General features: G+C 72.3%; 57 protein-coding genes (2 of these 57 running past the window's edge). 40 read left to right on the top strand and 17 right to left on the bottom strand.

Annotated features, from left to right (window positions below):
• Positions 1–323: the end of an SDR family NAD(P)-dependent oxidoreductase gene (locus JOD49_RS10315; RefSeq protein WP_205307113.1), read on the top strand. Its footprint begins 451 nt before the window's first position; 323 of the gene's 774 nt are visible here — the last part of the coding sequence; its start codon lies beyond the left edge, outside the window; the stop codon is at positions 321–323.
• Positions 320–904 carry a MarR family winged helix-turn-helix transcriptional regulator gene (locus JOD49_RS10310; RefSeq protein ID WP_205307112.1) on the top strand — a complete coding sequence of 195 codons (585 nt, stop codon included), beginning with the start codon at positions 320–322 and terminating at the stop codon, positions 902–904. The genes JOD49_RS10315 and JOD49_RS10310 overlap by 4 nt, the downstream gene beginning before the upstream one ends.
• Before the next feature lie 74 nt (positions 905–978).
• Here JOD49_RS10310 and JOD49_RS10305 read toward each other — a convergent pair whose 3' ends face one another.
• Entirely contained in the window at positions 979–1,608 is a 630-nt protein-coding gene (locus JOD49_RS10305) for a hypothetical protein (RefSeq protein ID WP_205307111.1), read from the bottom strand.
• 198 nt (positions 1,609–1,806) lie between these two features.
• Here JOD49_RS10305 and JOD49_RS10300 point away from each other — a divergent pair, with 198 nt between their 5' ends.
• The 6 genes from JOD49_RS10300 to JOD49_RS10275 all read left to right on the top strand — a co-directional run bounded on the left by JOD49_RS10300 (position 1,807) and on the right by JOD49_RS10275 (position 5,581).
• Positions 1,807–2,808: a hypothetical protein gene (locus tag JOD49_RS10300; protein ID WP_205307110.1), complete on the top strand. Its 1,002-nt coding sequence runs from the start codon at positions 1,807–1,809 to the stop codon at positions 2,806–2,808.
• A 54-nt stretch (positions 2,809–2,862) separates the two neighbouring features.
• The gene (locus tag JOD49_RS10295; RefSeq protein ID WP_205307109.1) at positions 2,863–3,495 is read left to right on the top strand and encodes a hypothetical protein; all 633 of its coding nucleotides are present in this window, start codon (positions 2,863–2,865) and stop codon (positions 3,493–3,495) included.
• Positions 3,492–3,788: a hypothetical protein gene (locus JOD49_RS10290; RefSeq protein ID WP_205307108.1), complete on the top strand. Its 297-nt coding sequence runs from the start codon at positions 3,492–3,494 to the stop codon at positions 3,786–3,788. Before JOD49_RS10295 ends, JOD49_RS10290 begins: the two co-directional genes overlap by 4 nt.
• Positions 3,789–3,811: 23 nt before the next feature.
• Positions 3,812–4,567 carry an SDR family oxidoreductase gene (locus JOD49_RS10285; RefSeq protein WP_205307107.1) on the top strand — a complete coding sequence of 252 codons (756 nt, stop codon included), beginning with the start codon at positions 3,812–3,814 and terminating at the stop codon, positions 4,565–4,567.
• An 84-nt stretch (positions 4,568–4,651) separates the two neighbouring features.
• The gene (locus JOD49_RS10280) at positions 4,652–5,113 is read left to right on the top strand and encodes a hypothetical protein (protein ID WP_205307106.1); all 462 of its coding nucleotides are present in this window, start codon (positions 4,652–4,654) and stop codon (positions 5,111–5,113) included.
• A 75-nt stretch (positions 5,114–5,188) separates the two neighbouring features.
• Positions 5,189–5,581: a hypothetical protein gene (locus tag JOD49_RS10275; protein WP_205307105.1), complete on the top strand. Its 393-nt coding sequence runs from the start codon at positions 5,189–5,191 to the stop codon at positions 5,579–5,581.
• A 129-nt stretch (positions 5,582–5,710) separates the two neighbouring features.
• Here the strand turns inward: JOD49_RS10275 and JOD49_RS10270 are convergent, their stop codons facing one another.
• Together JOD49_RS10270 and JOD49_RS10265 are read right to left on the bottom strand one after the other, a co-directional pair.
• On the bottom strand, positions 5,711–6,364 hold the full coding sequence (locus tag JOD49_RS10270) for a chitinase (protein WP_205307104.1): 654 nt from the start codon (positions 6,362–6,364) through the stop codon (positions 5,711–5,713).
• Positions 6,365–6,454: 90 nt separating this feature from the next.
• Positions 6,455–7,612, bottom strand: a complete 1,158-nt coding sequence (locus JOD49_RS10265; protein WP_205307103.1) for a hypothetical protein — start codon at positions 7,610–7,612, stop codon at positions 6,455–6,457.
• A gap of 269 nt (positions 7,613–7,881) precedes the next feature.
• Between JOD49_RS10265 and JOD49_RS10260 the strand changes: the two genes are divergently transcribed.
• The 12 genes from JOD49_RS10260 to JOD49_RS10205 all read left to right on the top strand — a co-directional run bounded on the left by JOD49_RS10260 (position 7,882) and on the right by JOD49_RS10205 (position 23,640).
• Complete coding sequence (locus tag JOD49_RS10260) at positions 7,882–8,922, top strand: LacI family DNA-binding transcriptional regulator (RefSeq protein ID WP_205307102.1); 1,041 nt, start codon at positions 7,882–7,884, stop codon at positions 8,920–8,922.
• A 77-nt stretch (positions 8,923–8,999) separates the two neighbouring features.
• Entirely contained in the window at positions 9,000–9,887 is an 888-nt protein-coding gene (locus tag JOD49_RS10255) for a carbohydrate ABC transporter permease (RefSeq protein WP_239525189.1), read from the top strand.
• Positions 9,888–9,891: 4 nt separating this feature from the next.
• Entirely contained in the window at positions 9,892–10,719 is an 828-nt protein-coding gene (locus JOD49_RS10250; RefSeq protein WP_205307100.1) for a carbohydrate ABC transporter permease, read from the top strand.
• 80 nt (positions 10,720–10,799) lie between these two features.
• Positions 10,800–12,086, top strand: a complete 1,287-nt coding sequence (locus JOD49_RS10245; RefSeq protein ID WP_205307099.1) for an ABC transporter substrate-binding protein — start codon at positions 10,800–10,802, stop codon at positions 12,084–12,086.
• Positions 12,087–12,195: 109 nt separating this feature from the next.
• Positions 12,196–13,374 (top strand): ADP-ribosylglycohydrolase family protein, encoded by a 1,179-nt coding sequence (locus JOD49_RS10240; protein ID WP_205307098.1) that lies wholly within the window; start codon positions 12,196–12,198, stop codon positions 13,372–13,374.
• Positions 13,371–14,780 carry an ADP-ribosylglycohydrolase family protein gene (locus tag JOD49_RS10235; protein WP_205307097.1) on the top strand — a complete coding sequence of 470 codons (1,410 nt, stop codon included), beginning with the start codon at positions 13,371–13,373 and terminating at the stop codon, positions 14,778–14,780. The genes JOD49_RS10240 and JOD49_RS10235 overlap by 4 nt, the downstream gene beginning before the upstream one ends.
• Positions 14,777–15,751 (top strand): ribokinase, encoded by a 975-nt coding sequence (locus tag JOD49_RS10230; RefSeq protein ID WP_205307096.1) that lies wholly within the window; start codon positions 14,777–14,779, stop codon positions 15,749–15,751. The genes JOD49_RS10235 and JOD49_RS10230 overlap by 4 nt, the downstream gene beginning before the upstream one ends.
• The gene (locus JOD49_RS10225; protein ID WP_205307095.1) at positions 15,748–17,931 is read left to right on the top strand and encodes an SUMF1/EgtB/PvdO family nonheme iron enzyme; all 2,184 of its coding nucleotides are present in this window, start codon (positions 15,748–15,750) and stop codon (positions 17,929–17,931) included. The genes JOD49_RS10230 and JOD49_RS10225 overlap by 4 nt, the downstream gene beginning before the upstream one ends.
• Positions 17,928–19,136, top strand: a complete 1,209-nt coding sequence (locus JOD49_RS10220) for a CaiB/BaiF CoA transferase family protein (RefSeq protein WP_205307094.1) — start codon at positions 17,928–17,930, stop codon at positions 19,134–19,136. The genes JOD49_RS10225 and JOD49_RS10220 overlap by 4 nt, the downstream gene beginning before the upstream one ends.
• Positions 19,133–19,963 (top strand): HpcH/HpaI aldolase/citrate lyase family protein, encoded by an 831-nt coding sequence (locus tag JOD49_RS10215; protein ID WP_205307093.1) that lies wholly within the window; start codon positions 19,133–19,135, stop codon positions 19,961–19,963. The genes JOD49_RS10220 and JOD49_RS10215 overlap by 4 nt, the downstream gene beginning before the upstream one ends.
• A 156-nt stretch (positions 19,964–20,119) precedes the next feature.
• Positions 20,120–22,666, top strand: coding sequence for an alpha/beta hydrolase-fold protein (locus tag JOD49_RS10210; RefSeq protein ID WP_205307092.1), 2,547 nt, complete (start codon positions 20,120–20,122; stop codon positions 22,664–22,666).
• Positions 22,667–22,992: 326 nt separating this feature from the next.
• Positions 22,993–23,640 (top strand): nucleotidyltransferase domain-containing protein, encoded by a 648-nt coding sequence (locus tag JOD49_RS10205; protein ID WP_205307091.1) that lies wholly within the window; start codon positions 22,993–22,995, stop codon positions 23,638–23,640.
• A gap of 107 nt (positions 23,641–23,747) precedes the next feature.
• Here JOD49_RS10205 and JOD49_RS10200 read toward each other — a convergent pair whose 3' ends face one another.
• Positions 23,748–24,734: a glycoside hydrolase family 19 protein gene (locus JOD49_RS10200; RefSeq protein WP_205307090.1), complete on the bottom strand. Its 987-nt coding sequence runs from the start codon at positions 24,732–24,734 to the stop codon at positions 23,748–23,750.
• A 237-nt stretch (positions 24,735–24,971) separates the two neighbouring features.
• Here JOD49_RS10200 and JOD49_RS10195 point away from each other — a divergent pair, with 237 nt between their 5' ends.
• Positions 24,972–25,514 carry a hypothetical protein gene (locus JOD49_RS10195; protein ID WP_205307089.1) on the top strand — a complete coding sequence of 181 codons (543 nt, stop codon included), beginning with the start codon at positions 24,972–24,974 and terminating at the stop codon, positions 25,512–25,514.
• Between the two features lie 28 nt (positions 25,515–25,542).
• Here JOD49_RS10195 and JOD49_RS10190 read toward each other — a convergent pair whose 3' ends face one another.
• The gene (locus tag JOD49_RS10190) at positions 25,543–25,929 is read right to left on the bottom strand and encodes a hypothetical protein (protein WP_205307088.1); all 387 of its coding nucleotides are present in this window, start codon (positions 25,927–25,929) and stop codon (positions 25,543–25,545) included.
• A gap of 373 nt (positions 25,930–26,302) precedes the next feature.
• Here JOD49_RS10190 and JOD49_RS10185 point away from each other — a divergent pair, with 373 nt between their 5' ends.
• The 3 genes from JOD49_RS10185 (at position 26,303) to JOD49_RS10175 (ending at position 28,741) form a co-directional block, all read left to right on the top strand.
• Positions 26,303–27,388, top strand: coding sequence for a C2 family cysteine protease (locus JOD49_RS10185; protein ID WP_205307087.1), 1,086 nt, complete (start codon positions 26,303–26,305; stop codon positions 27,386–27,388).
• Between the two features lie 76 nt (positions 27,389–27,464).
• The gene (locus JOD49_RS10180; RefSeq protein WP_205307086.1) at positions 27,465–27,665 is read left to right on the top strand and encodes a hypothetical protein; all 201 of its coding nucleotides are present in this window, start codon (positions 27,465–27,467) and stop codon (positions 27,663–27,665) included.
• Between the two features lie 233 nt (positions 27,666–27,898).
• Complete coding sequence (locus JOD49_RS10175) at positions 27,899–28,741, top strand: VOC family protein (RefSeq protein WP_205307085.1); 843 nt, start codon at positions 27,899–27,901, stop codon at positions 28,739–28,741.
• 57 nt (positions 28,742–28,798) lie between these two features.
• On the opposite strand, the gene JOD49_RS20895 is transcribed toward JOD49_RS10175, so the two are convergent.
• Positions 28,799–29,578: an McrC family protein gene (locus JOD49_RS20895; RefSeq protein ID WP_205307084.1), complete on the bottom strand. Its 780-nt coding sequence runs from the start codon at positions 29,576–29,578 to the stop codon at positions 28,799–28,801.
• Positions 29,579–30,411: 833 nt separating this feature from the next.
• On the opposite strand from JOD49_RS20895, the gene JOD49_RS10165 reads away from it, so the two are divergent.
• A complete protein-coding gene (locus JOD49_RS10165) occupies positions 30,412–31,533 on the top strand; it encodes a DNA sulfur modification protein DndB (protein WP_205307083.1) in 1,122 nt (373 codons plus the stop codon).
• A gap of 167 nt (positions 31,534–31,700) precedes the next feature.
• Here the strand turns inward: JOD49_RS10165 and JOD49_RS10160 are convergent, their stop codons facing one another.
• The 4 genes from JOD49_RS10160 to JOD49_RS10145 all read right to left on the bottom strand — a co-directional run bounded on the left by JOD49_RS10160 (position 31,701) and on the right by JOD49_RS10145 (position 36,312).
• The gene (locus JOD49_RS10160) at positions 31,701–32,450 is read right to left on the bottom strand and encodes a PaeR7I family type II restriction endonuclease (protein ID WP_205307082.1); all 750 of its coding nucleotides are present in this window, start codon (positions 32,448–32,450) and stop codon (positions 31,701–31,703) included.
• Positions 32,451–32,472: 22 nt separating this feature from the next.
• Entirely contained in the window at positions 32,473–33,189 is a 717-nt protein-coding gene (locus JOD49_RS10155; protein ID WP_205307081.1) for a PaeR7I family type II restriction endonuclease, read from the bottom strand.
• A 13-nt stretch (positions 33,190–33,202) separates the two neighbouring features.
• Positions 33,203–34,843: an Eco57I restriction-modification methylase domain-containing protein gene (locus JOD49_RS10150; RefSeq protein WP_205307080.1), complete on the bottom strand. Its 1,641-nt coding sequence runs from the start codon at positions 34,841–34,843 to the stop codon at positions 33,203–33,205.
• Between the two features lie 110 nt (positions 34,844–34,953).
• On the bottom strand, positions 34,954–36,312 hold the full coding sequence (locus JOD49_RS10145) for an exonuclease domain-containing protein (protein ID WP_205307079.1): 1,359 nt from the start codon (positions 36,310–36,312) through the stop codon (positions 34,954–34,956).
• A gap of 131 nt (positions 36,313–36,443) precedes the next feature.
• Here JOD49_RS10145 and JOD49_RS10140 point away from each other — a divergent pair, with 131 nt between their 5' ends.
• A complete protein-coding gene (locus tag JOD49_RS10140; protein WP_205307078.1) occupies positions 36,444–36,707 on the top strand; it encodes a hypothetical protein in 264 nt (87 codons plus the stop codon).
• Positions 36,708–36,861: 154 nt separating this feature from the next.
• Here the strand turns inward: JOD49_RS10140 and JOD49_RS10135 are convergent, their stop codons facing one another.
• Entirely contained in the window at positions 36,862–37,872 is a 1,011-nt protein-coding gene (locus JOD49_RS10135; protein WP_205307077.1) for a hypothetical protein, read from the bottom strand.
• A 206-nt stretch (positions 37,873–38,078) separates the two neighbouring features.
• Here JOD49_RS10135 and JOD49_RS10130 point away from each other — a divergent pair, with 206 nt between their 5' ends.
• Both JOD49_RS10130 and JOD49_RS10125 read left to right on the top strand, forming a co-directional pair.
• Positions 38,079–39,140 (top strand): hypothetical protein, encoded by a 1,062-nt coding sequence (locus JOD49_RS10130; protein ID WP_205307076.1) that lies wholly within the window; start codon positions 38,079–38,081, stop codon positions 39,138–39,140.
• A 130-nt stretch (positions 39,141–39,270) separates the two neighbouring features.
• Positions 39,271–40,116 carry an SDR family NAD(P)-dependent oxidoreductase gene (locus JOD49_RS10125; RefSeq protein ID WP_205307075.1) on the top strand — a complete coding sequence of 282 codons (846 nt, stop codon included), beginning with the start codon at positions 39,271–39,273 and terminating at the stop codon, positions 40,114–40,116.
• A 108-nt stretch (positions 40,117–40,224) separates the two neighbouring features.
• Here the strand turns inward: JOD49_RS10125 and JOD49_RS10120 are convergent, their stop codons facing one another.
• From JOD49_RS10120 to JOD49_RS10105, 4 genes are all read right to left on the bottom strand, one after another.
• Positions 40,225–40,641, bottom strand: a complete 417-nt coding sequence (locus JOD49_RS10120; protein WP_205307074.1) for an Hsp20/alpha crystallin family protein — start codon at positions 40,639–40,641, stop codon at positions 40,225–40,227.
• 104 nt (positions 40,642–40,745) lie between these two features.
• Positions 40,746–41,351, bottom strand: a complete 606-nt coding sequence (locus JOD49_RS10115; RefSeq protein ID WP_307822482.1) for a class I SAM-dependent methyltransferase — start codon at positions 41,349–41,351, stop codon at positions 40,746–40,748.
• Between the two features lie 253 nt (positions 41,352–41,604).
• The gene (locus tag JOD49_RS10110; protein WP_205307073.1) at positions 41,605–42,243 is read right to left on the bottom strand and encodes an SDR family oxidoreductase; all 639 of its coding nucleotides are present in this window, start codon (positions 42,241–42,243) and stop codon (positions 41,605–41,607) included.
• An 82-nt stretch (positions 42,244–42,325) separates the two neighbouring features.
• On the bottom strand, positions 42,326–42,748 hold the full coding sequence (locus JOD49_RS10105) for an organic hydroperoxide resistance protein (RefSeq protein WP_205307072.1): 423 nt from the start codon (positions 42,746–42,748) through the stop codon (positions 42,326–42,328).
• 306 nt (positions 42,749–43,054) lie between these two features.
• Between JOD49_RS10105 and JOD49_RS10100 the strand changes: the two genes are divergently transcribed.
• The 12 genes from JOD49_RS10100 to JOD49_RS10045 all read left to right on the top strand — a co-directional run bounded on the left by JOD49_RS10100 (position 43,055) and on the right by JOD49_RS10045 (position 54,108).
• Positions 43,055–44,272, top strand: a complete 1,218-nt coding sequence (locus tag JOD49_RS10100; protein WP_205307071.1) for a toxic anion resistance protein — start codon at positions 43,055–43,057, stop codon at positions 44,270–44,272.
• A gap of 54 nt (positions 44,273–44,326) precedes the next feature.
• Positions 44,327–44,815, top strand: a complete 489-nt coding sequence (locus JOD49_RS10095) for a hypothetical protein (RefSeq protein WP_205307070.1) — start codon at positions 44,327–44,329, stop codon at positions 44,813–44,815.
• A complete protein-coding gene (locus JOD49_RS10090) occupies positions 44,812–45,381 on the top strand; it encodes a TerD family protein (RefSeq protein ID WP_205307069.1) in 570 nt (189 codons plus the stop codon). Before JOD49_RS10095 ends, JOD49_RS10090 begins: the two co-directional genes overlap by 4 nt.
• Positions 45,382–45,665: 284 nt before the next feature.
• On the top strand, positions 45,666–46,412 hold the full coding sequence (locus JOD49_RS10085) for a hypothetical protein (protein ID WP_205307068.1): 747 nt from the start codon (positions 45,666–45,668) through the stop codon (positions 46,410–46,412).
• On the top strand, positions 46,403–46,990 hold the full coding sequence (locus JOD49_RS10080; protein ID WP_205307067.1) for a TerD family protein: 588 nt from the start codon (positions 46,403–46,405) through the stop codon (positions 46,988–46,990). Before JOD49_RS10085 ends, JOD49_RS10080 begins: the two co-directional genes overlap by 10 nt.
• Before the next feature lie 99 nt (positions 46,991–47,089).
• Entirely contained in the window at positions 47,090–47,680 is a 591-nt protein-coding gene (locus JOD49_RS10075) for a TerD family protein (RefSeq protein ID WP_205307066.1), read from the top strand.
• A 6-nt stretch (positions 47,681–47,686) separates the two neighbouring features.
• Positions 47,687–48,466 carry an HAD family hydrolase gene (locus JOD49_RS20740; RefSeq protein WP_205307065.1) on the top strand — a complete coding sequence of 260 codons (780 nt, stop codon included), beginning with the start codon at positions 47,687–47,689 and terminating at the stop codon, positions 48,464–48,466.
• A complete protein-coding gene (locus JOD49_RS10065) occupies positions 48,463–49,329 on the top strand; it encodes a phosphoribosyltransferase family protein (RefSeq protein WP_205307064.1) in 867 nt (288 codons plus the stop codon). The genes JOD49_RS20740 and JOD49_RS10065 overlap by 4 nt, the downstream gene beginning before the upstream one ends.
• Entirely contained in the window at positions 49,326–50,159 is an 834-nt protein-coding gene (locus JOD49_RS10060; RefSeq protein ID WP_205307063.1) for a phosphoribosyltransferase family protein, read from the top strand. The genes JOD49_RS10065 and JOD49_RS10060 overlap by 4 nt, the downstream gene beginning before the upstream one ends.
• 112 nt (positions 50,160–50,271) lie before the next feature.
• A complete protein-coding gene (locus tag JOD49_RS10055; protein WP_205307062.1) occupies positions 50,272–51,750 on the top strand; it encodes an amino acid permease in 1,479 nt (492 codons plus the stop codon).
• 307 nt (positions 51,751–52,057) lie between these two features.
• Complete coding sequence (locus JOD49_RS10050) at positions 52,058–53,452, top strand: sensor histidine kinase (protein ID WP_205307061.1); 1,395 nt, start codon at positions 52,058–52,060, stop codon at positions 53,450–53,452.
• Positions 53,449–54,108 carry a response regulator transcription factor gene (locus JOD49_RS10045; RefSeq protein WP_205307060.1) on the top strand — a complete coding sequence of 220 codons (660 nt, stop codon included), beginning with the start codon at positions 53,449–53,451 and terminating at the stop codon, positions 54,106–54,108. Before JOD49_RS10050 ends, JOD49_RS10045 begins: the two co-directional genes overlap by 4 nt.
• 53 nt (positions 54,109–54,161) lie before the next feature.
• Here the strand turns inward: JOD49_RS10045 and JOD49_RS10040 are convergent, their stop codons facing one another.
• Together JOD49_RS10040 and JOD49_RS10035 are read right to left on the bottom strand one after the other, a co-directional pair.
• Positions 54,162–54,812 carry a phosphatase PAP2 family protein gene (locus JOD49_RS10040; RefSeq protein ID WP_205307059.1) on the bottom strand — a complete coding sequence of 217 codons (651 nt, stop codon included), beginning with the start codon at positions 54,810–54,812 and terminating at the stop codon, positions 54,162–54,164.
• 45 nt (positions 54,813–54,857) lie between these two features.
• Positions 54,858–55,247, bottom strand: partial view of an ABC transporter permease gene (locus JOD49_RS10035; protein WP_205307058.1) — the 3' end only. 399 nt of this gene lie beyond the right edge of the window; the window shows 390 of its 789 coding nt (coding positions 400–789); its start codon lies off the right edge, out of view — the gene reads right to left on this strand; its stop codon occupies positions 54,858–54,860.

Here is a 55,247-nt window from a genome sequence, read left to right as displayed (position 1 = left end):
CGATCGCGGGCCTCAAGGCGTCGCCCGGCCTCGCGCCGTACTCGGCGGCCAAGGCGGGCGTCGTGTCCCTCACGCACGGCACCGCGATCGAGTACGTGACCGACGGCATCCGCATCAACGCCGTCGCGCCGGGCGCCATCGAGACCGCCGCGCTCGCGTCGCTGCCCGAGGAGGCGCGTGCCGGGTACGCCGCCGACGTCCCCATGAAGCGTCTCGGCCAGCCGTCCGAGATCGCGGACGCGGTCGCGTTCCTGCTGTCCGACCAGGCCAGCTTCATCACGGGTGTGGTCCTGCCGGTCGACGGCGGCACCCGGATCGCATGACCGACGCACCGCACACCGGGGCGGGGCCGTCCGACGGCCCCGCCCCGGGCGACCGGCCGGCACCGGCCCGCGTGACGCCGTCGGGCGACGAACGGGCCCTGCCCGCCGCGCTCCAGGGCGACCCGCGCGTGCCCGGGTACCGGTCCGACCTGCTCGACTCCCTGGTCCGTGTCATGGGCCTGTGGACGAGCGGCGACTTCCTCGCGGCCGTCGCGGCGCGCGAGGGGATCGACCTGGACACCCCGGCGATCGTGGTCCTCACGGTCGTGTGGCGGCAGGGACCGCGGCGCCCCTCCGCCATCGCGGAACACCTGTCCACGGGTCCGTCCAACGTGAGCAAGATCCTGCGCCGCCTCGACGCGGCGGGCCTCACGGAACGCCGCGAGGACCCCGACGACGCCCGCGCCTCGCGCGTCCGTCTCACCGAGGCGGGGGCACACGTCGCGCGCACGTTCGTCGCGGCGGGGGACGCGCTCGTGGACGAGCTGCTCGACGGGTGGTCGGCGCAGGACCGCGTGGCCTTCGCGGAGCTCATGCGGCGCTTCGAAAGGGCGAGCGAGTCCTTCCTCGACCGGGGCTGACGCGCCTGCCCCCGCGCCGGTGGCCCCGCTGCCGCGCGCGCCGGAATCGCCGAGAGGTCCTCGCAGGGAGCCGTCTACGCCCACAGCAGGCGCCACCACGTCTCGCCCGGCGCGTCCGCCCGGTGGATCCGGTGGATCCGGTGCGGCGCGTGCAGGGCGTCGCCGAGCCCCAGCTCGTCGACCACGTACGCCCACAGGAGCTCGCACTCGCAGTCCGGGACGTGCTGCTCGGTCACGAGCAGGTCCGCCTCGAAGCGCACGATCGCGCCCTCGGCGACCAGTCGCTCGTCGCAGCGCCCCGGACCCAGGACGAACCCGTGGAGCACGACCTCGTCGGGGTGCTCTGCGGCCGTCCGGAGCAGGTGTCCGAGCGGTGGTGAGCCGTTCGACCGGTGGACGAGCCGGTCCGGGCCGAGCCGCGCGAGGAGTGCTGCGGCCAGCGGCCCGCCGAGGTTCGCGAAGAACGTGGGTTCGAGCGGGTCGTCGTCGGGATGCAGGACGGGTTCCAGGAGCTCGGGTACGGCGTCCTCGAGCAGCCAGCCGTGCGTGTGCGGGCCGTGGACGTGATGGAAGCCGTCGGGACCGTTGGCCTCGGCGGCCTGGCGTTCCCAGAGCGCCCGGAGGGTGGGCGGGCCCAGGGGCGGGACCGGGTGCCGGTTCGTCGCGCGTCGTCGGGGGTGGGAAGGGCGGGTGCCGTGGCTCATGCCGGTAAGGTGCCGCGCTCGAGGGGAGCGCCGCTGGGCGCGGACAGCCCCCTGTGGACGAGGACGTCGGAGAGCGATCTGTGGACGACGCCGAAGACCTGGGCGTCCCGCGACCCGATGGGTACTTCTCCCCCTCGGACCGGCCCGCGTCGTCGGATAGTGTGCTGCCCTGACCGACGAGATCGCCACGAGGAGAGCATGAGCCAGGGACTCCAGGGGGCGGATGTCGATGCTCTGCGTCGGCTGGCCCTGGACATGACGACCGCCGGTGACCACCTCCGCACCCTCGGCGCGAGCATCGGGACGAGCATCCGGGCCGCGACCTGGTACGGACCGGACCAGCAGCAGTTCGTCGCCGGGTGGGACAGCGGGCTCTTCCCTGCTCTCGTCAGGACGGCCGACGCCCTGTCGGAGCAGGGAGACGTGCTCGCGCGCAATGCCGAGCAGCAGACACTGACCTCGGCGGGCGACGGAGCGTCCGGGCAGCCCGGGACGCCCCCGGGCGGAGGGGGTCTCCCGCCGGTGAGCGGCATACCCGGTGTCCCACCAGGAACGCCGGGGAGTCCTTCGACGCCTGGGGACGGGAACCCTGACCAGTGGCTGGGGATTCTCCCGCCGTGGGTGGGCCAGGTCTCCAACCTCGCCGGCCTGGGGGTCGACTTCGGTGGCGCTTCGCTCGACGTCCTCGACAGCTTCGAGATCGTCGCGGCGAGCAAGGTGGCGTCCGGCGCCGCCGGTGGTCTCGGTCTCGTCTTCGGTGCGCTCGGGGTCGTCGAGGGGTCCTACGAGATCGCAGGCGGCGTCGCAGAGGGCGACGGTTGGGCGATCGGTGACGGAGCGATCACTGCGGGGCTGGGGGCTGCGGGGGTCGTGACCGGCGGGCTCGGTGTCGCGGCCGCGACGGGGTTCATCGTCTCCAACCCGGTCGGGTGGGCGGTCGGCCTGGGGCTCGCGGTCGGTGGCGGCGCCTGGTGGGGTCTGCAGCAGCTCACGCCGCCGGGCATGGAGACGACCGAGTGGTTGGCCGGCATGGGGCAGGACGGGGTCGAGTGGGTCGCCGACGGAGTCGGTACGGCGTGGGAAGCCGCAGGCTCCGCGTGGGACGATGCGGCCAGCGCGACCGAGGACATCATCGACGGCACGGCCGAGTTCGTCGACGACGTCACAGCCCCGCTGCGGAACCTGTTCGCCTTCGACTGACCCGCGTCATGCCCGGACCTGCCCCCTGTCGACACCGCCCAGCACTGGAGAGACGTGGACAACGAGACCACCACCTTCCCCTTGACCACCTTCGAGCTCGCGACGCTCCTCTCGCTCGTCGAGGGGGCCGCCGCCGCGCAGTCGGCGGCGAGCCTGCGCATCCCTGACCCGAAGGACGCGGTCTCACGCAGAGCGGGACTGTCTTCGCTCGTCGTCCGGGGGCTGGTCGACCTGGGGCACGGCAGGATCACCCCCCAGGGGAAGGCCGGCGCGGTCGCCGGGGTCCTGACGACGGCCGATCAGTGGGTCGAGATCGGTGTCGCGCGTCGCGACACGGCGGACGCCGCTGTCCTCGTGGGTGCCGGTCAGGACGTCCTCCTGCTCAGCCCCCGAGGCTTCGACGTCTGGGACGTGCTCCCCGTGGACGGGAGCAAGGACCTCGTGGACGCTGGGATCGAGCTCGCCCGGCAGGGGGTGGAGGTGACGGGCGCAGACGAGCCCGTGGCCGTGAGCGTGAAGGTGACCAGAGCCACCGGGAGTGCCGTCGCCAGCGCGCACCGCGACGCCCAGGGAGGCTGGCAGGTGGCGATCGAGCCCGCCGACCCGGACGGCCGACTGACGATCCTCGACGATGCCCCGGCGGACCAGTCCGAGGCGCTCGCCACCCTGCGCAAGGCTCTCCCGTGAACGGCCCGCAGGCGGGAGGGGGAGGCGAGGAGCCGAAGCAGCTCGACGCGAAGAAGCTCGCAGGTCTCCGCACGTTCGCCGGTGCCGTCGTCGTGCTGATCGTCGTGAACTTCGTGATCGCCGGGGCGGTGGCGATCTTCGGCGGGAACAGCGACCAGGATCCTGTGGGGCGCTGGGTCGGCGTCGGGTTCCTGCTGTGCCTCAACGTGTTCCTCGTGTGGGTGCAGGTCAGGATTCGACGCTCGGACGCCTGGAGGCTCGCGACGTCCGACCGCAGCGCCCGGCGGGGCTGAGCCCGACGCGAGAGGATGCGGTCATGACCACGATCCTCGTGACCGGCGGTACCGGCACGCTCGGCACCCCCACCGTGACGCTCCTGCGTGCCGCGGGGCACGACGTCCGCGTGCTCAGCCGGTCCACCCGGCCGGGCCCGGCCTTCGTGACCGGGGACCTCACCACGGGTGAGGGCCTGCGGGAAGCGTTCGACGGCGTGGAGACGGTCCTGCACCTGGCGACCCGCGGTCCCCGGGCCGACGTCGAGATGGGCCGCCACGTCGTGGCCGCGACCCGCGACGCCGGGGTGGGGCACGTCGTGTTCCAGTCGATCGTGGGCGTCGACCAGATCCCGCTCGGCTACTACACGGCGAAGGTCGAGGTCGAGGACCTGCTGGCCGCGTCCGGCCTGCCGCACACCATCCTGCGGGCCACGCAGTTCCACGAGTTCGTCGACAACCTCTTCCTCGCGCAGCGCTTCTCGCCCGTGCTGCTCACGCCTGCGCTCGAGGTCCAGCCGGTCGCGGTGCCCGACGTCGCCGCGCGCCTCGTGGAGATCGTCGCCGCCGGGCCGTCGGGCCGGGTCGCGGACGTCGGCGGACCCGAGCGCATCACGGGCCGCGAGGCCGCGCGCGCCTGGCTGCGGGCGACGGGCAGCCGCCGCGGTGTCGCCCGGGTGCGGCTGCCGGGGCGGACCTTCGGGGCGTACGCGGCAGGCCACCACATGGTGCCGGGCGCCCCCTACGGGACGGGCACGTACGGCCAGCACCTGCTCGGGCGGTACGGGCGCCCGAGCTAGCCCGGACCTCGGCGGCAGGACCAGGACGCGTCCGGGCCGAGCCCCCGGTTGCCGGGGCCCGGACCGCGCGTGATCGTGGGGAGCATGACCCGAGCCGGTGGTACCTCGCGATCCTCGTTCGACGTCCTCGCCCGGTCGCTCGCGATCGGGGTCGCGGCGGGCAGCCGTGCGTCGCTCGGCCTGGCTCCTCCGGTGCTCACGTCCTCGCTGTCGGGGCCGTGGGGGGTGCTCGCCAAGGTCGTCGGTGCGCTGGGGGTCGCGGCCGAGCTCACGGGGGACAAGCTACCGAGCGCGGGTTCGCGGCTCGAGCAGCCCGGGCCGCCGATCCGCATGGTCTCGGGCGCGGTGGGCGCGCTCGTGCTCGCGCGCCGCGCCGAGGCCGGGGTGCTCCTCCCGCTGCTCCTCGGGGCGGCGGGCGGCGCTGCGGGCACCTGGGGCGGGGCCGCGTGGCGCGCGGCCGCGGTCGGCAGGCGCCCCGACTGGCAGGCCGCGGTCGTCGAGGACGCGGTCGCGCTCTCGCTCGCGGTGTTCGCGGTGCGCCCCTGACGCCCGCGCCTCCCCAGGACCACCGTGCCTGTGGACGAGCGGGCCTCGTCGCCACGGCGTTGGTAGCCTTCCCGTGTGCACAGGCGTCGACGCTCCGCTGCTTCCGCGGTCGTGTGCCTCGTGGTGCCTGCCGTCCTGGTCTCGGGCTGTTCGAGCAACCTCGACTGTCCTGCCGTCGGCACCTCGAGCACGCTGACCGTCTCGTTCACCGCCGACCTGCCGCCGGGCTCGACCATCGGGGCGAGCTGTGAGTCCACGGAGACGTGCTTCGTCGGCGAGGACGACGGCGACCGAAGGTCCCGCGTCCTGAGCTTTCCGGGCTCCACCCCGGACGAGACCACGATCACCGTCCTGGACGCCTCGGGAGCAGTCCTGTCCGTCCACGCCCTCAGCATCCCGTGGACGACCGACGACGACCCGTGCGATCCCCCGGCGACGGCGCGGGCGACGCTGGACCCGTCCGGATAGGCGCTCGGTCGACTCGAGAAGGAAGCACGGCCCTGGGGGCCCTGGCAGGACCCGCGACACGGGCTGCGCCGAGCCTGCCCGACGGCGCCGCTCACCTCCGGGGCGAGCGCCGCCGTCGGGCCGCAGTGCTCAGCAGGTCAGGTGGTCGCCCGTGGTGGTGCCCAGGAGATCGGCGTAGCGGCGGAACAGCGCCACCCGGTTCGCGACCTGGCGCGGGTTCCCGCCGTCGCACTCGAGCGGGCCGTTGATCGCGCGGATCGTCTCGCGGAAGCCGTGCTCCCCGACGATCGCCTCGTGGCACGTCATGGTGCCCTCGCCGGGCTGCGTGTTCCAGTACCAGAGCGCGGTCTTCCAGGCGACGGTCGCGTCCGTCTCGACGAGGAACGGGTTGTTCAGCAGGTCGATGCCCAGGGCGTCGCCCGCGGCCTTGTAGTTGAAGTTCCAGGAGAGCTGGATGGGGCCCTTGCCGTAGTAGGCGTCCTGTCCTGCGGGGCAGCCGTAGGGCTGGGTCGGGTCGCAGTAGTGCGAGTACACGGCCGTGTTGAGCTCGCTCACGTGCAGCAGACCCGTGCTCTCGTGGCTCACGTTCGCGAGGAAGGCCGCGGCCTCGCGGGCCGCGATCTCGGGGCCGCCCGACGTCGCGAACTCGGGGTACGCCTCGGTCGCGGCGACCAGGCCCGCGTACGTGTAGAACGGGTTGCGGTCCGGGAACATCTCCTCGAACTGCGCCTCGGTCACCACGAAGCCCGTCGTGATGCCGCTCGTCGAACCTGTCTCAGCCATGAGCCACCCTCTCGTCACTGTTCCGGGCGGTGTGTCGCCCGACGACTCGTCGGTGATCCGTCGGTGCCCCGCCTGCGTTCAGCGGTCACCCTAGGGGACGAGGGAGCGCTCGTCGGTATCGGTGTGCAGTGCGCTCCGCGGGGCGTCCTCGACGTCGGGCTCGGGGAGGTCGCCAGGGCCGGGGGAGCCCTCGGGGGAGGGGTCCGCAGGGGTCGCGCCGCCCGTCCTGGCGTACACGAGGACGGCGACCAGGCCCGCGACCCACCCCGTGACGAGCGGCCAGAAGAGGCTCGCCTGCATGGTCGGCAGGACCATGTTCATCGTGGCCGAGTGCAGCCCGAACCCGGCGTAGGCCGTGAACGACCGGGCCGCCGCGGGGCCCACGGCCGCCGCGACGGTGGCGAACCAGACCGCGAGCACCAGGGTCCAGCGTCCCGCGCGCGGCGGGAGCCGACGGGTCGCGAGCCACGTCCCACCCGCGACGACCAGGGCCACGACCAGCGCGAGCGCCACCTCCAGGCCCTGGACCGGTTGCCCTTGCGGCGCGAAGCGGAAGATCATCGCCCCCGTGGCCGCCTCGGCGACGAGGTCGATCGGGCCGCGCGCGCTGCGGTGCCACACGAGCCACGAGCTGCCTGCCCCGACCGCGACCCACACGAGCGAGGCCGTCAGACCGGCGGCGAGCACGGCGGGCCAGGCGCGGGCCCGCAGCGGCTTGCGCGACCTGCGCGTCGCGGGGAGCTCCGCCGTGGCGGACCTGTTCGTCAGGGCGAGGGCTCCGACGAGGGCCGCGCCCACGAGCCAGCCGTTGACCAGACCCCACCAGCCCCCGGCGAACGACGCGGCGAGCAGGTGGAACGCCGGGTTCATGGGGGCGGGGAAGGCGATGTCCGCGACCGTGTCGGCGACCGATCCCGCCGTCCCGCCCGCCACGACCCCGAACCACGTCGCGAGGAAGACGCCCCACGTGCCGGTGCGTCGAGGCAGGCGCCGCGTCGCGAGGTAGGCGACGACGAGGACGACCAGCCCTGCGAGGAGAGCCGCGAGGATCGTCTGACCCGTGATCGCGGAGCCGCCCGGGAACGTCCCGTTCGGGTGGGGGAGGAACGTGCGGACGAGCGCGCTGTGGACCCGGTACGTGAAGTTCGCGTGCACCCAGTCGCTGAGGACCGCCGTCCCGACCCACAGGATCGAGGTGACCAGCCCGGCGACGAGCACGGCGGGGTCCCTGCGTGACGTCATCGGCATGCCCGCGAGGGTAGCGCACGCGGGTGAGGCGCCCGCGGCTCGGGTGGGGAGCCCGCAGCCCGGTCCGGCCCGACGCCGGAGCGCGCCCAGGTGCGGGAGGCGCGCTCCGCCGTCGGGCGGGAACTGCTCGTCGGTTGACACTCTCCGAGGCCGCGTGCAAGAGTGCCTCTCAATCCGGAAACGTTTCCAGAGTGTTTCGCACCGCTGCGTTGGAAACGTTTCCAAATCGAGATCTTCCGCACCACCTTCGACGGAGAGGGCAGGAACCGATGGCATCACGTGCAACGTTGAACGAGGTCGCCGAGCGTGCAGGGGTCTCGCTCGCCTCGACCTCCCGAGCGCTGCACGGCTCCGGCGCCAGCAAGGCCATGGTCGAGCGCGTGCGCGCCGCCGCCCAGGAGCTCGGGTACAGCCCCGACGCCGTCGGGCGCTCGCTGCGCATGAAGCGCACCTTCCAGATCGCCTTCGCGGTCGCCGACATCGGCAACCAGGTCTACGTCGAGATGATGTCCGCGATCCACGCGGTCGTCGCGCCCTACGGCTACCGGGTCGTCGTGACGACCACGGGAGACACCGCGGAGTCCACGACCGACCTCGTGCGCAGCCTCGCGAACGGCATGGTCGACGGGATCATCCTCAGCCCCCTGCGCATGAGCGAAGACCTCGTGCGTGAGATCCACGAGTCCGCCGTGCCGGTCGTCGTGATCGGCCGCTCGCTCGGCGCCCACGGCATCGACTCGGTCTCGACCGACTCCGCGGGCGGGATCGGCCAGGCCGTGACCCACCTGCTCGACATCGGCCGCCGCCGCATCGCGTTCCTCAACGGCCCCCTCGACACGACCCCCGGCGAAGCCCGCCAGCGAGGGTTCGACGCCGCGGTCGCCGCCCCCGGGTTCGCCGCCGAGCGCGTCGACGTCGAGATCGCCGAGGACTTCACGGTCGCGGCCGGCCTCGCCGCGACACGCGCGCTCATCGAGCGCGGCGCGGCGCACGGTGGCCTCGACGCGATCGTCGCCGCCAACGACCTGCTCGCGATCGGTGCCATGCACGCGGCCCGGCTCGGCGGCCTCGACGTCCCCACCGACCTCGCCGTGACCGGCATGGACGACACCGAGATCGGCCGCGTCTTCCACCCGAGCCTCACGAGCGTCTCCCTGGGCTCGGCCGAGCGTGGCCGCCGCGCCGCGCAGCTCGTGCTCGGCCTGGTCGAGGGCACGGCCCACGAGACCCGGCACGTGGACGTGGGGCCGACCCTCCTCGTCCGCGAATCCACCCGACCGACCGACGCACTCGACGGAGAGAAGTCATGACAGCGCCCACCGTGGAGGCCGGCCCCCGACCGGCCTCCCCCGCCCCCCAGCGGCTCACTCCGCGCCGGAACGGAGGGATGACCCGCTCGAAGCGGCGCGAGGCCATCGCCCTCGTCATCCCGTCGCTGCTCCCGATCCTCGTCCTGAGCGTCGCCCCCCTCCTCGTCGGCGTGGGGCTCGCGTTCACCGACGCGCGCCTGGTCCGCAACCCCGAGTACGCGTTCGTCGGAATGGACAACTTCGTCCGCCTGGCTGACAACTCGTTCTTCTGGGACTCGTTCCGGATCGGCATGATCTGGGCCGTGTCGGTGACGCTGCTCCAGCTCGTCGCGGCCATGGGCCTCGCGCTCCTGCTCAACTCCGACCTCAAGCTCCAGGGCCTGACCCGCGTGCTCGCGCTGATCCCGTGGGCCATGCCGCCCGTGGTCGTCGCGATCATGTGGCGGATGATCTACTCGCCCAACGCGGGTCCGCTCAACGCGTTCCTCGGCAGCGTGGGTCTGCCCGACGACATCAACTGGCTCGCGGACTTCTCGACCGCGCTGCCCGCCGTGATCGTCGTCGGCATCTGGGTCGGCATGCCGCAGACCACCGTGACGCTGCTCGCCGGGCTCCAGCAGATCCCCGACGAGCTCCACGAGGCCGCCGCGATCGACGGCGCGAACGCGTGGCGCCGCTTCACGGCCGTGACCCTCCCCAGCCTGCGCCCGATCATCACGTCGATCACCTCGCTCAACTTCATCTGGAACTTCAACTCGTTCTCCCTGGTCTACGTGCTGACCGAGGGCGGACCGGGCGGCCGCACCATGCTGCCGATGCTCTACACGTACCTCGAGGCGTTCAAGAACAGGAACATCGGCTACGCGGCCGCCATGGGCGTCGTGCTCGTGGTCGTCGTCGTGCTCCTGCTCGCGATCTACCTGTGGTCCCAGTTCCGCCAAGACCGCGACAGCACGGGGAAGTGATCTGATGCGTCATCTCGTCCGGCCAGCCCAGTACGTGGCGCTGTGCTTCTACATCGTCTTCCTCGGCTTCCCGCTGCTGTGGCTCATCTCGGCGTCGCTCAAGTCGTCGGGGGAGCTCAACTCGCTCAGCGTGAGCCTGATCCCGCAGGACATCGAGCTCGGCAACTACTCGGCCGCGCTCGAACGCCAGGGCCTCGTGCGCTCGGCGTGGAACTCCGCGATCGTCGCGCTCGTCTCGACCGCGCTCGTGCTCCTCATCGCGCTGCCCGGCGCGTACGTCCTGGCCCGGCTCAAGGGCCTGGTCCGCGGCATGGGCGTGGGGTGGATCCTGGTCAGCCAGGTCTTCCCCGTGATCCTCATCATCCTGCCGCTGTTCCTCATCCTGCGGACCATCGGCCTGACCGACAGCCTGGTCGGCCTGACCCTCGTGCACACGACGTACACGCTGCCGTTCGCGCTGTGGATGCTGCAGGGCTACGTGAGCTCGATCCCCATCGAGCTCGAGGAAGCAGGGTCGATGGACGGGGCCAGCCGCCTGACGGTGCTCCGCCAGATCGTCTTCCCGCTCCTCATGCCGGGCGTCGTCGCGACCGCGATGTTCAGCTTCGTGTCCTCGTGGAACGAGTTCTTCTTCGCGCTCGTGCTGCTGCAGTCGCCCGAGAACTACACGCTGCCGATCACGCTCAAGATGTTCATCGGCGGCGAGGGCAAGGTCGCCCTCGGCCCGCTCGCGGCGGGCGCCGTGCTCGCCGCGATCCCCAGCATCGTCTTCTTCTCCATCATGCAGAAAAGGCTCACCGGCGGACTCCTGTCCGGTGCCGTCAAGGGGTGAGCGCAGTGCGCCCCCGCCTCGACGGAACCCGTCCCACCCACCCCACCCGCACGACCCCCACGCCTCAGAAAGGCAGACACATGAAGACTCGTGGTGCGTCCATCGCCGCATGCCTCACGATCGGCACGTTGTTCCTCACCGCTTGCGGAAGCGGCAGCGACGGCGCCGCCGGTGGAGACTCCGGCCCGATCACGCTCAAGTTCCAGTCGCTCTCCGACCAGCCGGCGGCCATCGCCGCGACCGAGAGCATCGTCTCGGACTGGAACGAGGCCAACCCCGACGTCCAGGTCGAGATCGTCCCCGCGGGGTGGGACGGGATCTACGACAAGCTCATCACGCAGTTCAACGGCGGTGCGGCGCCGGACATCATCCACTACGAGGCAGCGAGCATCGTGCCCTTCGCGGCCGACGGCTACCTCGCCGACCTCTCGGAGCACATGTCCGACGAGTTCCGTGCGGACGTCCCCGAGGGCATCCTCGACGCGGTCACGGTCGACGACAAGGTCATCGCGTACCCGACCGAGCTCCAGTCCTACATGGTGTTCGCGAACAAGACGCTGCTCGACGCCGCGGGGGTCACGATCCCCACGGGCGAGACCATGACGTGGGACGAGATGCGCGCGATCGCGCAGGCCACGACCACGGACGGCACGTACGGCCTGGGCTGGGGTCTCAAGAGCCCCACCGCGGCGTACATGGCGTTCGCGCCCGGCTTCGGCGGCACCTACTTCGAGGGCAGCGGCGCCGACGCGACGCTGACGGTCGGCGAGGGCGAGATGGCCGTGCCGAACCTCGTGGACGCCATGGCGTTCGAGGACAAGTCGATCCTGCCCGTGACCCTGAGCCAGACCGGGTCGGAGACCCTCGCGACGTTCTACGCGGGGCAGGTCGCCATGACGATCCAAGGCTCGTTCCAGGCCGCGAACATCGCGACCGACGCGCCCGAGGGCTTCGACTGGATCGTGCTCCCGCCGCTCGAGGGGTCCGAGGGGGCCGAGCAGGCCGCCAACCCGCAGACCCTGTCGGTCAACATCGACTCGAAGCACGTCGACGAGTCGGCCGAGTTCATCGAGTTCTTCACGCAGACCGAGAACCTGGCCGCGCTCAACGAGGCCGACGCCCTCATCCCCGCGACGACGTCCGCGCAGGAGGCCCTCGCGGCCAAGCTCGGCACCGAGAACGGTTGGGACGTCATCCTCTCCTCGGGCCAGCACCTCGTGTCCGCGCCGTACCTCTTCGTCGACGCCTACGCCCAGTGGAAGGACACGGTCGCGACGCCGGCCTACCAGCGCTTCCTCGCGCAGGAGATCGACGCCGACGGCGTGGCCACCGAGCTGACGACCGGCTGGGAAGAGATCACCAAGTAGCAGCACGACCCGTGCGGACGGGCGGCAGCCCGCCCGTCCGCACGGACGACGACCACGGGTGGCCCCGAGTCGCCCGCACGCAGAACGACGAACGACAGGGAGTGACCTCGTGAGCTGGCTGGACGAGAAGGCAGTGGCGGTGATCACCGGCGCGGCCGTCGGCGACGCGCTGGGTGGGGCGACCGAAGGGTGGACCCCGGAGCAGATCGAGGAGCGCCACGGCGGACGGGTCACGGGCATCGTCGGGCCGTTCTACCCGAACTGGCAGGACGCCCGCCCCATCGCGCCGTACCACAAGGGCGACGGGCACATCACGGACGACACCCTCATGACGCAGGCGCTCGTCGAGGTCTACGCCAAGCGCCGGGCGCACCTCGACGCGTACGCGATGGCCGAGGACCTGGTCCCGCTCATGATCGGCGAGCCCCGCTGGATCCCCGAGCTCGAGTCGACGGCCCTGCTGCTGCAGCGCGTGTTCCTCGCGGAGAAGTGGATCGTCGCCCGGCTGCACTACGGGCACGTCGACCCCCGCGAGGCGGGTGTCGGGAACATCGTCAACTGCGGCGCGGCCATGTACGTGGCCCCCGTGGGGCTGGCCAACGCGGGCGACCCGCGCGGCGCGTACGCCGAGGCGATCGACCTCACGGGAGCCCACCAGGCGAGCTACGGCCGCGAGGCCGCGGGCGTCTTCGCGGCCATGGTCGCGGCGGCGGTCGCGCCCGGAGCGAGCGTCGAGGACGTCGTGGCCGCCGCGCTCGACGTCGCGCACGACGGCACGCTCGCCGCGCTGCGCGCGGTCGTCGACGCGTTCGAGGGCTGGACCACGGTCCCCACGACCGACGAGGAGGAGCGCGCCCTGGCACGCACGATCCGCGAGGTCGTCGCCCCGTTCGACTCGGTCGGCCCCGAGTACCGGCAGATGTCGATGGACGCCCGTCGCCCCTCGCGCACCAAGGCCATCGAGGAGCTGCCCGCGGCGCTCGGGTTCGTCCTGGGCCACCGTGGCGACTTCCGCGGGGCGGTGCTCGGCGCGGTCAACTACGGGCGCGACGCCGACTCGATCGCGGTCATGGCCGGCGCGATCACTGCCGGGCTCGGCGGGACCGAGGTCGTGCCGACCGAGTGGCTCGACGAGATCGAGCGCGCGAGCCGCACCGACGTCCGCGCGACCGGGCGTCTCATGGGGGCCGCCGCGCGCGACATCCTCCGAGCCGACCGCGAGGCCGCGACGGCTCGACTCCTGGCCCTCGACGAGATCGAGGCCGCGACGGTGGGAGCCCCGGCGTGAGACTCACCTGGGCCCAGCCCGAGGACCTGCTCGCGCACGAGCTCGTCCAGTCGACCGTCGAGGGCAAGGACGTGTCCGCCGTCGTCGCACGGTGGACCGCGGCGGGCGGCGACACGGTCCCGGCCGTGAGCGGCGCGGGCCCCGTGCCCGCGCCCCCGGCGCTGCGCGCCCTGGCCCGCGAGCTCCTCGACGAGCTCGACGCGCTGCCCGCGGCGCCCGCCCCGACCGAGCCCGACGGGTGGGCGCAGATCGTCGCGCTCCTCCCGGCACCCCCGGCGCTCCCCACGGTGCCCGACGACGAGCTCGCCCGCCGCGTGCACGGCGCCTGGACCGGGCGTTCGGCAGGGTGCCTGCTCGGCAAGCCCGTCGAGAAGATCCCGCGCCAGGGCATCGAGGACATCCTGCGGGCCACGGGCCGTTGGCCGCTCGACACCTGGTTCACGGCCGTCGGGCTCCCCGAGGACGTCGCGGCGCGCTGGCCCTGGAACCGGCGCAGCGCCCCGACCTCGCTCGAGGAGAACATCGACGGGATGCCCGAGGACGACGACCTCAACTACCCGATCCTCGCGCTCGCCCTGCTCGAGAAGCACGGCGCGGCCTTCACGACCGACGACGTCGCCCAGCTCTGGCTCGACAACCTCCCCGCGGGGCGCGTCTTCACCGCGGAGCGCGCGGCGTACCGCAACATCGTCGACGCGCGCCCCGTCCCGGAGACCGCGACCCACCACAACCCGTTCCGGGAGTGGATCGGTGCGCTCATCCGCACCGACGTCCTCGGGTGGGTCGCCCCGGGCGACGTCCGGACCGCCGCGTACCTCGCGTGGACCGACGCGCGGCTGAGCCACACGCGCAACGGCGTCTACGGCGCCCTGTGGGCCGCGGCCCTCGCGTCGGCGTCGATGGTCTGCGCGAGCGTCGAGGACGTGCTCGACGCGGCCCAGACCGTGCTGCCCCCGGACAGCCGGATCGCCGAGGCGGTCCGCCTGGGCCGCGAGGCGGGTGCGGAAGCAGGCGACGTCGCCACGGGTCTCGACCGGATCCACGCCGCGTACGGCGACCTGCACTGGGTCCACGTGCTCAACAACGCGGCCGTGATCGCGTACGCCCTGACCAAGGGTGCGGGGGACTTCGGGTCGAGCGTCTCGATCGCGGTCACCGCGGGCTGGGACACCGACTCCGCGGCAGCGACCGTGGGCGGCGTGGTCGGTGCGCTGCTCGGGACCGACGGGATCGGTGAGCGGTGGACCGCACCGCTCGACGGTCGCATCGCGACCTCGCTGCCCGGTGGGGAGCAGCGCATCGACGACCTCGCGGCGCGGACGGTGGCGCTGCGGCTCACGGGGCCGGTGGCTGCGGCCCACGCCTCCGGGAGCCTTCGTGCCACCAGCACGGGGTCCGACGCATGAGCGCGCACCGGCACGAGAACGGCCCGCGCCCCGGGAGCGTCGTCGTCGTGGGCTCGGCCAACGTGGACCTCGTGGTCGACGTCCCGCGCCACCCCGGCGGCGGCGAGACGATCCTCGGTGGCGACCTGCGCCGCAACCCCGGCGGCAAGGGAGCGAACCAGGCCGTCGCCGCAGCACGCGCGGGGGGCGCCGACACGACCTTCGTCGGGGCCCTCGGCCGCGACGAGCCGGGCGACCTCCTGCTCGCCTCGCTCGATCGCGGGGGAGTGCGCACCGACCTCGTCGAGCGCACGACCGCCCCGACCGGCACGGCCCTCATCACGGTCTCGCCCGACGGCGAGAACGCGATCGTCGTCGCCCCGGGGGCGAACTCGCACGTGCGCATCGGCCCGGAGCAGGCCGAGCGGATCGGCGCTGCGGACGTCGTCCTGGCGCAGCTCGAGATCCCGCTCGACGTGGTCCTCGCCGCGGGCGCCGCGCGTCGACCGGGAGCCGTGCTCGCGCTCAACGCCGCGCCGTCGCGCGACCTGCCCGACGAGATGTGGGCCGCGCTCGACCTGCTGATCGTCAACGAGCACGAGGCCCGCGACCTCGCGGGGGAGGCCGCCGGTCCGACCGGGGCCGCCCCCACGGACCCCGTCGACGCCGCCGCGCGCCTCGCCGCGACCCTCCTGGCCCGGGTGCCCGCCGTCGTCGTGACCCTCGGCGGCGCGGGCTGCCTCGTCGTCCGGCGCGGTGCGGAACCCGTCCACGTCCCGGCCCCCCGCGTCGACGCGGTCGACACGACCGGCGCCGGCGACACCTTCTGCGGCGTGCTCGCCGCAGCCCTCGCGGGCGGGTCCACCCTCGTGGACGCCGCCCGGACCGCCTCGTTCGCGGGCGCCCTGGCCGTGACCCGGCCCGGGGCGCAGGACGCGGTGCCCACGGCCGACGAGGTCGCCACCTTCGCCCACCCGGAGCAGCAGCCATGAGCTACACGTTCGACCCGCTCGTCCCCCGCCCCATCGACCTCCCCACGTCCGTCCCGCTCGACGGACCCCTCGACGAGCAGGACCTCGCCGCGCTCGACCAGGCGAAGATCTTCGCCGCTCCGGACGACCCGGCGCAGTGGGCCGCGTGGCGCGAGCGGCTCGAGGCGTGGCGCACCGACGCGCGCGAGCGTCACGGCTTCACGGGCGCCGTCTACGAGCGTCCCCAGGCCGCGTGGGCCGCGAGCTGCTTCACGATCGCGCAGGTCTGGCTGTGGGACGAGCTGCTCTACTCGTTCGAGGAGAACCGCTTCACGCCCGAGCGCTTCCTGGCCGACGCCCGCGAGCGCTTCGCGGACCTCGACGCCGTGGTGCTGTGGCACGCGTACCCCGTGATCGGCATCGACGACCGCAACCAGTGGGACTTCTACCGTGACGTCCCGGGCCTCACGGGGCCGGGTGGCCTGGTCGCGACCCTGCACGCCGCGGGCCTGCACGTGTTCGTCGACTACAACCCGTGGGACACGGGCACGCGCCGCGGCGAGGACGACCTGTCCGAGCTCGCCGCGGTCGTCGCGGACCTCCCGGCCGACGGCGTCTTCCTCGACACGCTCAAGAAGGCGGAGCCCGAGCTCGTCGCGCGGCTCGAGGCCGCCCGCCCGGGCATCGTCCTGGAGGGCGAGTCCAAGCTCGCGGTCGAGCGCATCGAGGACCACTCGTCGTCGTGGGCGCAGTTCTTCGCCGACTCCTCCGTGCCGGGCGTGCTGCGCGCGCACTGGTACGAGCGCCGCCACATGCAGCACCACGTGCGCCGCTGGAACCGTGACCACACCGACGAGCTCCAGTCCGCGTGGATCAACGGTGTGGGCGTCATGGTGTGGGAGGTCGTGTTCGGGGTGTGGGTCGGGTGGAGCGAGCGCGACGCCGCGACGCTGCGCCGCATGGTCACGGTCCAGCGCGCCGCCAAGAACCTGCTGCTCGACGGCGAGTGGACCCCGCTCACGGACCTCGCCCCCGAGGCACGCGACGCGGGCGTGCACGCGTCCCTCTTCTCGCGCGACGGCGTCTCGCTGTGGACGCTCGTCAACCGCGGCGAGGACGACTGGACGGGCCCGGTCCTCACCGCCGCCCCCGCCGGTCGGTTCGTCGACCTGACGGGCCTGGCGACCGCGGCCCCCACGGACCCGACCGGTGCGCCGGTCGCCCAGGCCGGTGGCGCCGCCGACGATGTCGGTGCCACCGCTCCACCCGTCTCGCTCACGGTCCCGGGCCGCGGCATCGCCGCGCTCGTGCACCTCGCGCCCGGAGCGGTCGAGCCCGCGTGGCTCGCCGAACTGGTCGAGGACATGCGGGGTCACGCCCCCAGCGCGGACGCGCGGTTCCCCCACCGGATCGCGCGCCGGATCGCACCGGCGATCCCGCTCGTCCCGGTAGCGCCCGCTCCCTCTGCCGCTCACCCGGGCGGCCCCGACGGCGCGGATGCCCGCCCGACCCCGCTGGGCGACGCCCCGGCGACGTCCGGACCGGAGGCGAGCGCCGTCGTCGTGCCTGCGGGGCCGTACGCCCTGACCGTGCGCTACCGCGCCCGCGAGACCGGGATGTACCAGGGCGCGCCCTACGTCGAGGAGTGGAAGCCGCTCTCGCCGCGCCTGCACGACGCGCGCACGCTCCAGCGCGACGGCGACCTCGCAGCCCCCGTCGCGGTCGCGGCCGGCGAGGTCACGAACGACCAGTTCGCGGCGTTCCTCGACGCGACGGGCTATCGGCCCGCCACCCGGCACCGCTTCCTCGCGCACTGGGTGGACGGCCGACCGCCCGCGGGGCGCGAGGACGAGCCCGTGACGTTCGTCGACCTCGACGACGCACGCGCCTACAGCGCGTGGCGCGGGGGCCGGCTCCCGAGCGAGGACGAGTGGCAGCTCGCGGGCGAGACGGGCGGCCTGCTGCGCGGCGCGCCCGTCGTGTGGAACTGGACCGAGAGCGAGCACAGCGACGGCCGCACGCGCTACGCCATGCTCAAGGGCGGCTCGGACCACGAGTCGACCGGTTCCGAGTGGTACTTCGACGGCGGCGTCCAGCGCCCCGAGTTCAGCGCCAAGCTGCTCCTGCCGGGCCTGGGCCTGGCGCGCAGCTCGAGCATCGGCTTCCGGTGCGCGTGGACCGTGGACGAGGTGACGGCATGACGGTCTCGCGCGACCCCCAGGACGGCGCGCTCGCGGGCCTCAAGGTCGTCGACGCCTCGACCCTCTTCGCGGGGCCCATGGCCGCGATGCACCTCGGCGACATGGGCGCCGACGTGATCAAGGTCGAGCACCCCACCAAGCCCGACCCCTCGCGCGGGCACGGCGCCGCGAAGGACGGCGTCAACCTCTGGTGGAAGACGCTCGGCCGCAACAAGCGGACCGTGACCGTCAACCTGTCGAGCGACGGGGGCCGGGAGGTATTCCTGGCGCTCGCGGCCGAGGCCGACGTCGTGATCGAGAACTTCCGGCCCGGGACGCTCGAACGCTGGGGCCTGGGCTACGACGAGCTCTCGGCGCACAACCCGCGCCTCGTGCTCGCGCGCATCAGCGGGTTCGGGCAGGTGGGGCCGTACCGGTCGCGCCCCGGGTTCGGCACGCTCGCCGAGGCCATGAGCGGCTTCGCGGCCATGACGGGCGAGGCGGACGGCCCGCCGACCCTGCCGCCGTTCGGCCTCGCGGACGGCGTCGCGTCGCTCGCGACCGCGTTCGCGGTCATGGTCGCGCTCCAGAGCCGCGAGCGCTCGGGGCGCGGCCAGGTCGTCGACACCGCGATCATCGAGCCCATCCTCGCGATGCTCGGGCCGCAGATCACGCGCTGGGACCAGCTGCGGACCGTGCAGCCGCGCACGGGCAACCGCTCGGCGAACAACGCGCCGCGCAACACGTACCGCACGAGCGACGGCCAGTGGGTCGCGGTCTCGACGTCGGCGCAGTCGATCGCGGAGCGCGTCCTGCGCCTCGTGGGGCACCCCGAGGTCATCGACGAGCCGTGGTTCGCGGTGGGCGCCGAGCGCGCCCAGCACGCCGACGAGCTCGACGCGGCCGTGGGCGGGTGGATCGCGCAGCGCACGCGCGACGAGGTCGTGGCGGCGTTCGAGGAGGCGCAGGCCGCGGTCGCGCCCATCTACGACGCGCAGGACATCGTGGGCGACCCGCAGTTCCAGGCGCTCGGCACGCTCCACGAGATCGAGGACCCCGAGCTCGGCCCGATGCTCATGCAGGGCCCGCTGTTCCGGCTCTCGGACCACGACGGCGTCATCGGGTTCACGGGCCGTGCGCACGGCGCCGACACCGACGTGGTGCTGGGCGAGCTGGGCTTCGACGCCGAGCGCGTCGCCGCGCTGCGGGAGGCGGGGGCCGTATGACCTCCCCGCCGCTCACGCTGCTCTACGCCCCGGGAGACCGGCCCGACCGCGTCGCCAAGGCCTTCGCGACGTCGGCCGACGTCGTGATCGTCGACCTCGAGGACGCGGTCGCCCCGGCCGCCAAGGTGGCTGCGCGGGCCTCGGCCGTCGCGCTGCTGGCCGAGGTGTCGCGCCGGGTCCAGGTGCGCGTCAACCAGCGCGGCACGCCCTGGCACGCCGACGACGTCGCGGCGGTCGCGTCGCTGCCCCTCGCCGTGGGGGCTCGCGTGCCCAAGGTCGAGTCGGCCGACGAGGTCCGTGAGCTCGCCGCCGCGCTGCCCGGGCGCGACCTGCACCTGCTGATCGAGTCGGCGCTCGGGGTCGAGCGCGCGTTCGAGATCGCGTCCGCCTCGCCCCGGGTCGCGTCGGTCGGTCTGGGCGAGGCCGACCTGCGCTCGGACCTGCGCGTGGACGACGACGGCGCGCTGGCCTGGGTGCGCAGCCGCCTCGTGGTCGCGGCGCGGGCCGCCGGACTGCCGTCGCCGTCCATGTCGGCGTACACGCACGTCAAGGACCTCGACGGGCTCGTGGCCTCGTGCCGCGCGGGCCGTGCGCTCGGCTTCCTGGGGCGCACCGCGATCCATCCCGTCCAGCTCGACCCCATCCGCGAGGCGTTCCTCCCGAGCACCGACGAGGTGTCGCGAGCGCGCGAGGTGCTCGACCGTGTCGGCACCGCGGCCGCGCGCGGTGTCGGGGCGATCGCGCTCCCCGACGGCACGTTCCTCGACGTCGCGATGGTCGAGCGCGCGCGCTCGGTCCTCGCGGTCGCGGGGGAGGCGACCGCCTGAGCGGTGTTCTCCCGTGAGGGGGCCGTCCGCGCACCGGCGCGCGGGCGGGTCCCGGTTCCACCTGCTCGATCCGCACGCACCGAGGTACCCCGCACGCACCGATCCACCCGCATGCACCGACGAATCGCCTGATCACGTTTCTCGAAGGAGAGAACCATGACCACAGTGCCCCTCCCGTCCCCGGCGACGCCCCCGCGAGCCCCTCGCTCGCGGCGGCGGATCGCCGCCCTCCTGGCCGGGGTGGTGGGAGCGGGCGGCGCCGTCGTCGGGCTCCCGCTCGCCGTGGCCGGACCTGTCGCGGCCGCCGAGCAGGGCACGCTCGTGCCCGGCAGCGCGCCCTCGGAGGCGCTCGGTGCGGGCGGGGCCGTCGACTACACGGTGTACCTCCCGCCGGGCTACGACGAGGACGCCGAGCAGCGCTACCCGACCGTCTACCTGCTGCACGGGCGCGGCGACACGCAGGCCGCGTGGCAGCGCGTCGCGACCGACCTCGACGAGCTCATCGGGACCGAGGCGATCCAGCCCCTGGTCGTGGTCATGCCCGACGCGCCCTGGAACGACCGGGGGAGCTGGTACACCGACTCGGCCTACGAGGGCGCTGACGGTGCTGGACCCGGCGGCGGCACCGGTGCAGGCTTCCAGGTCGAGACCGCGCTCACGCGCGACCTGGTCGGCCACGTCGACGCGACCTACCGGACCGTCGCCGACCGTGAGGCGCGCGCCGTCGGCGGCTATTCCATGGGAGGGGCAGGCGCGCTGCGCCTGACCCTCGCGCACCAGGACGAGTTCTCGGCGGGCATCGTGCTGAGCCCCGCGGTGTACGTCCCCCAGCCCCCCGCGGACTCCTCCGCCCGTGACCACGGGGGCTACGGCGTCGGGCACGAGCTGTTCTCGCCCGAGCGGTACACCGAGCTCTCGTACCCGGCGGCGCTCGCCGCGCTCGATCCGGCCCTGCCCGTTCACCTGTTCGTCGCGGTCGGCGACGACGAGTGGGCCAACCCGGATCCCGCCGAGGCCAGCCACGACATCGACTTCGAGTCGGCCCAGCTCTACAACACCGCGCGCCGCGTGCCGGGAGTGACCGCCGAGCTGCGGGTCCTGGACGGCGGCCACGACTGGGACGTCTGGCAGCCCGCGTTCCGCGAGGCGATCGTCGACGTGTCCTCGCGCCTGCGCACCGAGCCCACCGTGCCGTGGGACGCCGAGCTGCTCGGCTCCGCGGGGGACGACCGCGCGGGCGGCATCCTCCCCACGCCCGACGGCGGCACGACCGTCGCCCTGAACCTCGCCGGGGCGTGGGCCGGGTCGCAGCCGGTGGGTGGCCTCGACGTCGTGCTCGCGCGCCGCGACGCGGACGGTGCCACGCTGTGGCAGCACCCGATCGCGACGGCCGCCGACGAGCGTGCGTACGGCGTGGTCGCCGGACGGGCCGGGACGACGCTCGTCGCCGGGTACACCAAGGGCGACCTCGACGGGAAGCACGCGGGCACGACGCGCGACGACGGGTTCGTCGCGGCCGTGACCGCCGCGGGCGAGCGCGCCTGGACGCTCCAGACAGGTGACCCCGCCGCGGCCGACCGCTTCTACGCCGTCGCGTCCGACGGGGCAGGCGGCGCGTACGTCGCCGGGTACACGAGCGGGACCGTTCCTGGCGGGACGAGCGCGGGCGACAAGGACGCGATCGTCGGGCGCGTGGCGGCCGATGGCGAGCTCCTGTGGCTGCGCCAGGTCGGCGGGGCAGGCGAGGACAAGGCGCTCGCGGTCGCTTCTGGGCCCGACGGGTCCGTGTACGTGGGCGGGGTCGCGGGGCAGGGCATGCCGGGCGTGCAGGCGGCCGGGGCCAACGACGGGTGGGTCGCGCGGTACGACGGCGCGGGCGAGCTCGTGTGGCTGCGCGGTGTCGCGACGTCGGCCAACGACCAGGTGAGCGGGCTCGTGGCGCGCGCCGACGGCTCGGTCGTCGCCGTGGGGCACACGCGCGGTGCGCTCGGAGGGGAGTCCGCGGGGGACAACGACGTGTTCGCGCGGGCGTTCGACGCCCGTGGCGAGGTCCTGTGGACGACGCAGGTCGGCACGGCGACCGACGACCGCGGGGTGGCCGGCGTCGCCGGGGCCGACGGCACGGTGCTCGTCGTCGGCACGACGTACGGTTCCCTGGGGACGCCCGTCGGCGGCGTGGACGTGTTCACGCTGGCGCTCGCGGCCGACGGCGCGCCCGGGCCCGTGACCCAGCTCGGGACGCGCGAGCGCGACGGGGCCGACGAGTGGGACGACGCGAACCTGTTCGCCGCGGCGGCCCCCGGTGCGGACGGCGTGTGGCTGAGCGGTCTGACGTTCGGGGCGCCGGCCGGTCTGGTGAACGCCGGTGCCGGGGACGTGTTCGTGAGCCGGGTCGAGTTCGCGACCGGGCCGTCGGTGCCGTCGACCGAGGTCGGCGTCGAGGCCACGGCGCGCTGCGTCGGGGGCAGGGCGCAGGTCTCGGTGCGGGCCCTCAACGGCGGCGATCACCCTGTGGATGTCGCCGTGTCCACGCCGTTCGGGAGCAAGAAGTTCGTGGGCGTGGGCGCGGGCAAGAGCGCGCAGCAGACGTTCTCGGCCCGTGTGCCCGCGATCAAGGCGGGGGCGGCGACCGTGACGGTGAGCGAACCGGCAGGGCCGGTCGAGGTCCTCGCACCGTACGCGGCGACGGACTGCGGGGCCTGACGCGGCGGGCCGTCCACACGCCTCGATCTCGGCAGGCTCTCCACAGGAGCGACCCGACGTCACCGCGCGCCGCTGCCGCGGGCGACACAGTGGTCGGCGGGGCTCCGGTGGGCGCCGCTCGGCGGGGGACGGGGGTGTTGTTTCGAGAATCACCAACAATTGTGGGCGATTCTCGAAACACCCCCCGCCCCCCGCCCCACCGCGCCGCCTGTAGCACTGCCTGCAGCAGCACTGCCTGCAGCACAGCCCGTGCGCACGCGTGTCACCGGCTCGCAACGGACGGGCAGACGGCACGCGCACGAGGAGCAGCACGCAAGGGGGAATCCGTGGACTGGAGTCGGCCGGTCTCCGCGGTCGTGCCCGGGCTCGAGGGCGCCGTCCTGCGGGGGCTCTGGGCTCGGCAGGACGACGAGCTGTCGGGAGCGCAGGTGCACCGGGTCGCGCACGCCGGTTCGTCGGAGGGCGTCCGCAAAGCGCTCGCCCGGCTCGTGCAGCAGGGGGTCGTGAACCGTCGGGGCGCGGGGGCCGGCGCGTGGTACCGGATCAACACCGATCATGTGTGCTGGCCGGCGATCGACGGCCTGTTTGAGGCGCTCCACCCTTGCCGTGAGCTGCGGCGACAGGTCGAGAACCTGCTGTGCGACGTCGTGCGGGACGACGAGGTCCGTGCGGAGATCGGCGTCGCGCTCGTCGGTTCGGCCGCGCGAGGGGACGGTGCCGCCGACGACGACCTCGACCTGCTCGTCGTCGTCCCCGCCGGCCTGGAAGGGTGGATCGCCGCGGAGCTGCTCGACCGGCTGCACCGCGACGTCCCGCGATGGACGGGGAACGACGCCGACGTCCACCTGGCGACGCCCCCACAGCTCGTCGCGTGGAGCCACGGCGCCGCCTGGCCGGTGCTCGAGCGCTGGGCCCGTGACGCCGAACAGCTCAGGGGCCCACCGGTGCACGCGCACCTGCCGCTCGTCGTCTGACGTGCCCGCCCGGTGCCCCAGGACGCCCGACCTACCCAGGACGCCCGACGGCGGAGCGCACATCCCAGGAGAAGGTGCGCTCCGCCGTCGGGCCGGGAAGGAACGACTCAGCAGGTGAGGTTCGAGCCCGTGGTCGTGCCGAGGATCTGCGCGAAGCGCTGGAACGCCGCGATGCGGCTCTGCACCTGCGCAGGGTTGCCGCCGTTGCACTCGAGCGTGCCGTTGATCGAGCGGATCGTCTCGCCGAAGCCCGCGCCGCTGACGATGGCCTGGTGGCCCGACATGGTGCCCGGACCCGACTGCGTGTTCCAGTACCAGAGGCCCGTCTTCCAGGCCACGGCCGCGTCGGTCTCGACCAGGTACGGGTTGTTCAGCAGGTCGATGCCCAGGGCGTCACCCGCAGCCTTGTAGTTGTAGTTCCACGAGAGCTGGATCGGCCCCTTGCCGTAGTACGCGGACTGACCCGCGGGGCAGCCGTAGGACTTGCTCGTGTCGCAGTAGTGCGAGTAGTTCGCAGTGTTGCTCTCCTTGATGTAGACCAGGCCACCCGTCTCGTGGTTGATGTTCGCGAGGAACGCCGCAGCCTCACGCTTGGCGACCTCGCTGCCGCCCGACGTGGCGAACTGCGGGTACGCGCTGAGCGCCGCGACCAGGCCCTGGTACGTGTAGAACGGGTTCCGGTTGGGGAACATCTGGTTGAACTGGGCCTCGCTCACCACGAAGCTGCCCGTGCTGCCGCCCGTGCTGCCGCCGGTCGTTCCGCCCGTGGTGCCACCGGTGGTGCCACCCGTGGTGCCGCCGGTCGTTCCGCCCGTGGAGCCGCAGACGCCCTGGGTGCGCCAGACGCCCCACTGGCCCGTGGTGCCCGGGGCCTCGCCCTGGGTCCACCACCCGGCCTTCCAGTTCTGGCCGTCCTTCGAGACGACCGCGCCGCCCGTGTACACCGCGGACGAGGACCACGCCGGAGCGCACACCTCAGCGGCGGCCGCGCGGGGCGCAGGACCGGCGATCGACCACGCGAGGGCCGTCGTCAGGAGAAGAGCAAGAAGAGCCAGCACCGTCGCTGGCCGTCGGATCGTTCGTGCCGTGAGCATGCACGTGCCTCTCGTCGATTACAGGGGACGACTGCGAGCCTGACCGGCGGCCCGGGGGATGGTCAACGCACGTAGGGGGTACTACGTAGGGCGTTCGGTGCTCGTGCGGCGACGGATGGAGCGCAGTGCCGGTGAGCGGGCAGCACGTTCCTGTGGACAGCTCTCCGGCGGGGCGGAACCGTCGGTATCGTCGCCCCGGCTCCGCGCGGGAGCCACGGACGCTGTGCGGGGGGTGCCATGCGAGGTGGGGACGTCCTGAGCGCGGTGTTGGCCGCCGTGCTGGCTGCCGTGCTGGTCGCAGGGCTGGTTGCCGACTGCGGGGGGAGCGCCTCGTCCACGCCGACGTCGCTCACGCTCGCCGACGCGCCCGAGCACTACGGCGCCGTCCTCGCCGACGTCCGCGAGGTGGTCGACGACGAAGCCGGACCCCGGGAGTGGACGTCCGTCGAGCGGGCGCCGATCGTGTGGGAGGTCGCCGCGGGCCGGTGCCCGTTCTGGACCCCGGGGTGGCGCGCCGAGGAGACGATCAGCGTCGACGGTTCCTGGGCGCGGGTCGTCGACACCCTCGACGCCGTCCTGACCGAGCACGGGTTCCACGCGCTCCACGAGAACGAGTCGCCCACCGGTGGCTGGGCCTTCCTCTCGGCCGAGGACGCCAACGGCGCCGTCCTCACGCTCCGCTCGACCGAGCACACCGAGGTGGGTGTGTCCGGGGGGTCGGTGCTGCGGGGGGCGGCGGAGGGGTGCCCGGGGCGGGAGGGCGGAGACGTGGGTGGGTGACGCAGGCGTCTCCCTTGCCCGCAGGTGGCTAGGGGATCCCGAGCTCGGCGCTCTCGCAGGTGGGGGACAGGACGGGGGCGTTCATGCGGACGACGGAGTACTGACTGGAGGAGATGACCAGCTCGGCACCGATGGCGTCGGTGGAGGCGACGTCGACGGAGGGACCGGTGAACTCAGTCAGGCCTAGGGGTGTGAAACCGTGGCGTTCGAGGACCGGGTCGAGCGCTACGCGGACTGCGGTGAAGTCGTCGTCGTCGTCAGCGCCGTTGCCGGTATAGAGGTACTGCTGCGAGCCGGAGTTCGCCATCATGAGGGTGCAGGTGGAGCCGTCTTCGGAGAGGTTCGGTAGTCCGTTGGTTTCCCACGGGGTTGCCGGGTCGAGTGACGTCAGTGCGGCGACGATGTCGTCGCGCACTGCGGTGTAGGTCTCGAGGGTCTCGGCGGGGCCGGCGCTGGGTGGGTCGAAGCTCGGTTCCGGGGCGGTGGGGGCGCCGCAGCCGGCGACGAGGTAGGCGATGACGGCTGCTGCGAGCAGTGTTCGTGCGGTCCGTTGCCGTGCGGTGGACGTTCTGTTGTTTCTCACGCGTGTGCCCCCTGGCTTCGATCCACGCAACGGTGCGCGGCGCCGTCAAACCTAGCAGCATCTGCGTGGGCCGGACCGGCTATCCACAGGCGAAGGAGCGGCTATCCACAGGGGATGAGGGGACCCATGCTCTACCCGTCCCACGGTCAGTAGGGTGTCGGCGACGCACAGGGACCACGGCGGTCCCTGCGTCACTGGGGGAGAGATGGACACCATGGTCGGGGCTGACGTCGAGGCGCTCGCACGGCTCGGCGGCACCTTCACGGAGTGCGCTGATCGGCTCGCGGCGACGTGTCGGCAGGTCGACGGGAGGATGGCAGCCGCGAACTGGGTCGGGCCGTCCGCCGAGGAGTTCCGACGGGACTGGGCACAGCGCCTGGCCCCTGCTCTGACGGCCTGCATCGGTGCACTCCAGGAGAATGCCCAGGCGCTGCGGCGGAACGCTGACGATCAGGCTCGCGCCAGTGCGTCCGACGCTGCGGCGAGATCCGGGACCGACGGGGGCAGCACACACCGAAGCGGTGGTGGCGAGCGCTCCGGCGACGGGGGGAAGGACCGCCCGGGTGATCCCGACCGCGCGGGCTACGGCAAATGGGTCGACGTCCCGCCGACGATCTCGCTCGACGACGCGGCGATCGATCCGAACATGATCAAGCAGCAGGGCATCGGCGACTGCTGGCTCCTTGCCGGCCTGGGTGCGGTCGCGCAGGACGACCCCCAGTTCATTCGGGACCATATGCGACTCAACGACGACGGGACGTGGACCGTCACGATGTACAAGGACAGCGACCCCGTCGAGATCACGGTCGAGCCCACGGTCGCGGAGCAAGGCGTCATGGACCCTTCCAGGGCTCCGAGCTGGGCGTCCGTCTACGAGAAGGCGGCCGCCGAGTACTGGGGCGGCAGCTACGAGGACATCGTGGGCGGCTACTCGAGCGACGCGTTCGCAGCGATCACCGGTGCGACGCCTTCCAAGACCAGCGAGGGAAGCCTCGCCGACCTGAAGGACCGTCTCGCTGACGGACCGATCGCGCTCGGTACGGAGGATGAGCCGTCGTGGAGGCCCTTCCGCGACGAGGTCGACGACTCGAGGGTCGTCCCCAACCACGCGTACATCGTCGACAAGGTCGAGGAGCGGGATGGGGAGCTCAAGGTCCACGTGATCAACCCGTGGGGTCCTGGCGAGCACAAACAGGACGACGGATCCAAGAAACTCAGTGACATGTGGCTCACGGAGAAGCAGTACAAGCAGAACTTCGACACCGTCTACGCCGTCCCGTCCACGAGATAGAGGTGCTGCCATGACCACCGTGAGGACTGCAACACAGGGCTCCCAACCCACCTTCGGGGGTTTGCGGGTCGGGATCATGCGTGTCGGCTTGGTCGACGGCGTCGCGCTCGCCCAGCTCGCGCTGCGCACCCCCTCGGACGAAGTCGTGGTCGTGCTTGAGCAGGGCGCCACGTTCGACGTCGACGGGATCGGGACGCTGCACCTGGACGCCGTCCACGCCCGCGAAGGAACCGTCCGAGGAGAGGTGACTCTCCGGTTCGAGGAGGCCGTGGTCTGACCCCGACCCGGAGAAGAGACACGACCGGGGCCATGGGCCTGCCTCCGCTCCTGCCCGGCGAGGCAGGGCGGGCGGGCACCCGCCGAACGAAGGCACGCTCTGCGCGCTGATACATCCGCGCGACCCGAACTCCACACGCGGCGCTCGTGCCCTCCTCGGGAGGTCCGTGTCGGCGGTGGCTGGGAAGGTGGAACGCGGGAGGCCCCGCGCCCCGCGGGACCGGGAAGGTAACGATGAGCACACCGACACCGCCACGCACGTACCCGCACGGGGTCCCGTGCTGGGTCGACACCGAGCAGCCCGACGTCGACGCCGCCACCGCGTTCTACGGCGCCTTGTTCGGGTGGACGTTCACTGACAAGATGCCGCCCGACGCACCGGGGCGCTACGTCGTCGCCTCGCTCGACGGGCAGGACGTCGCGGCGATCGCCTCCCCACCCGACGGGGGTGACGCGACGCCCGAATGGATCACCTACGTGGCGGTCGACGACGTCGGTGTGACGGCCGGGGCAGTCACAGCCGACGGCGGCGTGCTGCTCTCCGGACCAGAGACGGTCGGCCCACCCGGACGGATGGCCGCTGTCCAGGACCCGCAGGGCGCGCGGTTCCGCCTGTGGCAGGCCGGCACGCGCCTCGGCGCCCAACGGGTCAACGCGCCGGGCACCTGGAACTTCAGCAACCTCCTCACCCCCGACCCCGACCGCGCCCTCGACTTCTACGGTCCGCTGCTCGGGTGGGAGCTCGACCCCGAGCTCGGCGCCGGGATGTTCCGCGTCCCCGGCTACGGCGACCACCTCGCACGGACCGTCGACCCCGGCATCCACGAGCGGCAGGAGTTCGCGCCGCCGGGGTTCGCCGACGTCGCCGCAGGCGTCCCGCGCGTCTCTGGGCAGCCCGCGCGCTGGGACGTGGCGTTCTCCGTCGCCGACCGCGACGAGAGCGCGGCCGCAGCCGAGCGGGCCGGCGGGGTCGTGCTGTCGACGTCGGAGAACGAATGGGTGCGCGAGGCCGTGGTGCGCGACCCGCAGGGCGCGGAGCTGACGCTGTCGCAGTTCGCGCCGCAGGAGTGGGGGTGAGCAGTTCCCACGGGCTAGGAAGACGGAGTCGTCCGGCCCGCCCGCCCGGCGATCGACTCAGCTACCTGATCGACCTGTCGGAGGATCTCTGACGGCGTCGCCCCCAGGTGGAGCGCATGGGTGTGGATGACAGGTCCCTCGCGGACGACCTGGACGGACGGCGGGACCGCGCCCTCGGAGTGCGCATAGACGAGGTGGCCCTGGCTCGGGCCGAGCGCCGTGCAGCTGGTACACGTTGCCGCCGTGCGTCGCCGGCGGACCCGTCGACTGGTACTTCGCGCCCATGACCGCACGAGAGACGCCGGCGTCGTGCCAGACGAGGTCCGGCCTGAGCGGGACCTTCCCTGCCACGTCGAGCGGCCACGCTGTGGCCTGGGCGGTGACGGTCCCGCCATGGGACCGGAGCCGCGGACCCAGGAAGCGTTCGAGGAACCCTTCGAACACCGCAGGCATCGACAACGTCAACGAGAGGGCTGACGTGCTTCCGGCGCTCAGGTCGATGCCCGACCCGTCGAGCACGAGCTGTGCCAGGGCGACCGCCGGGCGGTACCGCTCGTTGAGGCGGCTCCAGACAACCCGGCTGCTCGCGCCTGGCACGTCCAGCGGGGCGACGTCGGCAAGGGTGAGCTGGATGCGACGCAGCCCGCGCCGCACCTCGGGGTCGTCTATCCCGAGACGGCGCAAGGCCGTCGCCGCGGCCTTGAGGGTCCTGTTCTCGACGACATCCTCGTCGTGCTCCTGGTAGCGCACGGCGAGTGGAAGGGCGACGTCGGGACGTCGGCGGACCTGCTCGGCAATGTCGATCCTGCCCTGGACGCCCGTCGTCGCGGCTGGCACGTAGGCCTCGTCCTTCTCGCCACGGTGGCGTTCGGCGCCTACCTACTTGTTGCCCGCAGAAACCTCGGCAAGTTCTCGCCACGCCGGCCACTAGCCTGCGCGCTCACCGGCCTCGGGATACCCGTGGCTCTGCTCGTCCTCGTGCTGATCGTGTGTGCGGGACTATCACCGCTGACCGCTGTGCTTGTCCCTGTGCGTTAGACAAGCCGCCGCATAACCGGCAACTAGTACAACCGCAGATCGCGCAGAGGGTAAATATGATCCGCAGCATTGCTATGTACGGGCTAACGAAGGACGTCAACTAGCGGTGCGCTAGCTAGCCCTGCCATCCATCGCCAGATAATTATCCGCGAGGACAAGCCGCTCCAGCCATCCGGAACTAGCCAACTCCTGCCGTCAGGCTATGAGAACTGGTCATCTCGTACCCTTGCGCTCATCGCTGCCGTCCTGCATGCTTAACCCACTGCCGCGGGGCGTCTGCTCTGGCGGCGCGGGACGCTCCGGTTGACATCGCCTGGAGGATGTGCGAACGTAGCTCTCACAACAAAATAACTCCTATGCTGCGGAGAAGACGTCGACTTCCACCCTCGTCGTCCGGCACCGGCGGGTCGTCAGGCAATGAGGGATGGGTCCACACCATTCGGAGCCAACGGCGCCCGCTGAGCCCCGCGATCACCTCGGGGTCGGCTTCCAAACCCGGCCTCCGTAGGGGTGTCAGGTCGCGACGAAGGACGTGTCCAAAACGTCTTGAGCGACCTGGCGCCCCCGCGAGAGGAGTCCTCCGAGGTGCCTCACCTACGCGCCAGATTTCAACGACCTCATGGAGGAGCACAATGACTACCGAACTGAACGCACCGGCCCGCCCGGGCATCCACCTGTACGCCCTCAAAGGTCAGCAGGGTGACCGGCAGATGTACTTGCTGCTGGTCACGAATCACGAGCTGCTGCGCAACTTCGCCGCCGAGGCGGAGATCAGCGACGGCGCAGAACGCGTCCAGCGCGACCTCGACACCCGTCACTACAAGGACATCGTCAACTACATCACCGAGAACCCCGCCGAGTACTTGCTGGGCGCCATGACGTACGCGATCGACACGGTCGAGGACTCCGACTTTGTCCCCGCTGGGCCGGGTAGCAACATCGGCACACTCGTCCTGCCAACCAACGCCCGCTTGCGCTGCCTAGACGGCCAGCACCGCCGCAGCGCCATCGCCGAAGCAGTGCGCCTGAACGAGGACGTCGGGGACGACTACAGCGCCGTCGTGCTGTACGTCGAGGACGACTTCATGAAGCGCCGGCAGATGTTCAGTGACATGAACGCCACCCCAAAGGTGGTGTCCAAGGCGCTCAACATCACCTTCGACAGTCGCGACCCGTACGCTCTCGCGGCCCAGTCCCTCGCAGAGAACCACCACCTCCTCAAGGACGTGGTCGAGACCCGTAAGGCCCGCATCACAACGACCGACGCGAAGATCTTCTCGCTCGCCGGGGTCTTCGACGGGCTCAAGCGCTTCGACCTTGGCATGGTGCTGCCGCGCGGACGCTCGCCCAAGACCAAGACTAAGGACGAACTCATCGTGATCGGGAACACGCTCTTCGACACCATCGACGCCGCGTTCCCAGAATTCACCGACGTCAAGAAGGAACTCGCCAACGCCGAGGAGCCGAAGGAGAAGGCGGAGATCATGAAGGCGGCAAGGCGCCGCACCATCCTCTTCTCCACCACAACGCTCCGCGTCATCGCGGGCGCCCTGCACGAGGCCATGAAGGCGGACGACGAGACCAACGCCTCCCGCTACGTCAACCAGCTGGCCAAGATCGACTTCGCTCCCACGTCCAAGCTCTTCACCGCTCCCGACGTCGGCTTCGTCAGCGGAACGGGGACGCCCTCCGCCCGCAACCAGGAGGTCTTCGCCGCAACCAAGTCGCTAACCAACGCCATTCGACTTCGCTAGCGGCGCCAGGATCACCGCCCCGCAGCTTCGCGGGGCCGTGATCCTGGCGCCTGATCAGGAGTCACTTCCCGCCGCCCAGGAACCAATGGCATCTACGACGCTACAAAGGAGGGGTTGAACCGGGCGCCGCGGCCTGGTCTGTGTCCACTAGTTACGGGATCCTTCTTCTACTTCGTGAGCTGATCGAAGATCTCGTCTGGCAAAGCCTTGATGTATTCGATTCGGGCCTTGATCGCCGCTTCCATGTTTGCCAGCGACAGACCCACCGAAGGCTCGATGTACTCGTCGCCGCCAGCCTCGGCGGTCAGCAGGGCGGCCGCATCGTAGTTGCCTTCCTTCACCATGCGCTCGAAGAAGATCCGGTAGCGCTCGATGTACGAAGCGCCGGTGAAGATCGGATCCGCGGGGAACGGCATGTTCTTCGGGACCTTCACCGCGCTGAGTGAGCCCGCGGCGCGCTCCACCAGCATGATGAAGCCGAACCAGGGCTTCAGCTGCCCGAACAGGCCGCGCTCCGCGGCCATCTGCGAGTCTGCTGCGAGGCCCAGGGCCTCCTCGGTCCGGTTGTTGAAGTTGTTCCCGAACGACGGGCCCCGCTGCGACTTGAACTCCATAGCCGCGATGAGTGAGTTTCGGTACAGCACCAGCAGATCCCAGTTCTTTACTGGTCTGAAGTACGCAGGCAGGTTGTTGTGACCTGTAGTGCGCACTTCCAGGGCGATCTCAGGGTCCGACGCCCAGATCGCCGCGAACGCCTCCTGCATCGCATCCATCTGCTTGCCGCCCGTGACCGCGGCCCGGTTGCCGGTGTCCTTGATGCCGGTGAGCTCGCCCTGCTTGGCCTGCTGGAGGTCCAAGCCCTCCCAGTACCCCAGGACGGCCGCTCTCCAGGTGGTGTCCGGCGTCAGATTGCTCATCGTTCCCTCTCGTCAGATGTTGTTACGCACGCGCAAGCGCCTGCTGTGCAAATTGAACCCTTGCCTCGACCTCAATCCAGAGGGTCTCGACCGTCGCCGTCGGCACCGGTTCGCGGTAGCCGGGGTTCTTCTCGTAATCCAGCCACGTATGGACCATCCACCCAGCGTCGTACGCTCCGGTCTGCACGAAGCGCTCGACCGCGATCTCCCACTGTCGGCCGTAGGTCATGCCGTCGAAGATTGGGTCTGTGTCGAAGAGCGGCCGACCGCGCGTCCTGACGGGCTTCGCCGACAAGGGGTCCGACCCGAACACGACGCAGAACGCGGTCCAGATCGGCAGCACTCCGAAAGCCCGGTTCAGATCCTGCGCGGTCGCTGCATCGAACGCGCTCCCCAGTGCTTCCTCGATGCGGTTGTTGCCGTTGTTACCCTCGCTGCCGACCTGGGACTTGAGTTCGACTACGCCGACGAGATGCCCCTTGTACGTCGCGACCACGTCCCAGTTCTTCGAACGTCGGTAGAAGCCGGGGATCGCACGGTCGACAAAGACGTCCTCGTCGTCGAGTCCGGCTTGCACGAACATCCCACGCACGAAGGCGGCGATGCTCTGCATGTGACGGGCGTCGCGTGCCTGAGCTCCGTGCCCCTCGCGACCGCCCGCGAGGTTGCGCTGCACGGCATGGTCCTTCTCGAGCCAGAAGTTGGTCAGCAGGTCCAGGACTGCGCCGTTGTCTCCCACTTCGCCTGACCTTCTACCGTAGTTCGCTCTCGCCGGGCGCAAGACCGTAGGCCTCCTCCGCCGCCCGGGTCGCGGCGTCCCGGTCGCTGGTCCGGAACGCATCGCGGAGCCGGGCGGCGACAGCGTCGGGGATCGTCTCAGGCCTCGGCACGGTGATCTTCCGCAGGTACTGCGCCTGGAACCGGAGCGTGCCTCCGCGCATCTTCACGCCATACGCGCTTACGAACGCCTCCGCGATGCGCGAGAGCAGGAGCCCGCCGAGCACTTCGAGATCCCAAGCATCGGAAACGATGTAGTAGAGGTTGTGGTGTGGGTAGTAGCCACCCGGCTCCAGCACCGGTGTGATCTGCGCCTTCATGTCCTGTAGCAGCAGCTTCGGCCGCCCTGCCAGCCCTGGGTACACCTTGTCGATCGTGCGGTGCCAGGTTGTCGGGTTCTTCTGAGCGACGAAACGCTTCTTGACCGACTCGTGTGAGCCGAGTGCGGTCGCGAACTTAGGGTACGCCTCGATGTCGACGAGCTGCCCCTCGTTGTCCCACGGGTTCAACAGCAGCTTCCGAGGCGTGTTCAGGCGGCCGGCACGGATGTCGTCGGCCATGACGATCGGCGTCAGCCGGTCCTGCTCAACGTCGATTCCAGAGTCCTTACTGACGATGTACGCCTTGTCAGCTCCGGTGGCAACACCGATGCTGATCTTCGTCACGCCGTCAGACTCCAGCGTCGGGAACTCCTCCTGCAGACGCTCCAGCAGCTTGATCGTGTGAGGAGAGCCTGTCGGCCAGAAGTCATCGGTTTCGAACCAGTTGGGCATCCGTGCACCCTCCCAACCCTGGCCTGAACCCTCGGCAGCGGTGCCCAGCACGAAAGCCTTCGCTTCCAGGGCTGACGACTCACCGAAGGCGCTGGTCGTGTCGATGAACGTGGAGCTTCCCTGTGGGGCATTGGCCAGCACCGTGATTGCCGGGTACGCAGAGACCTCGGCCTCGAACGCATCAACATCGTGCATCTGCCAGACCGTCTCGACCGAGTAGCGAGAGACGACCAGGGCGCGCAGGTGCTTCCCGTAGGCGTTGCGCATCCAGCGGTCAGCGCAGATGTATCCGAGCTTCCCGCCGGCCGCCAGGATCCCCATCGAGCGCTCGTAGAAGCCGACATAAATGTCGGCCCGACCGCGCATCGTCTTCCATCGCGTGCGGTAAGCGGCTTCGACTGCGTCGTCAAGGTCCTCTGTGCGGATGTACGGCGGGTTACCGATGACGAAGTCGACGTCGGTCGGGATCTCATCGAGGAGGAAGTCGCCCTGCCGCAACCACCTGGCGGTCAGAGTCTCTGCCAACTCTGCTGTGGCACCTGCCTCCATGAGTAGCACGGTGATCCTCTGCCGGCACGACTCGACGTGTTCCTGCTGGAGGTCCAATCCGAACAGGCAGTCCGAGAGCGATGAGAGCTCAACCCCATGGTTCTGGACAGATTCGAGCAGCCGGGTCACCACGGGTACCAGGAATGCCCCGGAGCCGATCGACGGCTCGACGAGCTTGACCCGGGAGAGATCACGGTCAGCGGTGTACCCGACGAGGTCGAGAATCGTGTCGACTACCCACTCCCGTGTGAAGACCTCTCCGTACTCGATCTCATCCGCAGTAGCGACTGCCATGTGGTCCTCTCCATACAACTCAGCACGCGCAACAGCGCGTGCAGTCCAAGATTATCCGCTGCCGAGTGGTTCGGTGCGCCCCGCGGCAGGCCGGCCGACGACGCACGGCATCACCGCACCCCGGTGACCTCGACCCGCCCCAGCAGCTCCTCGAGCACGCTCTCGCTCACCACGGGTATCCCGTACCGCCGCGCGGTCCGGGCCTTCCCGGACAGCGAGTCCGGGTCGGCCGCGATCACGACGCGCGTGCGCTTGGTGACGTTCGGCCAGGGTGTCAGCCCAGCTGCGCGCGCCTCCCTCTCCCAGTCCTCGCGGGGCCGCGACATGGCCCCGGTCAGCACGATCTCGTCGCCCCGAGCCAGCGCGAACTGCGGCCGCGCGGCCACGGTCGCGACGGCCCCACCCAGCGCGGCGCCCCGGGCAGCCCGACCCAGCGCGTCATCCCCACCCGGCCCGGCGAGAACGGCAGGCGGCGCGCCCAGGTGCGCTCCGCCGTCCGGCAGGGCGCCGAGCGCCGGACCGGACGCCGCGCGCCCGACCGCCGCCGCGACGTCGTCGGCATCCAGGCCGAGCTGGTCCGCGACCTCGTGGAGATCCGCGATCTCGGAGTCCGAGAGGACGCCGTCCAGCAGGGCCACCCGGGCGAGCGCATCGAGGTACCCGTGGTGCAGCGACTCGACCTGCGCCCGGCTGAGCCCGGCCTCCTGGGCTGCGGCGAGCAGGGCGCCGCGCTCGGTGAAGGACACGTACCGGTCGAGCAGGGCGAGGTCGAGGAGCGCGAGGTAGTCGTCGGCCTGGGGTGGGAAGGGGACGCGGTCGAGGCGGTCGGACAGGCCGGACAGCCAGTGGCCCGTGGGCCGGCTCGCGCCGCGCAGCACGGGGGTGAACGCCCCGGAAGTGGGCAGCCACGGCCACGCGTGAGTCCCCGAGGCCTCGTGCGCGACGCCCCAGAGCGGGTCGGCGTCGTCGAGCCCGAGGTAGTGCTCGAGGAGCCCGGCCGTGGCGCGGGCGTCTCCGAGGGCCGAGTGGGCGCCGTCGTGCACGACCCCGGCGAGCTCGCAGCAGATCGCGAGCCCGCGCGGCGCGGACGGCAGGAACGTCCCGGCGAGCCGCATGGTGCACAGGCACGCGAGCGGGTCGATCCCCACGGGCAGACCGACGCGCCCGAACTCGGCGCGCAGGAACCGGGTGTCGAAGCTCGCGTTGTGCGCGACGATCACGCGTCCCTCGAGGAGGCGCGCGAGGTGCGGTGCGACGACGGCGAACGTGGGCGCGAGCCCGACGTCGGCCGCGCTGATGCCGTGCACGTGCTGGGGGCCGAGGTCGCGCTCGGGGTTGACGAGCGTGCACCACTCGTCCTGGACGCGGCCGGCGGCGTCGGTGAGGACGACGGCGACCTCGGCGATGCGGTCGTGCTGGCGGGGCGAGAACCCTGTGGTCTCGAGGTCGATCACGGCGAATCCGGGCACGGGGGACAGCGTGCCAGGTCCGGGCTGCGGGGTGAAGTCCGCGCATAGGAGGCGTCGAGGGAGTTCTTGCCGAGCGAGACGCGCGAATCGTTCTTAACCTGGACGGACATACCACTTCATCGGGAGCCGTAGTGCGCACTGCCGCCATCACGACCACAGTCCTGCTGTCCGTCGCCGTGCTCACAGGCTGCAAGGGCGGGGAGACGGGCCCGGGGCAGCCCTCGCCGACGTCCACCGCGACCAGCTCCCCGACACCCTCCCCGACGACCCCGCCGGTCACCCCGACGCCGACCCCGACCCCCACCGACCCCGCGACGCCCCCGGAGCCGGGCGAGAACGAGGTCTCGATCCGGGTCCAGATCCCCGAGCGCACGGCCCCGCCCTCGGACGACTGACGCGCGCCCCACGCGCGCCCACGACGCGCCCCCACGCGCGCCCCCCACGCGCGCCACCCGAGCGCCCTGCCCGAGACGCGACCTGCCCGAGACGCGACCTGCCCACGACGCGCCCTGCCCGAGCGGTCCCGGCAGACGCGGAGAGCCGCCCGGCTCAGCCCTTCGCTCGTGCGGCCCGACGCCGCCGCCTCGCCTCTTCGGCCCGTCCTTCGGCGGCCTCGAGGTCGCGGTCCACGGCGGCCAGCTCCTCCTCCGCCGCGGCGAGCGCTCCCCGCGCCTCGTCGAGCGCCGCACGGGCATCGTCGCGCTCGGCGGTCAGCCGGGCGATCTGTTCGTCGAGTGCGCTCAGACGCGCGTCCGACGGCCCGACGGCGGAGCTCGCCTCCCGCACGACGTCGGCCGCCTGGTCGCGGCGACCTTCGAGCCGGTCGATCTCCGCGGCTGCCGCGGCCACCTCGCGCTCAGCGGCGGCGAGGGCGGTATCCGATCCCGAGTGGTCGGCACCGGAGTCCGACCTCGGGGCCGCGTCGTCGTGGTGCCCACCCGCCGCGGCGCTCCCTGCGGCTTCTGCTCCGCCTCGTTGCCCCCGCCTCCCGCCGCCCGTCCCTGTGCCGCGCCGAGCCTCGCGCTCGGCGCTCAACGACACGACGTCGGCGTCCTCGCCGGACTCGTCCACGATCCCGAACCCGACGTACTGCAACGCCTGCGTCAGACGTCCGGCCTGCACGAGGGCCCCTGCGGCACGGTCCATGACGGCCGCGGTGAGCGTCTCGCCGAGGCGCCGCAGCACCTCGCCCGACACGCCCCGCCCGCCGACCTCGCCCTCGTGCGACACCTCCCCGACGAGCGCGTCGACCTGGCGTCGGCGCTCGTGGTCGAGCTCGGTCAGCCGCGCCCGGTCGCGGGCCTCGGTCGCGGCGCGCAGGTCCTCGCCCAGCGCGACGAGGCTCGCGACCTGCTCGGGGTGTGCCCGGGCGACCTGGTTGACGACCCAGGCCGCGACGGTCGGCTTGGTCAGCGCGCGCAGGCGGGCGGCGCCGACCGCGTCGCCGGCGGCGCTCGCCTGCTTGGCTGCGGCGTTCCGGGCGGCGACGAACTCGTCGAGCGGCAGCGCGAACAGCCGGTCGATCGCCGGCTCGCCGCTCGCTGCGGGGTCCGTCTCCATCGCCCCAGCCTCGCACCGTCGCCCGGTCACCGCCGGTCGCCGCCGGGCGCCCGCCGCCCCGCCACCGAACCCAGGGCGGTCAAACCAGCACGAGCTGCCTGACCAGCTTCGGGTCGGGCGCCGTCCGGGGCACGAGGGGTAGGGTCCGGGGTTGACCGTGCCCGGTTCGCGACCGGGAGTCGCGCACCATCGCCGACAGGGGAGCCGTGGACCAGGGATCGTCGCTCAGCACCCGCACCCCGACCGACGGCCCGACCGACGCCGCCACCGACCTTTCCGTCCCCGACGGCGTGACGGCCGGTGCGACGCCCGACTTCCCTGCCGTCGAAGCAGCCCCACGCCGTGCCCTGCTCCGCCTCCCGCGGCTGCCTGCTGCACCGATCGGGCGACGAGGCCCCGCCCCGACCACCGCAGAGGCCGCCGGCGACGACGCGACCGACGCGACGCCGTCGGGCAGGGAGAGGGCGGCGAAGAGGCCACGGATCGACGACCTGGTCACGGGCTGGGTGGGTCGCGCCCTCGACGCGTACCCGCGCCCCGCCCTGCCGCTCACCGAGCACTGGGACGCCTCGGTCGCCGGGCTCGTGCGTCAGGTCCCGTACGTGCCACGCTTCGCGACCAGACCGCTCGAGCTGCTCGACCGGTTCGGGGCCGTGCACGTCGGACCGCACGAGATCGGGTTCGACGGCGACGCGATCGACTGGGAACGCGTCCTCGAGGTGCGCACGCAGCCCGCGTGGACGAGCCTGTCGGCCGACGCGCTCGAGGCGAACTTCGCGCAGTACCTGCGCGTGATCCCGCGCCTGCCGGGGCGCGGCTGGGTCCTGGGAAAGATCTCGGAGCTGCTCGTCTCGCTCTACCTGAGCGTCGTCCCGCTGCCCGACGACGCCGCTCACCTCCTGGAGTCCGGCGGCACCGCGGGCGAGGCGCCGGGTGGCGGCCCGGCGACCGCGCGGACCACCTCGTTCACCCGGCGGACCGTGACTCAGATCCACTACAAGCGGCGCCTCGGCGAGGGGGAGCGGCAGGCGACCACGACGTCGGTCCTGCTGCAGCTCGCGTTCCCGGAGTCGACCGACGCGATGCTCGCGCTCGCGGCCGAGCGGGGCGTGCGGGTCGTGCACGTCCCGGTCGACGAGGGCGAGATGGGCGCGACGATCAAGCGGGCCGCGGCGTGGCGCTCGACCGCGCTGGGGCTACGGGACCGCTTCGCGCGAGAGGCCGACGCGGCACCGTCGCCCGACCCGGCGCCCGAGCCCGTCGTCTAGCCGGGGGCTCGGCCGACGCCACGGCCGGGCGCCGTGGCGCGCCGGGCGGTCGTGCGCGGTCTACGCTCCGTGAGGGCGCGGCGGCACAGGGCGCGGGCGCGGCGACGGCACGGACGAGGCGGGGTGGCACATGGCACGCAGGACGATCGTCATCACGGGAGCGAGCGACGGGATCGGGGCGGCGGCGGCCCGGGCGCTCACCGAGGACGGGCACGAGGTCGTCGTCGTGGGGCGCTCGCCCGAGAAGACCGCGGCGGTCGCACGCGAGCTGGGCGCCGACTTCTTCGTGGCGGACTTCGCGCGCCTGGCCGAGGTGCGGTCGCTCGCCGCGCAGCTACGAGACCGCTACGAGCGGATCGACGTCCTCGCGAACAACGCGGGCGGCATCATGGCCGACCGTCAGGTCTCCGAGGACGGTCACGAGTTGACGTTCCAGGTCAACCACCTCGCACCGTTCCTCCTCACGACGCTGCTGCTCGACCGGTTGGAGGAGAGCCGCGCGAGCGTCCTCAGCACGAGCAGCGCCGCGCACCGGCTGTTCAGCGACTTCCACGTCGACGACCTCGAGTCCGAGCGGTCCTACGCGCCCAACACCGCGTACGGCAACGCGAAGCTCGCCGTGAACCTGTTCACGCGCGAGCTCGACCGCCGGTACCGGGCGGCGGGCGTCTCGGCGGCGTCGTTCCACCCGGGCGTGGTCGCGACGAACTTCGCCGCGACGTCGACGAGCAGCATGCGCGTCATGTACCAGACGGTGCTGAGCCGATTCCTCACGTCCTCGGCCAAGGGGGCCGACACGCTCGTGTGGCTCGCGACGACGACCCCGGGCGTCGACTGGGAGCCGGGGAGCTACTACGTCAAGCGCAAGGTCGCGACCACCCACCCGCTCGTGAGCGACCCGCGCCTGGCGGCCGACCTGTGGGCCCGGAGCGCGGCGATGGTCGCCGACGACGGCGCCCCGGGAGCGGCGGCCTGACGATGCCCGGACAGCACGACGGGCCCGGTGCTCTCGCACCGGGCCCGTCGACTCACCTCGCCACGGGCCGAAGGGGGGTGACCTGCGGCGGGGAGGTCTGGAGGACCGTCAGGACGCGGAGGTCGTGACCTCGATGCGCTGCGGCGTCGTGCCGGCGTAGACGCCGGCGACGGTGACGGTCAGGACTCCTGCGTCGTAGCGGGCGCTGATCGCGCTCGCGTCGGCAGGCTGGGGGAGGGTCACGACGCGGTGGAACGCGCCGTAGCGGACCTCGCGGACTCGGCGGCCCTCGGTCTCCTCGGCCCGCTCGTCCTTGCGCTCGCCGCGCACGACGAGCTTGCGGCCCTCGACCTCGACCGTGACGTCCTGCGCCGGGTCGATGCCCGGCAGGTCGAAGCGCGCGACCAGGTCGTTGCCGTCCTGGAAGACGTCGGCGTGAGCCGGGACGCCTGCCACGGGGCGGGCGGTGAGCAGGTCGCGCAGGGCGCGGTCGAACGCGGGGGCGGTGGTCAGGGTGGCGGTCATGGTGACTCCTTCGGTCGGTGCGGAACCTCTGACCGGTACAACTTGAGTCACCCACGCTCAATTCCGGATCGGCGTTCGCCCTGGACGAACGACCACCCGACGTGTCAGCCCAGTACCGCGACCAGGAAGTCGGAGTCCTCGGCGAACGGTCGCAGGTCCCACGTCGAGAGCCTGAGCTGGACCTCGAGCCCGGCCTCGGCGGCGTCGGCGAAGAAGTCGTCGAACGCGTACCCGCGCCCGGCCCCGAACCCGACGACGGCCCGCCCGCCCGGTGCCAGGTGGGCCCGGAAGCGGCGCAGCACCGCGACCTCGGTGCCGGGCGCGAGGAAGGTCACGACGTTCCCCGCGCACACGATCAGGTCGAACGGCTCGGCGATGCCCGCTGCGGGCAGGTCGAGCTCGGCGATGTCCCCGACGAGCCACGTCGAACCGGGGTGGTCGGCCTGAGCGGCCTCGATGAGCACGGGGTCGACGTCGACGCCCACCACGACGTGCCCGCGCGCCGCGAGCTCGGCACCGACGCGCCCCGGGCCGCTGCCCGCGTCGAGGATGCGGGCGCCGCGGGGAACCATCGCGTCGACCAGCCGGGCCTCGCCCGCGAGGTCGGCGCCCTGGGCGGCCATGGCGCGGAACCGCTCGATGTACCAGGTCGAGTGGGACGGGTTCACGGCGGTCTTCTGCTCCCAGCGGGTGGGGTTGGCCTTGCTCACCGGTGGCTCCTCGGGGTCGGGCGGGGCCCTGAACGGGCTCGGCGGCGGCCACGAGAGCGGGCCACCGCACCTTCGACCGTACCCCCACCGGGTACGACGCCGGAGACCGTCCAGTGTCGACCGGACCCGGTCTCACCGACCGGACCTGGACCCCTCACTCACCACGAGGTTGCCCACGGTCGAGAACGGGATCGAGGTCGGCATCGGCGGCAGAACGACCTCAACCCCGTTCTCGGCACCCCGGGACACCCGGCTAGCGGCCGAAGACCTCCAGGACCGGCGTCTCGCCGTCGACGAAACGGATGAACTGCCCCACGGTCGACGGCGAGCGCAGGGCCTGCGCGACGACCAGGGCGACGTTGCCGCGCGACGTCTTCCCCTCGTGCGCGTCGACCGTGATCATGCCGGTCGGCTCGTCGGTCGTCAGGGTGCCGGGGCCCAGGATCGTCCAGTCCAGGTCGGTGCCGCGCAGGTGGTCGTCGGCTGCGAGCTTGGCGTCGGCGTACGGGAAGAAGCTGTTGTCCTTCGCGATCCCGTGGTCCGGCACCGAGCCGATCCACGACACCATGACGTAGCGCGAGACGCCCGCGGCGGCGGCCGCGTCCATCGAACGGATCGCGGCGTCCCGGTCGACGGCGTAGGTCCGCTCCGGGCTCCCGCCGCCGGCCCCCGCGGACCACACCACGGCGTCGTGCCCGCGCAGGGCCTCGGTGATCTCCTCGGTCGAGGCGTGCTCGACGTCCAGCAGCAACGGCGTGCCGCCGAGCTCCTCGACGAGCGGGAGCTGCGACTCGTGCCGCACGATCCCGCTCACCTCGATCTCGTGGTCCGTGAGGATGGGGACGACCAGGCGACCCACCTTGCCGTGGGCTCCGATCAGGGCGACGTTCATGGTTCTCCTCGTGGTGTCGGTGACGGTGCTCCCTCCACGGTGCACCGAGGACGCGTGCCCCGCCCGCTGGGGGCAGGACGGTCTACTCCTCGACGACCGCCACGGTCACCTCGATGTTGCCGCGCGTCGCGTTCGAGTAGGGGCAGACCTGGTGCGCGGCCTCGACGAGCTCGTGGGCCACGGCGCGCTCGACGCCGGGCAGGCTGGCCTCCAGCTGCACGGCGAGGGTGTACCCGCCGCCGTCGAGAGGGCCGATCGAGACGCTCGCGCCGATGGCCGAGTCGACGACCGAGACCTTGCGCTGGCGGGCGACGCCCAGGAGGGCCGAGTGGAAGCATGCCGCATAGCCCGCGGCGAAGAGCTGCTCGGGGTTGGACCCGTCGCCGGTGCCGCCCATCTCCTTGGGTACGGCGACGTCGAGGTCGACCCGCCCGTCGGTGGATCGGACGTGGCCGTTGCGGCCCTCCCCGGTGGCCAGGGCTTCCGCGGTGTAGAGAGTCTTCATCGTGCTACCTCCAGGGTGGGGTCGACGGGTGAACCTCTCGAACGTATGTCGCTCGGGGCAACAAGGTGGGGTCGGTTCGCGCAGAGCGCAGCGGGTGGATCCGGCTGATCTCGGGCCTGTTCGTGCCGTTCGTGCTCCCTGGCTCTCGCCTTCCCGCGGAACTTTTCCGGCGTGACCCACGTTGTCGTATTTCCCGGAGATTTAGCGCCTGATGACGTATTTGGAGGCTATGTCGACCGGCTGCTACGTTCGCCACGGAGGACCGGGTGCAGGGCCGGGTCGCCAAGATCGAGAGGTGCTCGACGCATGGACACGACTCGCGCCGACATCCCGTCGAGCGGCGCACGGCCCGTCCACCAGGGGGCCGCGCTCCTCTCGCCCGACGACGTCACGACCCACCTCGCCGAGCAGCTCGCGTCCCACGAGGCGACGGCCCAGGCTGACCTCGTGCGGCGTGCGCGGGCCTTCGTCGACGACCTGTTCGCGCTCCAGGTGGGCTCGCCCGCGTTCGGTCGCAAGGCCGAGACCATCGCGGTCCTCGGGGTCAAGCGCACCCGGGCCGCGCAGGCAGCGATCGAGCACCTGCTCGACCGGTCGCCCCACGCGCGCGGCCCCGAGGGCGACGTGCACGGCGCGATCGCTGCCCTGCGGGGGGTCGCCGCCCGGTTGGACCCCGCCCGCGTCGACTTCTCCCCACGGCGTTCGCTGCGCTCGCGACTGTCGGGTCTCATCGGCGTCGACACCTACTTCGCGCGGTACGTCGCCGCGCAGGGCGACCTCGACGACATCGTCCGGGCGCTCCAGGCCGGTCAGGACGCGGCGCGCAAGCGCAGTGCCGCGATCGAGGTCGATCGTCGGCGCGCGAGCGAGGCCCTCGACGCCCTGGGCGACCTCCAGCGCGAGCTCGCCGCGCTCGACGCCGAGGTGGTCGACCGCCTCTCCCACCTCGACGCGAGCGGCGCCGCCGTCTCGGCGGACGCCGTGCGGTCGAGCGTCCTCGAACCCGTCCGCCGTCGCCAGCAGGACGTCATGACGCAGGTCGCGGTCGCCCTGCAGGCGCGTCTCGCGCTCGAGGTGGTCCGGGCCAACGACCGCGAGCTCGTCCGGGGCGCCGAGACCGCCCGGGCCACGACCCTCGCAGTCCTGGAGTCCGCCGTGACCGCGACGCGTGCGCTCGGGCTCCAGACCCTCGTCCTCGACCGTCTGACCACGGTCCGCTCGGCCGTGCTCGGGGTGGGGGCGTCGGTCGGCTCCGCCGGAGCGGGAGCAGGGCCCGTCGCGCCGTCCAGCGCGGGCAGCGGCCGGTCGGAGGCCGTGGGCCAGGCCGCCTCCACGGGCTCCACCCCTGCGGGCGAACCGTCCGTGCCCGAGGTCGACGCCCTGCGCGCCGCGTTCGGCAGGCTCGTGACGGACATGGACCGGCTCGACGCGTTCACCTCGCAGGCGCAGGCCGCGGCGGCCCGGTCGCACGAACAGGTCCTGGCGCAGGACGAGCGGAGGCGCCGTGCCGCCTCCGCTGCCTGACCGGGCAGCACGAGGCACGACGCACCGATGACCGCACCACGACCGAGGACCCCCATGGCAGGACTGATCTCCCGACTTCGCGACGCGACCACGGCACGCCTCGTGGACGCGGCCGCCGCCCTGCCCGCGTCCGCGCCCGCGGAGCGTGACAGCGTGCCCGCGCTGCGCCGTCGGAGCCGTGAGCTCGTCACCACCGTGAACCGCAGCGCCGGGTCGTTGCCCCCCGAGGGCGTCGTCCTGGCCCGGCAGATCACGGACCTGGCCGACGAGATCCTGGGGCAGGACGGCCGCGAGATCGACATCCATGCCCGCGTCTCGCTCGCCGCTGTCCTCGTCGACTACGTCCCCGAGACCCTGAGCGCCTTCCGTGCCGCATACCGCGCAGAACCTGGAGACCGAGTGGTCGAGCACCTGATCGAGCAGCTCTCGTTGCTGCGCACCGAGGTCCGCGACATGCTCGTCGCGCTGCGGGACGACGACCTGCGCACGCTCGAGATCCAGGGCAGCTTCCTGGCGACCAGGTTCGCGGCGGCCGACCTGTGAGCGCCGGACCCATGGCGCGGGGGAGCAACGTCGCGCTCACGCGTGAGCTCCCGCACCTGACCACTGCGGTCCTGGGCGTGCAGTGGGGCGCGGGCTCCGACCCGGCCCTCGCCGAGAACCTCCAGTACGCCGCGATCCTCTGCGACGCCGCGGGCAGCGCGAGCTCGAGCGACGACTTCGTCTTCTTCAACCAGGTCGTCTCCGCGGACCTCTCGGTCGCGCGGCTCGAGGCGGCCCTCGGCGACGACGAGGAGCAGATCGAGGTCCACCTGCCCGACGTCCCGGCCGCGGTCCACCGCATCGTGGTCGTGCTCTACCTCAACGAGGGCAGCCCGCGCCGGCGCACGCTGGGTCAGCTCCGCGAGTGCCACGTGCGCGTGCTCGACGGCGCGACGGACCAGCAGGTCGTCCGGTCGGTCAACCTTGCCGAGACGTTCGGCGCGGAGACCGCGGTCGTGCTCGGCGAGCTGTACCGCCACCGTGACGACTGGAAGTTCAAGGTCGTGGGTCAGGGCTACTCGGCGGGGCTCGCGGGGATCGCGGACCAGTACGGGCTGCCTCTGTGAGCGGGGGAGCGACGCTCTTCCCTGCCAGCACGGGCCGACGGACGGACCTCGGCTTCCTCCGGCGACGGTCGCGTCCGCGGGCAGAGGTGCCCGCAGCCCCTGCTGCGCCTGCGGTCGTGCGCGCGCCTGCGGTCGTGCCGCCGGCTCCGGCCGTCGTCCCTGCGGCCCCGCCGGTGGTGCCGCCGGCGCTCGGACTCGTCCGGCCGGCACCAGCCGTCGTCCCTCCCGTCGCGCCGCACCCTGTCGCGCCGCCGCGCCCTGCCGGTGCGACGCCGTCGGGCCCCGTGGTGTCACCGCTCTCGCTCGGCGCGCCCCTCGTGCCCCCGGCGGCGCCGCTCGCGCCCGCCGTGCTCGGCGCGCCGGTCGCAGCCCCGGCCGTTCCCGCCGCGCCCTCTGCTCCCCAGGAGCCCGCCGTGCCGCGCCGCGCGCGACGGGTCACCCACAGGCCCCTGGCTCCGCTCCTCGACGGGTTCGCGCCCCTGGTCCCCGGGGAGCGTCGTCTGCTGACCCCCGCGGCGCCGGTCGTGATGGCGAACCGCGTCCAGAGCGGCGTCGGCGCGCTCCGCCTCGAGGTGCTCGCGCCGACCGGTCGGCTCGTCGTCGGGTGCGTGCTCGACGGGACGCAGAGCGTGATCCTCGGCCCCGGACCCGTGCACGGCCCGGGTACCGCGCGCCCGTTCGTGAGCGTCTCGGGGCTGGTCGCGACGCTCGACCTCGCGCAGATCCGCTCCCTGACCCGCTTCGTCGTGCTGCTCCGGGACCCACCCCCCGGGGGCGCGCTTCTGGTCGTCTCGGCGGGCACGTCCCGGCTCGAGGTCGCGCTCGAACCGGGGGCGCAGGGCGGGTCATGGGTCGCCCTGACCGGGCACGTGGTCCGTGGGGCGCTCGTCCTGCGCGCCGAGCACGAGGTCCTCGACGGGGGACTGCGGGAGGCCACGGCCGCGCACGGCTACGACCAGCTCGTGTGGCACGGCACCGACAGCTTGTTGAACAGCACCACCCAACCGGAAGGAAGAACACCATGGCAGTGAACCTGTCCAAGGGCGGCAACATCTCGCTCGAGAAGGTCGCACCGGGAATGACCAACGCCTACGTCGGCCTGGGGTGGAACGTCCGCTCCACGGACGGTGCGCCGTTCGACCTGGACACGTCCGCGATCGTCCTCGGCGCCGACGGCAAGGCCCTGAGCGACGCCCACTTCATCTTCTACAACAACCTCAAGGACCCGAGCGGTGCTCTCACGCACCTCGGGGACAACCGCACGGGGGCGGGCGACGGCGACGACGAGACCATGACCGTCCAGCTCCCCTACCTGGGGGCGGACGTCGCGAAGATCGTCTTCATCGCGAGCATCCACGACGCGGAGGCGCGCCGCCAGAACTTCGGTCAGGTGTCCGACGCGTACATCCGCGTCTACGACGGTGACGAGCCGGCGAACGACGCCAAGGTCGTGCGCTACGACCTGGGTGAGGACGCCGCGACCGAGACCGCTCTCGTCTTCGGCGAGGTCTACCGCCACGGCACGGACTGGAAGTTCCGTGCGATCGGGCAGGGCTACGCCAACGGCCTCGTGGGCGTCATCTCCGACTACGGCCTGAACGCCGGCTGAGTCGTCCGCACCACCGCCGAGTCCTCGGCGCGGGCACCCGGGTCCTGGGCCCGGGTGCCCCCACGGCACACCATCCCTTCGGGGGGAGAAGAGACCGACATGAGCATCAACCTGTCCAAGGGTCAGAGCATCAACCTCGAGAAGTCGACCGGGGCCGGGCTGACCCACGTCCGTCTGGGGCTGGGCTGGGACACCAAGGTGACCCACAAGAAGACGCTGTTCGGCGGGACCAAGTCGATCCAGCGCGACATCGACCTGGACGCCTCGGCGCTCCTCGTCTCGGCCGACGGCGTCCAGGAGATCGTGTACTTCAGCCAGCTGCGTTCGCGCGACGGCTCGGTCGTCCACAGCGGCGACAACCGCTCGGGAGAGGGCGCGGGCGACGACGAGTCGATCTCGGTGAACCTCGCGAGCGTGCCCGCGTCGATCCAGCACGTGGTCTTCACGGTCAACTCCTACAGCGGTGAGTCCTTCACCGAGGTCGAGAACGCGTACGTGCGCGTCGTCGACACGACCGCGCGCGACGCCGAGCTCGCACGCTTCACGCTGTCGGGCTCCGGCCCGCACACGGCGCTCGTCATGGCGCGCGTCTCGCGGACCGCTGCGGGCTGGGCCTTCACGGCGATCGGCACGCCGGGCAACGGGCGCGTCGCGCAGGAGCTCGTGCCGCTCGCCCTCGGCGCGCTCTGATCCGTCGTGACCACTGACACGGGCCCGCGGGCCGACCACGTCGCCGCCGTCGCGGGCCCCGCGCGACCGCTCCCTCCTCGAGAGGGAGCGGTCGTCGCCGCGGTCAGCTTCGACATCTGGGGCACGCTCGTGCGGAGCCACCGGTCGTTCAAGGCGCACCGCAACGAGATGCTGCAGGAGGTCCTGGGCCTCTCGATCGACCCGCTCCGGTTCGATGCGGAGCTGCGCCGGGCCGACCGGGAGGCGGACCTGCGCAGCGAGGAGAGCGGGTCGGACCTCGCGCTCGCGGACCGTCTCGCCCCGGCGCTCGTGAGCCTGGGGGTCCAGGGCGTCGAGCTGGGGCCGGACCTGGTCGCGGACCTCGAACGCCGCCAGCACGACCTGGCGCTCGAGATGCCGCCCGAGCTGCTCGACGAGCGGCTGCCAGACCTCCTGCGCCGCCTCGCGGACCTGGTCCCGGTCGGGGTCACGAGCAACACGGGCATGCTCCCGGGCTCGACCATGCGCCCGCTGCTCGCGGCGTGCGACCTGGCCGACGCCCTGAGCGTCGAGGTCTTCTCGAACGAGGTCGGGGTCGCCAAGCCCGCGGCGGGCATCTTCCGTCGCACGGTCGAGGGGTTCGGCGTCCCGGCGGAGGGCATCGTCCACGTCGGGGACAACCCGGTCGCGGACGTCGACGGCGCTCGGGCGGCGGGCCTGGACGTCCTCCTGGTCGCGGGCGACGTCCCGATCGGCCCGGCCGTCGAGGGGCTCGTGGCGCGTGCCCGGGAAGGTCGGCAGGGGTGAGCGAGGTGCGGACGGTCGCCGTCCACCGCCTGACAGGCGGGGGCACGGGCAGCGCCCGGGGCGTGGTGCGGGGTCTCGGGTCGGGCACCGGGTTCGACGCTCGGACCTACTCGCTCATGAAGCACGGCGCGGCGCGCGCGACCTCGTCGCTCGGCACCGAGCTCGCACACCGTCTGCTGCACGAGGAACCGTCGCTCGTCGAGGACCCGGCGCCGCTCGTGCTGCCCGTGGCCTTCGTCGCGGTGCCGCCTGCGTGCTGGTTCCTCGCCGAGGCCGTCCTCGGGGTCCTCGGGCCGCTGCGTGCGGCCCGGGGGTACGCCCCGGGCCGGGTCGCCCAGGTCGTCAAGGACTCGGTGACCATGACGAACTACGCGTCGGCCTCGGCTGCCTCACGACGGGCGGAGATGGACCGGATCGGCTTCCGGCTCACGGCCGACGTCGCGGGCGCCCAGGTGCTCGTGGTCGACGACGTCCGGGTCACGGGCCTCGCGGAGCGCCGCATGCTGCGGGCGCTCGACGGTGCGGGCGCCGCACGGACGGTCGTGGCGTACGTCGCGGTCGTGGACGACGCGCTCGCGCAGGACCCGGCCGTCGAGTCGGTCCTCAACACGGCCGAGGTCGACTCGGTCGTGCGCATGGTCCCCCACCTGGAGGCGGGGGACCTCCACCTGACGATCCGGTTCCTGCGCGCGGTCCTGGGCGCGAGCGTCGCCGAGCGGGAGGCCGTCCTGGCGGCGTGCCCGCCCGCGGTGCTGGCCGCCATGCTCGCAGGGGCCCGCGCCACGGGGGCCGCGTTCTGCGCGTCCTACCCCGAGGGCGTGCGCGACCTCGAGGCCCGAGCAGCCGGGCTCGTCCTCCGGTGAGCGGAAGGTTCGCCCTCTCGTCGCTCACGTGCACCGACGGGGGAGACCTCGTGCTCTCGGGGCAGGACGTGACGGTCGACGACTACGGTGCGTTCAAGCACGGGGACGGGGCGCTCGCGGCGCGCTTCGCGGACCGGCTCTCGGACCGCTTCGTGCGCGCGGTCCTGCCGCACGACGTCGACGTCCTCGTCACGTCGTCGGGGTTCGACGTCGTGCCGCCTGCGGCGTACTCGCTGGTCGCGCCGTTCCTCGCGGGCCTGCGCCGCGCGGGCCACGTCGGGCAGGTCCGGCACGTCAAGGTCGGCCGGACCCGCGTGTCCGACGGCGACTACGCGGGCATGAGCCTCGAGGAGCGCCGGACGAGCCTCACGGGCCACGACCTGGTCCTCGACCCGGCCGTGGACGCGCGCGGCGCCCACGTCGTGGCGCTCGACGACGTCGTGGTGACCGGTGTCCACGAGCGGGCCATGGAGAGCGCCCTGCGTCGGGCGGGGGCCGCGCACGTCGACCACGTCTACCTCGTGGACGCGCACGCGGTGGGCGGTGTCCCGATGATCGAGGCGCGCCTCAACACTGCCGGCGTCCCGTCGGTGCGCTCGCTCGTGGAGGTCATGCACCGGCCCGGGTTCGTGCCGAACGCGCGGGTCGCGCGCCGGGTGCTCTCGCTCGGGGACGCCGACCTGGCCGAACTCGTCGCGACGGCGCCGCCCTGGGTCCTGCGGTGGGTCGAGGAGGCCGCGGCCGCCGACAAGCTCGGTGCTCTCGCCCGCTACCGGAGCGGCGCGGGGATGCTGCACGACCTGCTGCGGGGGGTCCCGCTCAGCGCGTGAGCGGAGCGTGCTCGGGGAACGGCCGCGGATCGTCGTCCCCTGGGGTCTGCCGGTACCGTGGAACGGCCGCCGTCTCGGCGACCCCCCTCGACCACGGACTGACCGCACCCCCATGAGCAACGCACCTACGCCGTCGGGCCTGCCTGACAGCGCTTCCCCCGCCCTGCCCGACGGCGCCGCGCACCCCGCCGCGCCCGGCACCACCGAGCGGCTCTCCCACGGCCTGCGCACCCGGCACCTGACCATGATGGGCCTGGGGTCCGCGATCGGGGCCGGCCTGTTCCTCGGCAGCGGCGTCGGGATCGCGACCGCGGGACCCGCCGTCCTGGTCTCGTACGCCGTCGCGGGGCTGCTCGTCATCCTCGTCATGCGGATGCTCGCCGAGATGGCAGCGGCCGTGCCGTCGAGCGGGTCCTTCTCGGTGTACGCCGAGACCGCGCTGGGCCGGTGGGCCGGGTTCACCCTCGGGTGGCTGTACTGGTTCACGCTCATCATGGTGCTCGGCGCCGAGATCACGGGTGCGTCGCAGATCGTCTCCGGGTGGGTCCCGGGCGTGCCGCAGTGGGTCGTCGCGCTCGTGTTCGTCGCGGCGTTCGCGGTCGTGAACCTGTGGGGCGTCAAGCACTTCGGCGAGTTCGAGTTCTGGTTCGCGTTCATCAAGGTCGCCGCGATCGTCGCGTTCCTCGTGATCGGGGTGCTGCTCGTGCTGGGCTGGCTGCCCGGCACCGACCCCGTGGGGACGACCAACATCTTCGGCGACCCCGCCTCGCTCGCGGGCTTCGCGCCCCACGGCCTGCCCGGCATCGCGGCGGGGCTGCTCGTCGTGGTCTTCGCGTTCGGCGGGATCGAGATCGTCACGATCGCCGCGGCCGAGGCCCGCGAGCCGCAGAAGGCGATCGTGACCGCGACCCGCTCGATCGTGTGGCGCATCCTCTTCTTCTACGTGGGCGCGGTCGCGATCATGGCGCTCGTCCTGCCGTGGGACGCGCCCGAGCTGCTGAGCGGACCGTTCGTCGCGGTGCTCGACCTCGCGGGCCTGCCCGGTGCGGCCCGGCTCATGGAGGCCGTCGTGGTCGTCGCGCTCCTGTCGGCGTTCAACGCCAACGTGTACGGCACGTCCCGCATGGCGTTCTCGCTCGCGGGCCGCGGCGACGGGCACCCGGCGTTGACCAAGGTGTCGCCGACCGGGGTGCCGTGGGTCGCGGTGCTGCTGTCGGTGTTCTTCGGCCTCGTGTCCGTGGGGCTCAACTGGCTGCTGCCGGGCGAGGTCCTGGGCATCCTGCTCAACGCCGTGGGCTCGGCGCTGCTCGTCATCTGGGTCTTCATCGCGGTCTCCCAGCTCCGGCTGCGTCCCCGCATCGAGGCCGCCGCGGGCGGTGCGGACAGGATGACGCTGCGCATGTGGGCCTACCCCGGGCTCACCTGGGCGACGCTCGCAGGGCTCGCGGGCCTGATCGTCCTCATGCTGTTCGACGACGACGCTCGCGTCCAGCTCGCCTCGACGCTCGTGCTCGTGGGCGTCATCGTCGGGATCTACGCGGTGCGGGCGCGGCTGCGTCGGCGAGCGGAGCGGGTGGGCTCCCCGACCTGACCCGTCGTGGGTGGGCGGAGGGCCGTTCCCCCACCCTGCACCGGGGCCCGACGCACCCTCGTCGGGATGTCCTACTGATCTCAGAGCGGTCCCTGCGCGCTGTGTGGACGTTCCCGCAGCGCGCAGGGACCGCTCCGTTAGCCTGTGCGCAATGACTCCCGAACACCCCGTCGATGTGAGCAGGGTTGGCCGCGAGACGCTGCTTGCCGTCGCGGCGGTGACGCCGTTGGCGTTCGGCGGAAGGTCCGGCTGGATCACCCTGGGAAGCCTGGTGATCGCCCTGGCGGCACTGGCTGTCAGGAGGCGCTTGCCCTGGGTCGCTGTGCTGAGCACGCTCGCCGCGAGCGTCGTCGACTGGCGGCTGTTCGCACTCACGCTGCTGCTCGCCTACGGAGCAGGCCGGGCGAAGCCTCTCGGCCGTGGCGTGCTGGCAGCGTTCGCAGGAGTCCTGGCCGTCGGTGTCGTCGCGCTGCTCACCCTGTTCGACTCCGACCTGTACACGGCATTGGCGTGGGCCGCCGGAGCGACCGTCTTCGGCCTGTCCCCGGCACTCCTGGGGTCGTCCCGCCGACTCCATGTCGAGCTCGTGCGGGCCGGATGGGACCAGGCCGCGCAGCTGGAGCGCGAGCAGCGCATCGTCGCCGAGCAGGCGCGTCTCCAAGAACGTGCGCGTATCGCGCAGGAGATCCATGACTCGCTGGGGCACGAGCTGAGCCTCATCGCGCTGCGTGGTGGCGCCCTGGAGGTGCTTCCCGGGCTGGCGCCCGAGCACCGAGCGACGGTGACGGCCTTGCGCGCCGGGGTCACGACGGCAGCCGAACGGCTCAGCGAGATCATCGGTCTGCTGTTGGACGAGACGGATGCCCCACCGCGCACAGTCGTCGGCGAGCCGATCTCCGCGCTCGTCACGCGCGTCGCGGAGTCGGGGGTCCGTGTCACGCTGAGCGAATCGGGGAACCCGGGCAACACGGCGTCGTTGCAATACCGCGCCGCGTACCGCGTGGTGCAGGAGTCGCTGACGAATGCCACGAAGCATGCGGCAGAGGCGCCCGTGGACGTGCGTCTCGAGTGCGACGACGACTATCTGACCGTCAAGGTGCGCAACGCTCAGCCCGGGACGGCGTCGCGCGAGGTCCTGCCGGCCGGCGGCGGACGGGGGCTCACCGGCCTGCGTGAGCGGGTCGGGCTCGCGGGTGGAGTGCTCGACGCCGGGCGCACACGGGACGGAGGCTTCGAGGTGGCGGCGCGGCTTCCCAGGTCGGGCCCGCTGGTGCACCCCGCGCCGACCCCGGAGCCGGTGACGGCAACGGCCTTCCGTCGGGCGCGCCAGCAGGCGCGCCGCGCTCTGGTGCTGGCCGTCGCCCTCCCCGTGGTCCTCGTGGTCACGCTGGGAGGGGCGCTCATGGCCATGTACGCGGAGGACAGCCTGACGTCGCGTCTGCGGCCCGAGACGTTCCAGCAGCTCTCCCGTGGGACCCCTCGCGCCGACCTCGTCGACCTCCTCCCCACGCGACAGGTGCCCGAGCGGCGCGATGAGGCCGGACCCGCTCGCCCTGAAGGTTCCACCTGCGAGTACTACCGGTCGGTCGCGGGACTCCTGCCCACGCCTTTCGACGTGTATCGCCTGTGCTTCCGCGACGGGGTACTCGTCTCCAAGGACGTCTTCGCGCCCAACCTCTCCGACGACAAGGACAGCCCATGATCCGCGTACTGCTGGCAGACGACGAGGCGATGATCCGTGCGGGGGTCTCTGCGATCCTCGCGAGCGACCCGTCGATCGAGGTCGTCGCCGAGGCGTCGAACGGACGCGAGGCCGTCGACCTTGCCCGGCTCCACCGCCCTGACGTGGTCCTCCTCGACATCCGCATGCCCGTGATGGACGGCCTGCAGGCAGTGTCGGAGATCCGCCGGGCCACACCGTCGGTTGCCGTGATCGTCCTGACGACGTTCGGCGAGGACGAGCACATCGCACGGGCGATCGACGGCGGCGCCAGCGGGTTCTTGCTCAAGACGGGCGATCCGCGTGACTTGATCGCGGGTGTACGGGCCGTGGCCGACGGCGGCGCCTACCTCGCCCCGCTCGTCGCCAGGCGGATCATCACGCTGTTCGCCACCGGGACCAGCGGCGGTGACATCGCTCGCGGCGCCGACGCACGTCGCCAGGTGTCGGTGCTCACGGATCGAGAACGCGACGTGCTGCGGCTGGTGGGGTCTGGCCTGTCCAACGCGGAGATCGGCGCCGAGCTCTACATCGTCGAAGGCACCGTCAAGGCGCACGTGAGCAAGATCCTGTCGCGTCTCGGTCTGGGCAATCGTGTGCAGGCAGCGTTGCTGGCGCACGCGGCGGGCCTCTCCTAGCCGCCGCAGCAGCACGGGGGCATCCACCTGTGGTGGATGCCCCCGTTGCTGTGTCAGTTCTTGGCGGCGGTCTCCTGGTCTTGCGCCGCGGACGCCCCGACCGGAGACGGCCCGGCCGTCAGCAGTCGACGCAGCACGGTGCGTTCACGAAGCAGCGTGACGAGCTTGGTCCCCGGGTATCGGAGCACGAGGACCACGATGACGGTGACGAAGGCGCCGATCAGGACGCCCGCGATGACATCGTGCGGGTAGTGGACCCCGAGGAACACCCGCGAGAAGGCGGTCAGCGCTGCGATCGGCAGGGCCAGGAGGCCCAGGCGCCAGGAGGTCAGGAGGATCGCGACCGCAAGCGCGACTGCGATCGTGGCGTGGTTGCTCGGAAACGACCAGTCGCCCGTCGGCGGGCACTCGTCGGCGATGATCGCCACGTCGCGCATCGTGCGGCACGGCCGTTCCACGGCCAGGATGCCTTTGGCGGCCTCACTGACGAGGTACGCGGCGACGGCTCCACCCGCGCTGACCAGTGCGACCGCCATCGGGCGGGCCGGCCCGCGTCGGGTGCGCCAGAGCGCGAGCGCCCAGAGTCCGACGAGCAGCAGCAGGCCCACGTCGGTGAAGTACTCCATGAACGTCTGCCCCACGGGCGGGGTGTCATCCGCCCAGGAGACGATGTCGCGATACCAGTCGGCCGAGATGTCGGGCACGTCTGGAATGTTCTGGATTCTCGTCACCGTGATCTCCCTTCGTGGTCAGGCGTCCCGCGTGCGCAGCGTGAGCCACGCGGCGACGTCGACCGCGACGACCCAGGTAGCAAGCAGAAGGGCGCCTGCCAGCGGGCCGTAGGGCTCCGTGGCGCCGCTGATGAGCTGGGATCCCGCACGCGCCGGGAGCAGCTCTGCGAGATCGTCGAGCGACAGGAGGTCGGCGGCAGCGGGGATACCGATGAGCACGACGAAGACGATGGTGAGCGCGCCCGCGGTGCGACGCACCAGGACGGCGACGCCGAGCGCCAGCAGACTGACGAGGGTGAACTCCAGCGAGATCGCCAGCGCCATGCGGACCAGCCCGCCGTCGGGCGCGATGCCCTTGTCTCCGAGCGAGTAGTCAGCCAGCGTCGTGATGATCACACCCAGCACGAC

The organism is Oerskovia jenensis (genome assembly GCF_016907235.1).
In the GTDB taxonomy this organism is placed as follows: Bacteria; Actinomycetota; Actinomycetes; order Actinomycetales; family Cellulomonadaceae; genus Oerskovia; species Oerskovia jenensis.
This window is presented reverse-complemented; position numbering and strand designations above follow the sequence as displayed.

Excerpts from the sequence above, each read along its gene's own strand:
- JOD49_RS10120 (WP_205307074.1), bottom strand. The coding sequence starts at position 40,641 with ATGACCGCCACCCTGACCACCGCCCCCGCGTTCGACCGCGCCCTGCGC.
- JOD49_RS10080 (WP_205307067.1), top strand. The coding sequence starts at position 46,403 with ATGGCAGTGAACCTGTCCAAGGGCGGCAACATCTCGCTCGAGAAGGTC.
- JOD49_RS10075 (WP_205307066.1), top strand. The coding sequence starts at position 47,090 with ATGAGCATCAACCTGTCCAAGGGTCAGAGCATCAACCTCGAGAAGTCG.
- JOD49_RS10230 (WP_205307096.1), top strand. The coding sequence starts at position 14,777 with ATGAGCGCGCACCGGCACGAGAACGGCCCGCGCCCCGGGAGCGTCGTC.
- JOD49_RS10210 (WP_205307092.1), top strand. The coding sequence starts at position 20,120 with ATGACCACAGTGCCCCTCCCGTCCCCGGCGACGCCCCCGCGAGCCCCT.
- JOD49_RS10165 (WP_205307083.1), top strand. The coding sequence starts at position 30,412 with ATGACTACCGAACTGAACGCACCGGCCCGCCCGGGCATCCACCTGTAC.
- JOD49_RS10105 (WP_205307072.1), bottom strand. The coding sequence starts at position 42,748 with ATGAAGACTCTCTACACCGCGGAAGCCCTGGCCACCGGGGAGGGCCGC.
- JOD49_RS10180 (WP_205307086.1), top strand. The coding sequence starts at position 27,465 with ATGCGTGTCGGCTTGGTCGACGGCGTCGCGCTCGCCCAGCTCGCGCTG.
- JOD49_RS10160 (WP_205307082.1), bottom strand. The coding sequence starts at position 32,450 with ATGAGCAATCTGACGCCGGACACCACCTGGAGAGCGGCCGTCCTGGGG.
- JOD49_RS10185 (WP_205307087.1), top strand. The coding sequence starts at position 26,303 with ATGGACACCATGGTCGGGGCTGACGTCGAGGCGCTCGCACGGCTCGGC.
- JOD49_RS10215 (WP_205307093.1), top strand. The coding sequence starts at position 19,133 with ATGACCTCCCCGCCGCTCACGCTGCTCTACGCCCCGGGAGACCGGCCC.
- JOD49_RS10265 (WP_205307103.1), bottom strand. The coding sequence starts at position 7,612 with ATGCCGATGACGTCACGCAGGGACCCCGCCGTGCTCGTCGCCGGGCTG.
- JOD49_RS10135 (WP_205307077.1), bottom strand. The coding sequence starts at position 37,872 with ATGGAGACGGACCCCGCAGCGAGCGGCGAGCCGGCGATCGACCGGCTG.
- JOD49_RS10310 (WP_205307112.1), top strand. The coding sequence starts at position 320 with ATGACCGACGCACCGCACACCGGGGCGGGGCCGTCCGACGGCCCCGCC.
- JOD49_RS10110 (WP_205307073.1), bottom strand. The coding sequence starts at position 42,243 with ATGAACGTCGCCCTGATCGGAGCCCACGGCAAGGTGGGTCGCCTGGTC.
- JOD49_RS10175 (WP_205307085.1), top strand. The coding sequence starts at position 27,899 with ATGAGCACACCGACACCGCCACGCACGTACCCGCACGGGGTCCCGTGC.
- JOD49_RS10045 (WP_205307060.1), top strand. The coding sequence starts at position 53,449 with ATGATCCGCGTACTGCTGGCAGACGACGAGGCGATGATCCGTGCGGGG.
- JOD49_RS10285 (WP_205307107.1), top strand. The coding sequence starts at position 3,812 with ATGACCACGATCCTCGTGACCGGCGGTACCGGCACGCTCGGCACCCCC.
- JOD49_RS10225 (WP_205307095.1), top strand. The coding sequence starts at position 15,748 with ATGAGCTACACGTTCGACCCGCTCGTCCCCCGCCCCATCGACCTCCCC.
- JOD49_RS10125 (WP_205307075.1), top strand. The coding sequence starts at position 39,271 with ATGGCACGCAGGACGATCGTCATCACGGGAGCGAGCGACGGGATCGGG.
- JOD49_RS10100 (WP_205307071.1), top strand. The coding sequence starts at position 43,055 with ATGGACACGACTCGCGCCGACATCCCGTCGAGCGGCGCACGGCCCGTC.
- JOD49_RS10245 (WP_205307099.1), top strand. The coding sequence starts at position 10,800 with ATGAAGACTCGTGGTGCGTCCATCGCCGCATGCCTCACGATCGGCACG.
- JOD49_RS10195 (WP_205307089.1), top strand. The coding sequence starts at position 24,972 with ATGCGAGGTGGGGACGTCCTGAGCGCGGTGTTGGCCGCCGTGCTGGCT.
- JOD49_RS10255 (WP_239525189.1), top strand. The coding sequence starts at position 9,000 with ATGACCCGCTCGAAGCGGCGCGAGGCCATCGCCCTCGTCATCCCGTCG.
- JOD49_RS10150 (WP_205307080.1), bottom strand. The coding sequence starts at position 34,843 with ATGGCAGTCGCTACTGCGGATGAGATCGAGTACGGAGAGGTCTTCACA.
- JOD49_RS10095 (WP_205307070.1), top strand. The coding sequence starts at position 44,327 with ATGGCAGGACTGATCTCCCGACTTCGCGACGCGACCACGGCACGCCTC.
- JOD49_RS10300 (WP_205307110.1), top strand. The coding sequence starts at position 1,807 with ATGAGCCAGGGACTCCAGGGGGCGGATGTCGATGCTCTGCGTCGGCTG.
- JOD49_RS10250 (WP_205307100.1), top strand. The coding sequence starts at position 9,892 with ATGCGTCATCTCGTCCGGCCAGCCCAGTACGTGGCGCTGTGCTTCTAC.
- JOD49_RS10260 (WP_205307102.1), top strand. The coding sequence starts at position 7,882 with ATGGCATCACGTGCAACGTTGAACGAGGTCGCCGAGCGTGCAGGGGTC.
- JOD49_RS10055 (WP_205307062.1), top strand. The coding sequence starts at position 50,272 with ATGAGCAACGCACCTACGCCGTCGGGCCTGCCTGACAGCGCTTCCCCC.
- JOD49_RS10220 (WP_205307094.1), top strand. The coding sequence starts at position 17,928 with ATGACGGTCTCGCGCGACCCCCAGGACGGCGCGCTCGCGGGCCTCAAG.
- JOD49_RS10270 (WP_205307104.1), bottom strand. The coding sequence starts at position 6,364 with ATGGCTGAGACAGGTTCGACGAGCGGCATCACGACGGGCTTCGTGGTG.
- JOD49_RS10280 (WP_205307106.1), top strand. The coding sequence starts at position 4,652 with ATGACCCGAGCCGGTGGTACCTCGCGATCCTCGTTCGACGTCCTCGCC.
- JOD49_RS10200 (WP_205307090.1), bottom strand. The coding sequence starts at position 24,734 with ATGCTCACGGCACGAACGATCCGACGGCCAGCGACGGTGCTGGCTCTT.
- JOD49_RS10305 (WP_205307111.1), bottom strand. The coding sequence starts at position 1,608 with ATGAGCCACGGCACCCGCCCTTCCCACCCCCGACGACGCGCGACGAAC.